Consider the following 57671-nt stretch of genomic DNA (forward strand, 5'->3'; position numbering starts at 1 on the left):
GAGCCTCTCCTTCGAGGCGAACCCCGCGCTCATGGACCACGTCGAGCGCGCCCGCTTCAGCGCCCTCACCAAGGGCGAGGTCACCCGCGCCTTCGAGGAGCTCGTCGAGGTCAGCCGCGAGCTCGCGGCGGCCGGCGAGGCGCGGCAGGACATAGACCTGATCTGGGGCGCCACCCTGACCCGGTGGGTCTCCCGCGCGACGAAGCGCTACGGGAGCGCCTTCCTCTCCGTCGGCCGCGTCCAGAGCCCGACCCTCGTCCTCATCTCCGAGCGCGAGCGCGAGCGGCGCGCCTTCAACCCCGAGCCGTACTGGGAGATAGAGGCGAACCTCAGAAACGGCGAGGCCTTCGGCGCCCGCCACGCCGCCGGACGCTTCAAGGACGAGGCCGTCGCGAGGACCGCCTACGAGAACATGACGGACGTCGCCACGGTGACGGAGGTCAAGGAGAAGTCCGCCACCCGTCCCGCCCCGACGCCGTTCAACACGACCGGCTTCCTCACGGCGGCGGCGAACATCGGGATCAGCCCGAGCCGCGCGGCGCGCCTCGCCGAGGACCTCTACACCGACGGCTACATCTCCTACCCGCGTACGGACAACACCGTGTACCCCAAGAGCCTCGACATGCGCGAGGTCCTCGGGCAGCTCAAGCGGGTGGAGGGCGTCGGAGAGTACGTAGACGGGCTCCTCGCCAAGGGCGAGCTCACGCCGACGCGGGGCAAGAAGGAGACGACGGACCACCCCCCGATCTACCCGACCGGGCACGTCTCCAAGAACGCGCTGAGGGACGATCAGTGGAAGATCTACCAGCTCGTCGTCCGCCGCTTCCTCGCGACGCTCTCCGAGCCCGCCAAGACCTTGCGCACCACGGTTCGCCTCGAGAGCGGCGGCGAGCCGCTGGTCTCCGGCGGCACGGTCGTGACGCACGAGGGCTGGCTCGGCGTCTACCACTACGGCCGGCGCGCCGACGAGGAGATGCCGAAGCTCGAGGAGGGCCAGCCCGTCCGCGTCGAGGAGAAGGAGTTTCTCGCGAAGGAGACCCAGCCGCCGAGCCGCTACGGCCAGGGGCGCCTCCTGCGTGTCATGGAGGACCTGGGGCTCGGGACGAAGGCGACGCGGCCCTCCATCATCCAGAACCTCTACGACCGGGGCTACGTCCACGACGACCCCGTCGTGCCGACGGAGACCGGGATGGCGGTAGCCAGGGCGCTCAAGGACTTCGCCTCCGAGATCGCCACGCACGAGATGACCGCCGAGCTCGAGCGGAGCATGGACGAGATCTCCGAGGGCAAGACCTCCAAGGACGCCGTCGTCGACGAGTCAAGGGACGTACTCCGCAAGGTCTACGAGCACCTCCAGAGCTCCGAGACCGAGTTCGCGGACATCGTCTGGGACGGCATCCGGGAGGACTCCATCCTGGGCCCGTGCAAGAAGTGCGGCAAGAACCTCACGATCCGCAAGGCCAAGAAGAGCGGCAAGCGGTTCGCCGGGTGCGAGGGCTACCCGGACTGCGACCAGACCTACTCGCTGCCGCCGCGCGGCGAGATCATCCCGCTCGGCACCCTGTGCGACGCGTGCGGCTCGCCCGAGATAAAGGTCGTGAGCTTCGGCCGGCGGCCCTGGATCACGTGCATCGACATGTCCTGCCCCAAGCAGCAGGAGCGGCGCCAGGCCATCGCGGAGGCCAGGGCCGCGAAGGAGAAGGAGGCGGCCGCAAAGGCCGCCGAGGACGGGGACGCCGAGGGGGGTGACGGCGCATCGAAGAAGACGCGCGCAAAGACGACGAGAAAGAAGCCGGCCGCGAAGGCCGCGGCGAAGCCGAAAGGCGCGGCCGCCAAGGAGCCCGTGAAGTCCACCACGTAGGGGAGAGGATAGACCTCGCCGAGGGCGAGCCCGACGCGCGCCCCCCGTCCGTAGCGGTGCGTGCGGGGGGACACGCTCTCTTGTGGACCCTCGCCGCCGTCGTTTGCTATGCTGGCGCGCTGTAGCTGATACATCTTTGAGACCGTAAGGAACCTGATTTGGCCCCTGTTATCGGAGTGACGGCGACCCTCAAGCAAGACGTGGAGCAGCGCGACACGCGCCCCTTGGGCACCTACGTGCGCGCGGACCTCGACTACGTGGCGGGGGTGGCCCAGGCCGGCGGCGTCCCGGTGGTGCTGCCGCCGTTCGTCGAGGCCGCCGAGGAGATGGTGCGGGGGATAGACGGGCTGCTCCTGAGCGGGGGGAGCGACCTCGACCCGAGCTACTACGGGGAGAGCGCCATCCCCGAGCTCGACGTGACGCTGCCGGAGCGGGACGTGTTCGAGATGGCGCTCCTGGAGCACGCGCTCGATCGCGGGCTGCCGGTCTTCGGCATCTGCCGGGGGCTACAGGTCCTCAACGTCGCGTTCGGTGGGACGCTGTACCAGGACCTCCCGTCTCAGCTCAACCCCGCCCTGATCGCGCACCGCCAGCTCTACCCGAAGTGGGAGTGGACGCACGAGGTCGAGCTGGAGGAGGGGAGCGCGACGCGGGAGATCATGGCCGTTCCCTCCTCGCGCGTGAACTCCTACCACCACCAGGCGGTGAAGGACCTCGCGGAGCCCTTCAGGGCCGTCGGCCGCTCGGTGGACGGTATCGTGGAGGCGATCGAGCACCGCAACCTCTCGGAGCGCTGGATCGTCGCGGTGCAGTGGCACGCGGAGGCGATGCGCGAGGGGGACGTCGGCCCCGAGCACCGAAACCTCTTCAAGGCCCACGTCGCCGCCGCGGAGCGCCACGCCCTGAAGAGGGCCGCAGCTTAAAGCGGTTGGTCGCAGAGCCCACCCGCGGCCCCTTCGTCACCGTGGAGGGCCTGGACTTCTCCGGCAAATCCACCCTCGTCTCCCGCCTCAAGGACGAGCTGGCCGGGCTCGACCCCCCCGTGTACTTCACCCGCGAGCCCGGTGGCGCCGCCGCCGCCGAGCGAGTACGCGCCCTGCTCCTCGACCCCGAGCTGGAGATGGCCGCGTGGACGGAGGCCTACCTGTACGCGGCGGCCCGCGCCGAGCTCGTGACGCGGGAGATCCTGCCGCGCCTCGGGCGGGGCGAGACCGTGGTCTGCGAGCGGTTCCTGGATTCCAGCGTCGCCTACCAGGGCTACGGCCGGGGCCTGGGCGCGCGCGAGGTGCGGGACCTCAACTCCTGGGCGGTCGGCACCGTCGTGCCGGACATGACCTTCTACCTGCGCCTCGACGGGGAGGAGCGGGCGCGTCGCGCCCGCGGGTCCGAGGCGCCGCTCGACCGGATCGAGCGCGTCGGCGACGAGTTCATGGGGCGCGTGGAGGTCGGGTTCGAGGAGATCTCGCGCGCCGAACCCGGACGGGTGCGCGTCCTCGACGCCTCGCTCCCGCCCGCGGAGCTCGCCGGGACCGTCCGCGACGAGATCCTGGGGCTCAGGGCCGGGTGAGTACTTTCGACGGCCTGGTCGGGAACGAGCCGGCGCTCGGCATCCTGAGCCGCGCCCTCTCCTCCGGCGACATCTCGCACGCTTACCTGTTCCACGGTCCCCCGGCGTCGGCAAGGAGACGGCGGCGCGGAGGTTCGGGGCGGCGCTCGTCGGGGCGGGGACGCTCTCGCCGAGGACCGCGCGCTCAGGGGCCTCCACCCGGACCTCACGACCGTGGAGCCGGAGGGGCGCTTCACCACGATCGGGCAGATCCGGGAGGTGGTGCGGCTCGCGACGAGCCGGCCGTTCGAGGGGCGCGGCGCGTCTTCGTGCTGCGGGCGAACACCCTCAACGTCCAGGCGGCCAACGCCCTGCTGAAGACGCTGGAGGAGCCGGAGGGCGGGGCGGTCTTTCTGCTGCTCGCGGTCTCGCTGGAGAGCGTGCTGCCGACGATCGTCTCGCGCGCCCAGTCCATCCGCTTCAACCCCGTCCCGCGCGAGGAGGTCGTCTCCTTTCTCCTCGCGCGGGGGTACGGCGAGGACGAGGCGCGTCTCGCGGCCTCGCTGGGCCGGGGGAGCGTCGGGCTCTCCTTGCGCTACGCGGCGGAGGGCGAACTCAGGGAGCTGAGGGAGGCCGTCCTCGGGGCCGGGTTCTTGTTCTCGGCGAACTTCGAGGAGCGGGCGCGGGCGGTCGAGGCGCTCGTGGCCCGGGCCGAGGAGGTCGGCGCGGCCCGGGAGCGTGAGGTCCTCGCGGGCTACGAGGACGGGCCGGACCGGAGGGCGAAGGACGCCGCCAAGAGGCTCGGGCGGGCGGCCCGCGACGGGGCGGTGGCCGAGGCGCTGGAGCTTCTGGCGCTGCTGTACCGGGACGCGGCGGTGTCGGCGGCGGGGGCCGGGGAGCTCGTGGCGAACACGGATCGGGTTGGGGAGATTCGGGCGCGCGTCGAGGAGCATCGCGGGGCGGACTGGGGCGGGGCGGCGCGGATCCTGAGGGAAGCCGGGGAGGGGCTCCAGTATAATGTCCCTCCAGAGGCGATCCTGGAGGTGGCGCTATCTCGGACACGGCGGAAGATACTCGGGTAACTCCCCCGAGGAGCTGCCCCGGCTGGTGGACGTTCGCATCCCCGGCGCCGGGGTCGCGAAGCTCTGCTACGCCCGCGACCTGGATCTTCGGGTGGGCTACAGGGTCGTCGTGCAGACCGAGAACGGCGAGTTCGTCGGCCGGGTCGCCCTCACCCCGAGGCGCCGCGAGCCCTACGTCCAGCCCTACGACATCCTGCGCGTCCTCACGGAGGAGGACGAGAGGGAGGAGGACGCCAACCGGGAGCTCGGGCGCGAGATCCGGATCGAGGCCCAGAAGCTCGTCCGCGACCACCGCGTCAAGGACGTCGCGTTTATCGGGTGCGACGTCTCCCTGGACGGCTCGTACATCGAGGTGAAGTACGAGACGAACGGGCGGCCGGACCTCGGGGCGGTTCGCCGGGGGCTGGAGCGGCGCTACGAGGCGAGGGTCCTGTTCAAGCGCTTCACGTTTATCGAGCGCTCCTCGGACATCGGGGGCTGCGACGACTGCGGGGTGCCCCTGTGCTGCGCGACCTGGAGCGGGGCCAGGAGCATGGGCCCCGTCAACGTCCGGCTCGCCAAGCAGCAGGGCGTGACGCCGAACGACAAGATCATGGGCTGCTGCGGCGAGGTGAAGTGCTGCATGCGCTACGAGCACGACGCCTACAAGGAGTTCAAGGAGCGGGCCCCGTTCAAGAACTCCGTCGTGACGCTCGAGGGCAAGGAGGGCAAGGTCGTCGACTACTCGATGGTCAAGGACTCCGTCGTCGTCCAGTTCGGGCCGAAGAGGAGCGAGCGCGAGCTCGTACCCCTGGGCCGCCTCGTCCCCGAGAACCCGAGCGTCGTCCCCGCCGACCCCGAGGAGTGGGCGAGCCCCGAGACACCGGAGGCCGCGTCGGAAGAAGAGCCGGAGGCCCCCGGGGACGGCCCTGGAGAGGGCTCCTAACCCCCTCGTGCTCGGCAACCTGTGCGACGTGCCCGGCGTGCTCGTCGGGCACGCCACCGACAGGGAGGGGGCGACCGGCTGCACGGCGGTCTTGTTCGACCGGCCCGCCGTCGTCGGGGTGGACGTCCGGGGATCATCCCCCGAGACGCGCGGCACCGCCGGGCTCGGGCAGACCGGGATCGTGCGCCACAGGCAGGGCATCCTGCTCACCGGCGGCAGCGCCTTCGGCCTCTCGGCGGCGGACGGGGTGATGCGCTACCTCGAGGAGCGCGGCATCGGCCTCGACGTCGGGGTCGCCCGCATCCCGCTCGTCGCCGCCGCCGTCCTCTTCGACCTCGCGACGGGCTCCGCGGACGCCCGCCCGGACGCCGCCATGGGCTACGAGGCCGCATCGTCCGCCGAGAGCGGGGCCTTCGAGGAGGGGACGGTCGGCGCGGGGACGGGGGCCAGCGTGGGGAACATCCTCGGCATGGAGCGGGCGATGAAGGGCGGGCTCGGAACGGCCTCCGCGCGCCCCGGGGGCGGGGAGGGCGGCCTCATCGTCGCGGCGCTCGTCGCGGTGAACGCCTTCGGCGACGTCCGCGACCCGGGGACGGGGGAGACCCTCGCCGGCCCGCGCCTCGACGGCGGAGCCTTGGGGGACACGGTGGAGCTCATGCCGGAGGCCGCAGCACGGGTACGGTGGGGCGAGAACACGACCCTCGGGATCGTGGCGACGAACGCCCGGCTCGACACCTCGCAGGTCCAGAAGGTCGCCGAGATGGGCCACGACGGCCTCGCACGCGCCATAAGCCCCGTCCACACCACCGTCGACGGGGACCTCGTCTTCGCCGCCGCCCTCGGCGAGGTCGACGCCGCCACGGACGTCGTCGGGGCGTGGGGGGCGCGCGTGCTCTCGGAGGCCGTGGTCCGCGCCGTGCGCGCCGCGAGTGGCCTCTCCGGCCTCCCCTCCGTCTCCGAGCTCCCGCTAGGCGGTGCCCCTCGGGCATAACGGATAGGGAAGTCCCGAGGGGGCGCGAGCGCCCGGTGCCGCCCGGACCGACGGGCTAGGAGATCTAGTGGACGAGAACAACGCCCCCGGCGTGCACGACGAGGAGGAGCGTCTGTGCGCCGTGTGTGGGGACGAGATCGAGGGGACGTACTTCAGGGTCGGGCACCTCTTGAGCCCGCACAAGCTCGCCGTCTGCGAGGCGTGCTTCGACGGGCGCAAGACCTGGATGGAGCTCAAAGACCGCTACTTCGCCGACTACGTCGACCGCTACAAGGAGATGGAGGAAGAGGTCCGGCAGGGCTACGAGGGGTAGGGCCCGAAAGGACGAGGGGTCCGGGATTAACCCGGGCCCTCGCTCGTGCTCGGTGGATCTGTGCGCTAGCTTTCTAGGCTTCGGCGCCCTCGGGGACCAGGATGCCCCGGCCGCGCAGTTTGCCGGTGTTGAGGTCCTGGATCGCGTCGTTGACCGCGTCGAGCGGGTAGGTCGCGGTGTGGAGCTTGACCAGGCCGCGGGCGGTGAGGTTCATCAGCTCCTCGAGGTCGTTGTAGGTGCCGACCAGGTTGCCGATGACGCTGCGCTCCGTGGAGATGATGTCTATCGTCGGGACGTTGACCGTGCCGCCGTAGCCGATGACGTAGTGGAAGCCGGCCGGGCGGGTCATCTTCCACGCCTCGTCCTCGGCGCCCCGCTCGCCGACGTAGTCGAAGACCACCTCGGCGCCGCCGTTGGTCATCTCGATGACCTGGTCCGAGTAGCCCTCGCGGACCTGCACGGTCTCGTCAGCACCCCACTCCTTGGCGAGCTCGAGGGCCTCCTCGTTGGGGTCCACGACGATGATGTTCGTGGGCGTCATCGCCCTCAAGCACTGGATGCCGATGTGCCCGAGGCCGCCGGCCCCTATGACGACGGCGTTCGTGCCCGCGTACAGCTCCGGTACGCTCTTTCGGACGGCGTGGTGGGCGGTCAGGCCCGCGTCCGCGAGCGCCGCTATGTCCTTGGGCTGGAGGACGGGGTCGAGCTTCACGACGCTCCTCGCGCTCGTCCTGAGGAGCTGGGCGAAGCCACCGTCCTGGGAGATGCCGGGGAACGCGCCGTTCACGCACTGCATGTCGCGCCCGGCGCGGCAGTAGTGGCAGAGCCCGCAGGTCATCAACGGGTGGCAGATCACCGTGTCGCCCGGCTGGACGTTCGTGACCGCGGATCCCACCTCCTCGACCCAGCCGGAGTTCTCGTGCCCGAGGATGTAGGGCAGGAGGCTCCCGTCCGCGTCCTGGATGGGCGCCCACTGGCCCTCGACGACGTGTATGTCCGTCCGGCAGAGCCCAGCGGCCCCGACCCGCACGATCACGTCGAAGGGGTTCTCGATCTTGGGCTCTTCTACCTGCTCGACCTGCAAGCTCTCCGTCGGGATGCTGGGGTCGTACCTGTGCAGTCTCGCTGCCTGCATGCCACGGTCTCCTTTCTTATCCTATTTGTCTTGTGATGCCGGAGTTCTCGCCGTACCTCGTGGCGAGCAGCCCGCGGCACAGCCCGGCGTTCCCCTCGATGCTCACGCGCGTCAGGCGCGCGAAGCGGAGGTGCTGGACCACCGCGTCCCTGGGCACCCGGTTCCCGTCCGGGTCCACGATGAGCGGCGCCTCGGCCGAGGCGTCCAGGCCTAGCTCCGCGCGGCGCTCGAGGTAAGTCTCGAACTCCGGCGAGGGGGGCACGTCGTTCAGGGTCATCTCCGCGAGCTCGGCCGGGCTGTTGCCGTCCGCGAGCAGCGTGCGGCAGAGCTGTTCCTGGCGGCTGACGAACGCCTTGCGGTGGAAGGTGGTCCTCAAGCTTTCGAGGTCCGGGCCCTCCGTCTCGCCCTCGAAGGCGCGGTCGAAGCCCCGCTCGTCGTTGACGCCGGCGTTGATCTCGTCCGAGGCGTAGTGGTCCTCGAGGACGACGCGCGCCTTCTCGACGCCGGGGACCGAGAGCACGGCCTCCTTCGCGTCCGCGACCATGAGGTACGAGAAGTTCGGGGCGCAGAAGTACGTCGGGAGCCTGAGGCGGACGAAGACGGAGCCGTCTTTGATCTCCAGGCCCGAGACGAACTCGAGGTCGGTGATGGGTTCGTCGAGCTCGGGGTCCCGGACGCCCGAGAGGGCGTCCAGGACCTGGTGTTGCTCGATCATCCCGCGACTTCGGGCTTCTCGGTGACGTCGAAGCCGGTGTCCTGGCCCGCGGTGACGAGCTGCATCTCCTCGGGGACCTGGATGTCGTAGAGCTTCGCCGCGTTCAGGCCGAGGATCTTGCGCTTGACGTCCGGCGTGATCTCGGCGTAGTCGTCGAACTCGGCGTCCTCGGGGTACCGGAAGTCCACGAACTTCTCGACGAGCCACTTGGGCTGCCAGAGGGCGTAGTCGCTGGCGAACATGATCCGGTCCTCGCCGAGCCAGTACAGAAGCTCCCCGATAATCTGGGCGAAGTAGCGGGGCTTGGCGTGGATGAACGGCATCGCGACGGCGAGGCCGCCGTAGACGTTCGGCTCCTGCGTCCCGATCCAGCAGAAGTCCTCGAGCCTCGGCAGGCCCACGTGCTCGACGACGAAGTTGAGGTCCGGGAACATGGTGGCGACGCGGTCGACGTCGGCCACGTCGAAGGAGTCGCGGTTGAGCGGCCAGATCGTCGGCCCCTTGTGGACGTGGACGTTCTTGATCCCGAGCTCCTCGCACTTCTCGAGGCACTTGACGCTCCACTCGTCGTCGAGCTTCCAGCCCCTCGAATCGCCGCGCCACTCGGCCGTGTAGAGCTTCACGCCCTTGAGGTCGTACTGCTCGTGCTCACGCTCGAGCATCTCCAGCGCCTGCTGCTCCATGCGGGGCTCGAAGGAGCCGTTGACGATGAACTTGCCGGGGTACTTCTCGGCGAGCGCCGAGTTGCGCTCGAGGGTGTTGAACCCGTTGTCGTAGAAGTCCCTGAGGTACGTGGACTGGAAGATGCCCATGTCGACGTGCCCGACCTCGAAGAGGTCGTGGATTATGTCCTCCTCGGAGTACTTGCGGTACTTCTCGAACGACCACGTGTACTCGTCCGGAGAGAGGTTCGCGTGGTAGTCGTAGAAGCACTTGATAAAGCCTTCGCCGTACTTGTTGGTGGTGTTCTCCGGGCTCGCGTCCCAGAAGTGGATGTGCTCGTCCACCACAAAATACTTCTCGCCGTCTTTCTCGTACAAGAGATTCCTTTCCCCAGGCCGATAATCCCCGACCGGGCTCCTCGTCGTACCCAACGGGCACTATTCCATTACGAGCAACGATGTGTAGCTCGCTCGCGGGAAGCTGTGCGACCCCTGTTCGATCACCTCCTCGACCCTGGCCAGATCCAGGTCCCTTCTGGCGGACAGTATAAGAAGCGTAACCATGCGCCGCAAGATCCGGACGATATTTCGTATGCGTTTGAGGTGACACGAGAAGTGCCGGGGCCGGATCGACGCTCTAGACGACGCAACGGGCCTGCGAGGCGGCCGTGTTAGGGCTCCGGTTACCTGGAAGCATGAAAGCCGAACCTTCCGGGCGGGGCGGACGTACTGCCCCTACGGGAGCAACCGGCGAGGTCGCCGTGCGAGCAGAGGAAGACGACAGCCCGCTGCCTCCGGCGGGCGGAAGTCGGGATGAACAGGAGCGGGGAGTTTACCCGCGAGGAGGTCGGGCTCGCCCTCAGAAACCCCGGGATGCCCCTGGAGGGGCACCGCTACCCCGTCACCCCGGTAGGGATGCACTACCTGCCGACCCACTTCGACGTCCCCCACGTGGACCCGGCGAGTACGAGCTCCGCGTCCGCGCCACGGACTCGGCCGGGAACACGCAGGCGAGGGACGGCGACGAGGCCTGGAACCTCGGCGGCTACGGCGCCGACGCCGCGCAGCGCGTGGCGGTCGTGGTCGACGCCGACTAACCGACCCTGGCCCGGCGCCCGCAGCGAGTTCCGGGTAGTAGCAGATCGATGGTGGGACCGTGCTCGAACGGCCTCGTAACGCCGTAAGAAAAAGTCCGCTGACCGTATAATGCGGGCATGCAGAGAGTGTCGAAGTGGGGGCGTGCCAGGGGCAAGGGGGCCCCGGGGCGCCGGTTCTCCAAGAGGTCCGTGGCGGTGCAAGGGGTGGTCTGGGGCCTCGTCGTGCTCGTGGTGGCGGCCGTCGCGGTGCCGCTGCTCATCAACAACAGGTACACGGCGTGGGACGGGGCGGCGAAGGGCCGCCTCCTGCGCGCCGCGGCCGCGATGGACGAGTGCGCTCAGTTGAGCCGGGGCTCCTACGCCGGGTGCGACGCCTACACGATGAAGGGCCTGGAGCGCGGGGTCCGGTGGCGCGACCCGACGGCCGAGGACGGCTACTTCGCGGAGAGGAAGAGGGACAAGGTCGGCCTCGTCTTCGTGAGCGAGCGCGGCGAGGAGAGCTTCCGCGTCGAGACGACGAGCCGGACCGGGAGGCTCTTCGCCTACGACTACCAGGGCGGCGAGGTCGCTCGCACGAGGACCGGGAACGCCGAAGGGCCCGTCCCCTGGTAGCGGGGAGCGGGCCCTTCGGGGCTCTCCGAGAAGCGTAGGCCCTAGGCGCGGGTGGCGCGCACGATCAGGCGCCCCGACTCGGGCCCGGAGCTCATCAGGCTCGGGCCGATGGTGAACCAGTCGTCCGGGGTCTCCGTGCAGACCTGCAGGGTGACCGTGTCGGTGCCGGTCGGGGCCGTCACCCAGGTATCGAAGGGGGTCACGGCGAAGATCTCGCTGACCGAGTAGGTGTAGGTCTCGCCGTTGGCGTCGGTGAGCGTCACCTCGTCGCCCATGGAGATCGAGGGCAGGTCGTAGAAGATGCGGTCGGACGGCGTGCCTGGGTACCCGACGCGGTGGCCGGCGATGTACGTGTTGGAGCCGGGCTGCCACGGGAAGCCCGTCCCGGGCAGGTGCATGGTGCCGGCAGTGAGGGCGGCCTCGGAGTTCTCGTCGATTACGGGAGTCCCCGAGATGCCCAGGGACGGGACCGACAGGTACATCGTGGGATCGCTCGGCGCGTTCGCGACCTCCTCGTCCCCGTACTGGTACTCGTAGGCGTAAGCGTCGGCCTCGGCCGTCTCTTCCTCGGCCTCTAGCTCCTCCTCCGGCAGCCCCTCGGCGGGCTCGCCCTCGGCCGGCAGCTCCTCTTCCTTCGGCTCCTCGGCCTCCGTGGACTCGGCCCTCTCGGTCGTCTCCTCCGTGGTCTGCGGGGTGGCGGGGGCCTCCTCCTGGGCGCCCCCCGCCCTCCCGCTCGTCTGCTCCTCCGGGCCGCCGGAGGACTGCTCCTCGCCGCAGGAGACGGCGAAGCCCATCATGGCGAGGAATGCCAGGGAGGCCAGAAGGCGGGAAGGTATCCGCTGCTTCACTCTCATAACTCTTGCTCCTTCTCTGCGTCTTGCGGTCCGAGACGCGGGGTGCCGTACGGGGTGGGTTTCGCGCGTGACCTCTAGATTACGTTCTTGCGGACCGGATGGATCACGCCCATCCCCTTCTCACCACCCTTCCTCTCGACGAGCACCCTCCGGCCGCCCATCTCCTCTGTATACTGCCGCATTGCAGGGAAATGCGACCTGGAGAGGAGCGTAATGGCGCCACAATACATCCACACCTGCTACCGTATCCTGGATCCCGCCAGAAGCAAGGAGTTTTACGTCGAAAAGTTCGGCATGAAGCTCGTCGGCGAGATGCACTTCGACACCGCGACAAACTACTTTTTCGCGATGGAGGCCGACGCCTCGCAGCCGATGCTCGAGCTCACCCACAACCACGACCAGTCCGAGCCCTACGACCTGGGCAACGGCTACTCCCACGTCGCCTTCACCGTCGACGATCTGCAAAGCTTCGTCGACGGCCTCAAAGGGCAGGGCGTCGAGGTGGCGCTCGAGCCCAAGACCATGACCGTCGAGGGGCACGACTACAAGATCGCCTTCGTCGTCGACCCCGACGGCTACCGCGTCGAGCTCATCGAGCGCGGCACCATGAAGGTCGGAGACATAACCCAGTAGAGCCTGCACCTGCCGGGCCGCAACCCGCGGCCCGCCACGCTATAGCCCACCCACGGATGTGAAAGACCCAGGGACGTGGGCTATAATCTCCCCGCTTAGGCCGACGTAGCTCAGCAGGTAGAGCAGCTCACTCGTAATGAGCAGGTCAGCGGTTCGAGTCCGCTCGTCGGCTCTCTCGAAATACGGCGATTTGCAGCACAAACGTGAATCGATAAATTGGCCCCGGCTATACGCCAGGGCCTTTTGTCAGCAGTGCGTCAGCAGTAGGGTTCAGTCGAGGGCCTCGTCCATGGCCCTAGCGGTGCGTCCGGCCGACGTGCCGTAGTGGTGGGTGTAGCGTTGCATCGTGAACGCGGCTGACGCATGTCCGGCGAGGGCCTGGAGGTCCCGGATGGGCTCGCCGCGTTCGGCGAGTAGGGACAGGCAGCTGTGGCGCAGGTCGTGAAAGCGGATGGGCGGCAGTTTGGCCCGCCGCAGGAGCGGCTTATAGTGGCGGTTGACGACGTTCTGGGCGTCGAGCGGTCCGCCCGCGAGGTTGGCGAACACGAGCCCTTGGTGCTCGTATCGCTCGCCCGCCTCATCTATCTCGTCGGCCTGCCTCTCCGCGTGCCTCCTGAGGGCGTCCACGGCCCTCTTGGGGAGCCCCACCTTCCGGCGACTGGCGTTCTTGGGTTCGGAGAACTCGAGCGTGCCGGACACGTCCCCGTCCCGGCGCACCCGCTGCAACTGGCGCACGACGTAGAGGGTGCCGGCGTCGAGGTCTACGTCCGACCACCGGAGCGCCAGCGCCTCGCCCTGCCGGAGCCCGCACAGCAGGCACAGGGCGTAGAGGGCTTCGTATCGGTCCCCGCGCGCGGCGTCCAGGAACGTCCGCGCCTGCTCGGAGTCGAGGGGTTCGCGCTCTTCCTGGTGCACCTTCGGCTTGTTGGCATGGGCGGCGGGGTTGCGGGGGACGAGGTCACCTCGGACGGCCTCCTCCATCGCGGCGTGCAGGACCGCGTGGACGCGGCGCGCGCTCGAAGGCGCGAGGCCAGCGCCGCCTGCCGGCTTGGGACGGAGGAGGTCGGCGTAGAAGCGGTCTATGTGGTGCTTGCGGAGCGCTTCGAGCTTGACCCGTCCGAGCGAAGGGACGATGTGAGAGCGGACCTGCTGGCGGTGCGCGGCGTAGGTGCGGTGCGCGGTGTTCGGCTCCACCACGTCCCTCAGCCACCGCTCCAGGAACGCGCCCACGGTCTCGTTCTTCGCGTCGAAGACGATCCCCTGGTCCGCGTCGCTCATGACCTTGCGCAACTTGGTCCGGCAGTCGTTCTTGTGCTTTGCGCTGACGTAGCGCCTTTTCCCCGCCTGGTCGAAGTAGCTTCCCAAATAGCCGGTGATCTTCCCTTCCTTGTTCCTGCGCGGGTACACCGTCCCGGCCCCGTTACCCACCGACTTCTTCTTGGACACGTCCTTTCTCCTCCTCGCTAGGGGGTTGGCCCTTATCTCTTCGGAGTTTGCGAACTCTACGGGTTCCCCTTCGCCCGAATGAACTGCTACACACGACACAGCCTACTTACTCTCGCCCGGGAATCTACCCTCAACCCGAGAAGGATCGGGCCGAGACTGGACGTCTCGGGACGCGGCCAGGCTCTGGCAGGCACTCGCCTGCCGCTGCCCGTGACTCCTCGTCGTGCAAGTGCTTCGTGGCTTGCGACGGGTTCGCGAACATGGGGACGGTAACGACCAACAATTCTTGGGAGTTGAGGCCACTAATTCTGGTGATGACCACCGTACCGGGGCGTTACATACTCCACCACAGGATGCCGGGATGGGTCCGGAGATGCTGGGGAGGTGGGCGGCCAGGACCGGCCGCGAGAAAAAGGAGAGGACAGGACGAATGGTTGTACGTGGTCGACCGGGAGAGGACGCGGTTCTTGCGTCCGTGAGGCAAGGAGAGACGGAGGCGAAAGGCAAGGAGTGGTACAGCACCAATGAGCTGTGGCGGTGGCTGGGCTTGGGGCGAACCAAGACCTACGAGCTCCTCCAGAGCGGTGAGATCCCGAGCCACAAAATCGGGCGCGTTCGGCGCATCAGGCGGCAGGACATAGAAGCTTGGCTCGAGCGTAACAGGTGCCGCCCAGGCAACGAATGAGAGGCACTTGCTTTGCAGGGTACGAATGGGATTCGTGGGCGAGGGCTGACTTCGCGACCTTCTGATCCGTAGTCAACTCGCCCTGGGACATTCGGTCCTCGCAGGCTACCTGTAGAGCCCTTGGAATAGCCGGTTCCCGCTCCTGACGTAGCCCGGTCGACCCGTCCGGGACCGCCCTGACCCCGACGGGAAAGTAGTCAAGCCAAGCTCAGGAGAAGATGTCGCGGGTGGACTCGTTCCCGCCACGCAGTGACCACTTGAACGTTGAGGGAACGACCACTGAGGCGTTGGGCCGATGCTTCTTGACGATTTGGGTTTCGCCACGGTCGCGGCCTCGGTCGCCGTGAGCAAGCATACTGTCACGGAGAACTGTCTCTGCAAGATGATCGTGGCTAGCAGCGCGGCGGACTTCGTGCGAGGGTTCGCGGTTCTGCCGGTCTAGGTGCGGTTGGTCCGCCGGCGGTCGGAACTAACCCACCGGTCTTCTATCTCGGATCCTCGTTAGACCCCCCGATCCTAATGGACTTATGGTTAGAATTATGGTTGGTGACAGGAGGCAGGTAAATTACTCGATGCATAAAACGGTGGATTGCGGAAGTGCGTAGGTGAGCGTACGAGGCAAGGAGAGTACGGCCAGAGAGGTCGAGAACGGTTTCCGCCTGGACCAAGGCGCGGAGGAGCGCTTCGCTTCCTTGTGCAACGCGGTCGCGTGGGCTGAGTCCCGCAAGAGGGCAAGGAGCCTGCCCTCGTTCACAGAGCGGGTGAAGGCTAAGGATTTCGGCATTGATGCTGAATGGGACACCGAGGTTGCCGACGGTGAAGATAAGTATCCCTTGCTCGGTCCTGGTTGGAACGTCTACCAGTACAAGATGCGCGACCTATCCACCACGGGCCGCGACAAGCTCATCTCCGGTCTCGTCTCGGACCTCGCGGGCGGGAGCAAGAAGGAGGCGGCACTCGCCGACCTGTATGAGCGCACCGGACGTCGGCCGGATCGGTACGTATTGTTCACCAACCTCGACCTTACGCACCGCACGGTGAAGGAAGGCGAGAAGGGCCAAAAGGAGAAGCTTAAGGACGCTATCCTTGACGGGTACGACGACCCTGAGGGTGTGAGGGTGGAGATCGTAGGAGCGGCCGAACTGGCTGCTTCGCTAAACGGCCTCCCACACGTACGCGCTGCCTACTTCGGCGGGTCACGGTTTTCGACTGCGCAAGAGGAACTCGCCAGGCACGAAAAAGTTGGAGGCCTCCCAGAACGGATCGCGCTTGTGGGCAGGGACGCGGAGTCCGACCGCCTCCGCTCCTTCCTGGAGGATCCAGAGGCACGGGCCATGTTCATCTCGGGATCTCAAGACATGGGTAAGTCGAGGATCGCGTTGGAGGTCACCAGTGCCGAACGCCCCGTAGATACGGTGGTAGCACTGAGGCCTAGCGACTTGGGCCGGGATGACCTCGCGGCGCTGCGGTCCCCGGGAAACGAGGTCGTGGTACTCGTCGAGGACCCGGAGGTAGCTGTCGCAGACAAGCTGCTTGAGGAGGCGCTCGGTGGAGAGGGGGTGAAGCTGCTGGTCACCCTGCCCACCGCTGAGGACGAACCGGTCCCAGGATACGACCGCGGCGACGCGCGGGTGCGCCACATGCAACTCGGGCCGCTCGACGACGAAGACGCGAAAAGGTTGCTCAAGGAGGCGGGCGCGAGTCTGAGTTACGCAGTCGAGCGTTGGGTAATCACGAGGACCGGAGGGAACCCTGGGATACTGCTCGCGGCGGCGGAGGCGGGACCGGACCTCCAGAGCGGGGGCGCGGCCTCGCTCGCACAACAGGTCGCCCGCAGCTTTGAGGGTCGGGTGCGCCGTGACCTCGGTGAAGACGCCCTGCGGGCCTTGGAGGTGTTGAGCGTCCTCTCCTTGACAGGAGTCAGAGGCGACGCAAGAGCCGAGATCGCTGCCGTTGTGGCGGCTCTCGGCGACGGTCCCTCCGTCAACGCAGTGCTAAGGGAACTTGACCGTCTGGAGGACGCAAGTCTGGTACGAATGCGCGGGAATTACGCCGAGGTGACGCCGCCCTTCTTCACTAACCACCTCGCCGCCAGGGCTTTCTTGGGTCGCGATAACGCTCCGGCCGCCCTTCTCGATACGCTTGTCGGGGACTCCAGAGCCAGGTTGCTCGAGCGTCTGAGAAGTATTCACGGAGAAGTGGCTACTCGGTTTTGGGAAGGCTTGTTCGAGCGCGAAGGACCACTGAGAAATCTCCGTTCTGTGTCGGAGAACCTGCACCTCCTCGTGCCGGCAGCGGCTGCTATGCCTGAGAAGGCCGCGCGTCTCATTGAGAAGAGCCTCTCCGAGCTCGATTTGGAGGCGCGCCGTCAAGTAGGTGGCGAGGTGCGCCGGCAGATAGTGTATGCGCTGCAGGAATTGCTCGCACGCGAGAGAACCGCGGAGGCTGCGTTGCGTGCCCTGGCGATGCTCGTGGAGGCCGAAAACGAGGACTACGGTAACAACGCGACCGGCGTCTTCTCGGAGAGTTTTAGGCCTATTCATCCGCTCGTCGCCTTACCCCTGGATCGAAGACTAGGCTTCCTGAGAAGGATGATGCTCGATAGCGGCGAGAGCATCGGTGTCCGGAAGGCCGCGGCGGGCGCTGCCTCCGAAGGCCTTTCGATGCGCGGTATGGTGCTCTATCAGGGCGGCGGGGCCGAGCCTCTAGAAGGAAGCCCGGCTATGACCTACGGTGAGGCCTGGGACTACTTCGACGGCCTCGTGGCACTACTCATGGAGGCGTCGCGCTCGGAGGAGCGACCACTCGCCGAGGTGGCCGGTGAACTCCTACCACGGACGATCGCCGACTCTGCTTTACAGGCTCGACCGGAGAAGGCCGTGGAGCGCATGGAAGAGGTCGTAAGGTCGGCCCTTCGCCACGAAGCGCCTATCCCCGTCCCTGAGTTGTTGTCGCAGGTAGAGCGCGTCGAGAGAAGGCTAAATGGAATGGTCAAAGCCCACGAGGCCAACACCGACGACGAGCGGGCCGTAAAGAGGGCAGAGGAACTCCGCGCTCGCACCAAGAAGTTGGAAGGTTTGCGGACAAGGATCGAGCAGGGCGACTTCCGCATCCAGTTGGAAAGGTGGGCCGGACCCTGGGCGAGCGGTGGCGTCGAGATGGTGGACGATGGCTCCGGCGGCAAAGTCTTCAGGTACGTAGACGAATTGCGCAGACTCGCGAAGGAGGCAGCCGAAAACCCTGGGAAACTGTCGGACGAAGTGTTGTCTTGGGCGATCTACTCCTCGGAGGAACAGAAGCGCGGTGCCTTTTTCCGTGTGCTCGGCGAGTTTGATTCCGCGCGCGTGTGGCAGAGGCATCTAGAGCAAGCTGGCAAGGAGAAGGACGCGGCCATCGCCTTCGCCAGCTACTTCGGGGGGCTGGGAGAGGAGGACGCCAGCTTTGCAGGAGAACGCCTCGACGCGTTAGCTGCCACAGGGATCGTTACGGAGGAAGCCCTGTTTAGGGCCACGGTGGAGCTCAGCGACGGCGAGTCGGCAGTGGCACGTGTGGAGAGGCTTGCAGGAGGGCAGGCTATCGACCCGTTTTACGTTCGGGTGCTTCTTTTCGGGCGTTGGGTCGAAACCTTGGGCTCAAACCGACTCAAGCGTTTACTCTCAACGTTGGCCGGACCGAAGCTGGAGAACGCCCTTGCAGTGGTCAAGGCGGCTAGCTACTGGCAGGATGGTTTGATCAGGAGACTTGGGAAGCGACCTACCAACTTTCTCTGGAAGTGCTTAGAGGCAGCACGCACACAGTCCATCTACGATGTCATCGAGTGCGATCGCTTGGCTGCCGAACTGGCACGCCAGAACCCGGATCGAGGCTTCGCCCTCCTCGAGCATTTGCTCAGGCGTCCCTATCGGTTCGGCGATTGGGATCCGGCCGGTCCAGACCATCAGGAGCTATGGAAAGCGCTGTGCGAAGCAGACCGGCAAAGGGCTCTACGGACGGTGCTCTCGCTCGCCGCGGAGAACAGGCAGATGATGTTCGCGGTCTCCATGGCCTTTACGGGTGTGCTCGACCAGAAGCGAGATGCCGACGTGCTGCTGGACGCTGCCGTGGAGAGCAGGGGGCAGGCGGAGGTGGTCGCGCACATGCTGAACGCTGCTCAACCGGGCTTTTGGCCTTTGGCTCTACAGCTCTTGGAGTGCTATCCGCAGGAGGGAACCGAGAACGAGGTATTGCACGGCGAGCTGCTGGACAGCAGCATCTACAGCCCCGTGGGAACGGTTAATCCCGAAGGCGCGGAGCTGATAAAGATCCTTGAGCAAAGCTTCCGAGAGCTGAGCGGTTTACTGCAAGCGGACAAGGTGCCCAAGGCGTTGCGTTCGTTGATCGAAGAGTATCTGGCGCACCTGCGGCGGAAGATCGAGCAGGACTTACTCTCTGAGGCCGCCGAGGAGGCCGAGGTGTTCAGAAGCGGTACTCTGGTGGAACCGAAGGACGCTGACGAGGCCAAGGACAGGTTGTTCGCAGTAAGGCGGATGCTCGAGTCGGACCGGTTTGCCCTCGCCCGGCGAGTTCTCTCTCGAGACGAATTGCTGCGGCTCTTGCCGAAGCTCAAGTTTTCGCAAGAGGAGGAGGCAAGATTACGCCAGGAACTAGAACATAGCAAGTAGGCGGGCTCGCCGGCCAGCTTGGGAGCGGGAATGAGCGAGCCTAAGAACCACCACCTCCTTCCTCGCTTCTACCTGAGCGGCTTCTGCGACCCGGAGGACCAAAGGTCGAAAGGCCGCAGCAGGGATCAATGCCGGCTTTGGGTTCACGACTGGCAACAAGGGTGCATCGAGGAGCGCACAATCAAGAAGCTGACCGTCCGGCGCCACTACTACTCCGCGGACACCCGCGGTGGAGGCCGGGATGCCGGGCCGGAGAAGGTGCTGGCGGAGCTCGAGGACCGCGTGGCACCGATACTCAGGAGCCTCCGTCCCGGCTGGCAGCCGGGCGCACAGGAGAAGGTTCTGCTGGCGCACTTCGCGGCCCTGATGAAGTTCCGCGTGTCGGGCTACCGACCGTGGGCCCTGCGGTACGCTGAGGAGAACGAGGCGGAGATCCGGGGGCGGGTGTTTCCCGACCCCGAGGCGCTGCGAGAGGACCTGAGGCGCCACGGTCAACCCGAGGCGGAGGACCCGGAGACCGTCGAGCGGGTTTTCCGCGACATCCACTCCGTGGCCTACGAGCTGACGCTGACCAAAAACCACATGCTCGAGCGCATGTTCAGCATCGGCGCGAAAGCCGCCGGAGCCTTGCTGCGGAGAGATTGGGTCTTCGGGTGGGCTCCGGAGGGCGCGTCCTTCGTCACTTCCGACGACCCGTTCGTCTTGATGGATCCGGCTTTGGGGCCGCCGGCCGGCTACATGGGCGACGTAGGTTTTGCCGTGGCGCGCGCCCTCGCGCTGCTACCGCTGACCCAGAAGACCTGCCTCGTAGCTTTCGGCGAGGGCGGAGGCGTGCATCACCTAAAATACTCTAGAAAAGACGTGCGGGACATCAACATCGTGCAGACCAAACATTACGAGCGGTGGCTCATCGCCAGGCATAAGCCGCTCCTGGAGCGGCTTGTAGGGTAGGGGCCGTCGGTTGATGCGTTTCGGGGCCGTCCGGACCCCTACGGATAAGTGGTCAGTACGTCGTTGGGAAAGGAGCAGCCTTTGCCTTACAACCTTTTCGTTGGTCCTATTTACCGGCTTGTCGAAAACGTCAATTAGAGGACGGGAGTTGCCCCGGCAAACCCCGCATGCTCACCCTGTTTTGAATGTCTCGTCGTGCCAAGCTCTTCTGACCTCGGGGAGAGGATCTTCAAGGCTGACGGTCCTCCAACTCTCGATTATTTCGGGGGGCTGCGCTCCTCTACGGATGAACTCCTGCTTGAGTCGCGCGGCTAGTGCGACGGATAGCCGACGGAAATTCGGGCGCTCCTCCACGGCTATCGGACTAGCGGAGGTGTCGACGCCGCTTCGGCTGTCACGATCGGGAAGTTCCGTGTCCTGAAGGAGGTATCTTAGCGCTACACACAAACCCTCGAGATGCTCTGCGTGCAGAGCCTGCGCGGAGTGACGCAAGACGTTGGACAAGCTAGGTAGCACGGTTTCGAGTCCAGGTATCCGGCGGGCGACGGTCCTGAGCACCAACTCATCAAGGAGTTGCCCAGGCGGTGACGGCAGGCGTTCGTCGAGACGGCCTAGCACTACCCAATGGCACAAACCACGGACGGTCTCGTCGATCTGTGTCTCATCGGTCGAGTTCAAACCCGTCCACACTTGCTCGACCACATCATTGTAGAGCGTTGCGTCGACGTAGAGTAGGGAGGGGGCAGCGTACGAGGTACATATCCCGATATGTCCGAGGTCGTCAAGCAGAGCCTTCACGCGTTCCTTAACTGCGTCGGGGGCGTCCGCTACCCTCGGCAAGATGAAATCGGAAATTAGGCGCACCCAATCCAAAAACCGGCCCTGCACGCTGCCCTCGGACCTCGGGTTCAATCCTCGCGAGACCCAGTTTTGTAGCGGCTGCTTCTCTTCGTCCCAGCACCGGCGCATCTTGTCGAGTATCTCAATGGCCTCATCACGGCTCCAGTTGACGAAGCTGCGCAACTGCTCTTGGGTCCTACCGATGAGAACGACGGGACCGCCACGAAATAGCCGCGCGACGGGATCGTACTTGAGGGAGGAACTGAGAATTCCGTTGCTAGCCACGGGGCTAAACTCCTGCGAGAGCGCATTCTGCTTGTAACGCTGCCCCACGTCGATACGAGGAGGGTGTGGGAGCCGTAGATACGAGTGGAGAGGGTAGGGCAGGTCCGCCGGAAAATCTGTGGTCTCGTCTGTTCTCGCCCATATGGCCTCGCCAAGCGCGGTACTCTCATCATCCGTCAGGCCTCCGATCTCGTACAGCTTGACCAAACGGCTCACGGCCCGCCGGCGCGCGTCCTGAGGTCCGGTTTGCGCGACAGAGAGCAAGCTTGCTACAGGAGTTGCCAAAGACGAGCGGTCGAGGCTCGCGGTCGCCCTTACTTCGTCTTCCCACGACACGTACTCGAGTGGCTCGGGCCACCGTTCTGGAGTGCGGACGGTAAAGCCGCCCTGGCCTGGGATGGGTAGTGTCAGCAATAGCTCTACTCGAGATAAGATCTCCCCCTGATCCATAGCCTGGGAGAGTAGCCGGCCGAGCACTGCCTTCACGCAAGCGTGCATCACATGGTGCTCCCTAAACAGGGAGTGGCGATACATTTCCATGGCCAGACCAAACATCTCCGCGCGGTGCTCCGCGGGCAGACGTATCGAGATGCGGGACAGCACCTCGGCGAGGACCTTGACCTGACGTTCCGAGAATCTTGCCCCGGGCTCTTCCATCTCGTGCAAATTTCTCGCAAGGTGCCGGACCGACTGCGCCAAACCGTTCGCCAGCGTGGTAAACAGGCGCCGAACTAGTTCCGGGGCAAGGTTGCCACCCGGACCCGATCGAACCAGCCGTCGAGCTCTTCTTCTTGGGCGGGCTCTACTGACCTGAGGAGGGCGCTGAGGGACCAGAGGGGCGCGTAGGGCTTGATCCACCTCGCGCAGCCCTCGACGTCCTCCGGATAGATACGAACCCCCCCACACTTGAGTGGTATTCCGCCTTCTTCCAACATCCTGAGGAAGCCGAAGGCAGGAAAGGCCGGGGCTGCGGGGAAGCCCGACCCGAAAGTGATCCTCTCGCCTGCCATGTCGGGATCGAAGGGCCTGGTCGCCTCTTGCTTTATGCCCATGATCTCCTGCGGGACCGGTCCCCTTACGCGTGATCCGAGACGCTCGACCTCCACCTTGGGGTTGCACCTGCGCGGTTCGAGGGCCTTATATCTTTCTTGGAAGAGCTCCCTACGCCCTTCAGGTTGGTCTCGCACGTTGCTGTCGATGATCTCAAGAAGCAACATGACCCACCCCTCCTGCGACATCAGGGCGTGATCCTGTGAGTAGGGGTGAAGCTGCTCGCGGATCCTGTTCAACGCTGTCTCGGCTAACCTCTCCGCCTCCTCAAGTTCACCGAGCTCGCTCAGCAACGCGGCGCGCTTAACGTCCCATGGTGGCGAGGTTGCTTCCCTGGCCCATTCCTGTAGTCCCGCGCGGAGCGCTTCTTGGTCGAAGCGGTACAGGTGGAACAGGCAGTCCTCGTAGAACCACCGGGAGCGCCATTCGGTTCCATGACCAACCACATCGTCAAGGCGATCCATCCACAGCCGAAATTTGCTATCGTCTTGGTCCTCCCTGGCTTCCCTGATTACGGCAAAGGACAACTCCACCCACCACTCCGCGATCGAGGCCCAATCCAGCTCCGCGTGTTCCTCCCGCCTCGGCGTTACGGTTGCCCCATCGATGCCGACCAGGTCGGGAAATGGATTGAACGACGTCAGTACCTCGACGATCTTCTCGCTCCAAACGTTGAACAGGGGAATGAGGGCCTTCTCGAGGCGCCAGTTGAACTCGTACAGTATTTCCAGGTTACGTGGTGCGGGTAGCTCTCCCAGGGATCTCAGGATAGGATCGATCCAGAATTGCGTTTCTGGCCACAGCTTGCTCCTGACTACGTAGGGGGCGACCGCCCACCCCGGGTACTCAAGCCTCTGACGCCGCCACGTCTCCAAAACCTCGGTCAACTGCTCGAGATTGTCTGCAAATCCCTGGTGGCTCGAGGGCTCCGATGGGGTGAACAGGCTTGGCCCCTCGGGCACCTCGGGCCGGTCAAAGCTTGGGCGCCAGCGGTGGCGTCTCGACGGTGGGGCGAGCCAATCGTCGGGGTCGGGGGGCTTGCCGTTCATCAGGTTCAGGAGGAGCCACTCCGTAGCCTTCTCGTGCCGCTCGTCCCGGCGCGGCCAGAGGGCGGGCGGGAATAGTGGAGAGAGGTCCACGGGGATGACGTTCCGACTCTCGAGCAATCTCCTCGTGGGGCCCGAAAGGTCGAGGAGACCGCACAGATAAACCCGCGGGGCGGAAGGACCCAGGTTGTCACGTACCCAGCCCGTCCAGCTTAGGAAGTTCGGGTCCTCCCCGGAGAATCCCAAGAGGCAGAAAGCGTTCTCCGCGATAGACTGTTGTACCAAGCTGACGAAGGGCGCGGATCTCGCCGGGTATGCGCGAAAGTCCTCCTCGGTGATGACGAAGGGTCTCTGGGATGGGAAGCTGCCGTGGAGCTTCACGATACGGGGTTGCTCGTGGGCCGGAACATCGGACGGGTCGAGCACCAAACCGTACTTGCGCTCAAACACTCGAGATCTTGCCCTCTCCAGCAGCGTGTCGTAGTTGGTAGTAAAAACGTCAGCCCACGGCAAGGAAAGGAGCATGTCGTGCAGGCGCCCGGGCTCGTAGCTGGCGTCCGGGATGCTTTCTAAGAGCAAGTTGTCTAACGCAGAGCGCCCGAAGGAGATTTCGTATTCGCTAGCGAGCCTCATAGCGCCGGACGCTGTTCCGTACAGCGCCTTCCGTCTGCCTCGAGGCCCTTCATCGGGATTGCCGGACGGGTACAGGTCCTCTAGCATGCGCTCGGCGGTGTCGCCCCACAGCGGGAACCGTGGCACACCGGGCGAGACGGTGGTCGCGTTCCTACTGAATCCGGCTCCAACCATGACCGCGGCGCGGCCGTAGTCGCGCTCGCTCCAGAGGCGTTCCCTGATACGTTGAATTTGGGGTTGATCCCTAAAGGCTACTGCCTTTGTCACAGCGAACGCCTTACGATGTGCATGAATAGAGCATTCACCCGAACCGAAGTATACAGAGTCAGGGCGTGGTCCAGGTCAGTAAGTTTTGACCTCGGAATACGCTGCTTTATGTTCACTTATGAACTTGGCGCCTTCACGCCCGAGAACGGTCACCTTACGTTTTCTGACTGTGACCAACCGACAACGAGTACGCGTACACTCCGCTCAACAGGCGGATAAAATCGTTGCGTGAGAACGCTCGACTCGGACAACCTCGACTGTTGGATTTCCTCCTGGCGAAGAGCCGTCAAGGAACCAGAGGAATTGCTCTTGGGCATAGGGAGCTTCGTGAACGTCGTGCAGGCTGCCCTCGGGGAACTCGAGCAGTGCTATCGCGTCTACGAGAAGAAGCGGGTGAAGCGCGATGGGGAGTGGTGGGAGAGCAAGGTGCTCAACCTCATGGAGAATTGCTTCCGTATGGGCACACCTACGGTTGCACTCCTTCGCGCCGAGCACGGCCAGACCATGAACGAGCTTGAGGTTTTGCTCAGTGCGGAGGGAAGTTATTATGACGTGAGCCGCATTTACCCCCTTTTGGAGGAGATTAAGGGCTCGCCTTCGCCACAGATTGTCGAGGAATACCTCCTTGAGGAACTGTTGGGTAAGGGAGATTCTCTGTCCCTCTTTGTGTTCGCGCAGCTCCTAGCCCGCCGCGCTTCCGTAAATTGGTCGGGAAAGGACCTCGAGGATTTGCCCAAGACGATCCTCACGCGGTCGTACGTCTCGTCGCTACTGAAGTCTCATGTTGGCCATCTGGGCGATGACGCAGTGCTCGGGCGGGAAGTCGAGGCGGTCTGGCAGGGGATCCTCCGTGAAGCGTCCGATTCACGCCTTGCGCGGGCTTCGGGGTCGGGTTCGCTCCTCGACGCGTTCGGGGATGATGGCTTCTGGCAGAGGCTTGCGTACCGCTTCCTCGAGGACCTTGGGAGGGCTTGGGCCCGTGTCCTGCGCGGTCGCGGCGTCTCGGAGGGTGGTGTAACCGACAGGAAGCCTCTTCTCTCCTTCGACGAGGAGGGGCTCAAGGAGATAGGTCGAGAGACTGTGCGCGGGTACGCGCGAACCCTTCTCCTCAGGATGCTCCACGTCGGCGGCGGGTTGTCGAAGAGAATCCCAGAGGCGACCGAGGGGCTGGGACACCGGCTTCACGGCAAGCTGGCCGAAGCGGGGGTGTTCGTAGAAGAGGCATCGCGTTGGGGCGAGCCCCACGAAGACGTCGTCGCTAGAACTGCGCTCGCGGCTACGATCAACGCCTCGGTCCGGCACCTTTGCGCGGAACTGGCCGATCTCGCGACGGCCGACGCATCCACAGCGTTTCTTCTGGAGCTCGGGCGCTTGCTAGATGGGACGATGGCAAGGGATGCCGCCGAAGGTGTCTTGTGGGGGCACGAGGGCCTCGATGAGCAATGCGCGGTGGTCCTGGCTCAGAAGGACGTCCAGCTGGAGCTTGCCAAGCTCCTAATTCCCCTCTCCGAAAGCGTACTTGCCCGGGTCACCCTGGCTGCTGTTCAGGGAGAACCCGCTGCCGAGGGTTCCGTCGCCCGGTTTTGGGCGCAGTGGAAGGAGTCTTTCGCGCGGGAGTTCGGGGTGTTCGAGTACCTGCCGTGGGACGCGGTCGGCGAGGAGGACCTGCGTCGCATGCTCGACGAGCTAATCGGGCGTCTTGCAGGACCGAAGGAAAAATGGAGCGCCGTCTTCCGGGTAGGGGGGGTCGACCTGGAGCACTACCCGGAGGGATCTGTGCTGCGCATGGGCGACGTGGCGCTCTACGATCCGGGCGTCTACGACTTCGGGGAGGGCCGATGGAGGTTTTTGGAGAAGGAGACGCACGGTCCATACGCCGTTGCCAGGGTGAAGGTGGAGGCTGACGGGCCCGTCGACGCCGAACGGGCCGGGCGGCGCAGGCTTGCGGATGCACTCAACGTTCTAACCTTCGCGTACTCCAACCCCCGGAGGAACGTGGGCGGCTTCAAGGGCGAGGTACTACCGGGGGTCTACGTCTGTAAAGCGGACGGCAGCCGGGGGCAGTACCGTCCCCGACAGCGGGGAGCAAGAACGCCGATGGTGGTGCGCACGAGTGATCGAGACATTAGCGGGCTCGCGGCCGCTTACCGGGGATGCTGGCTTCGGTTCCGAACTCGGGGAGCGACGAGGGGAAGCCGGGAGAGATACGCCCGGGGTTTCTCAGGGCGGCCCATTGGTACGCGAGGGTTACTGGGAGCCGGAGCCCGTGCAGAAGTTCTTGACGCACTGGATCGGGCTCGAGCACCTCTTCGTCGGGGGAGAAGGGAGCAAAAAGCCGCTCGTCGTCGAGGTTCCGAGGCTCGTCGTGAACTGGCGCCAACTGCGGGGGTTGATGTTTGTTGGCATGACGCTGCGGGAGCTCGTGGGCCGCATAGAAGGTATCGCTCCGCTGAGGACGGAGGCCGATAAGCGGCTTTATCTGGAGGGCTGGAACGAGGACCCCCGAGTACTCCTGAACCCCGCGAAGGTCAAGATGTTCGCCCTCCTCGCCTCCAAGCACGACTCCGCATTGGCACACCGTCTGAGCCAATTCATCGAAGAGCTCCGCGAGCTTGCCAAGGACTACGAGGGGGTAGCGGGCGAGGTGGAGGATCAGCGGGAGCGGGAGAGCTTCAAGCTCGCACTGCTAAGCAGCGCCAGGAACGATACGTGCATGAGGCGCGACGCGACCACCCAAACATCGAGGCGTACGCGGAGAAGATCGAACAGGTGCTCGCGGACGTTCTGGACAGGATCGTTGCCGACGCGCTGGAGGAGAAGCCCGGAATGGACCTCGTCAAGCAACTCGCGGCGCGCGAGGAGGAGCAGCCGTGGCTCGAAGGCCGACGAGGGCTCCCTGTGACGAAGGAGGTCCTGGAGCGGCTCCTAGAAGCAGGCGGAAATGACCTGGACGACGAACGCGAGGACGACTCCGCGAGCCTTCTCGATAAGGCACGAGCCAAACGGGCAGAAGCGCTTTGAACATCGGAACCGTAGTTGTTGACGCCGCGCTGGCCCTCAAGTGGGTCTCAAGGGAGCCATTCTCAAGGATCGCGAAGGAGTTGCTGCGGGAGTGGAAGGAGAGGGACGTCGGGACGATCGCGCCAGGGCTGCTCCCATACGAGGTAGCCGAAGTCCTACGTAAGCGTGTCGAGAGGGGAGAGTTGTCCCCCAAGAAGGCCCGGGACCGCTTGAAAGCGATCATGGATGCTGGTCCAGTCCTCCTGGACCTGAAGGCGCTGCACAACGAGGCTCTTGAGCTAGCATATGTGCTGGAGCGTCCCTCCGCCTACGAAGCCCACTACCTAGCCCTGGCCGAAAGGGAGGACTGCGAACTTTGGACGGGGGACAGGACCTTTTGGGAGGTCGCCAAAGACGCGTACCCGAGGGTGAGGTGGGTCGGCGAGGGGCCAAACCGTCCGGCAGCGGAGGAGGATCTGAAAGGGTGGGGCACGACGGACGGAGCTCCGTAGGAGGCCTACCGTGGCGGACAGGACCTACTGAGGACCTTTAGCCCAGTTGATCTTAAACTATGGCCGTGCCTGAAGCAACCAACTGGCAAAGCTTCCTTTTGGAAAGTGCGACCAAATCGGCGGTATGTTCTAAGGCCGCTAACTCTTCATTGGTGATCACTATAATTCGCTCCGAGTTGGCAGCGGCGAAGCGCGAAGAATGGGTGGACGCGGAGGGGGCTCGCGTCCACCTGAAAAGGACCAAGAAACAGTTTGAGAGGATCGTCCCGCATCTTCCGAGGCACTATGTCAGCGAGCGCGGGATCCTCTACAACGTGAGGGAACTCGACGAGTGACCCATGCGCCGGTAGCGGGCTGGCGCGGAAGAACGTCACGCTAGGCGTCGGCTACCACGAGGTCGTTGTCGTCGGCTGCTTCCAGCACCGCCGCCCGCAGCACCTCGTCGTCGAGCGTCATGACGCGCTCCGGCGGGCATTCTAATGCGCCTGACGCCCGTTCGTAGAGGGCGATAGCATCTTCGTCGTTGTGGGCGTTGAGGTAGAGAACGCCGTCCACCTCTCCGTAGACCTCGGGCGTCTCGTAGAAGTGGCGCGACCAGGTCTGAGAAAGTTGCCTCTCGGAAACCTTAGCTATCGCGGCCTTCGTCCCTGCTCTCATGGCCCCGTTGTGCCGTAGGTCTAGCAGCCGCAGGTCGCGTCGTAGGATCGGCGATGCGATGTGATGCCGGTCGAGGTCTACCACCCCCGTGTCGCCGAAGATCTCCACCAGGCAGCCGGAGAGGGTTCGGGCGGCGTAGTAGATGCCGCGCTCTGCGTCTTCCCCCGGCGTTCCGTCCTCGTCCCCCAGATGGTGATCGAAACGGAGCAGGGGACCGTACGAGCGGAAGCCCGTCTCCGTCGCCCCGTGGCGGGAGGGGTCGAACAACCTGACCAGGCGACTTCCGGAAGGGAGATCATGGAACAGAGGATTGGGTCTGCGCCGCGGCGGCGGAAGGTCGACGACGACCAAGCTAGCTGGCCCCGACCGTCGCCGCCGCGCTCCTTACCGCCTGGATCCGTCCCCTCCTCAACGCCTCGAGCGGGGTTTCCCCCTCCAGGTATACGTTGGGCCTCATGAACCAACTCGCCTTCGCCAGCGGCGAGGCGTGCAGGGATTGCAGTGCCTCCGGCAGCCCCTCGACGACGCCGTCCGGGCCTCCGGGGTCGAACTGCCAGGCCGGGAACCTCCAGGCTCCCCGATCCAAAATGGCCAGTAAGGTATCGACTTTCACGCGGTCGTGGGGCGTTTGGCGAGTGGTGCCGAGCAGGTCCGCAACCTGCGAGGCGGTCAGCGACCCTTCAAGCAACTCCCTGCGACGCTTGAAAGACCGAGCCAGGGTAGCCATCTCGAGGGCGGACCTCTCCTGACGCCCGTGTTCGCGTCCGCCGGTCAGGTCCGTCACGAGCTCCCTGTGTTTCTCGGGCACCTCCGGTGATTCGAGCGCCCGCTCTATGCGAGAGGAGACGGCCTCCAAATCCTCCGCCGAAGATTGCTCCAACAGGTGCTGCAGGGCCTCGACCGTACGAGAGGCAGCCTTCTTGTGGCGCGCCTTGGCGGCAGCTCCCTTGGCGGTAGGGGCGGGAGCGGAGATCCTAAAGGTCAAGCGGTCCACCATGGCCTTCACCCTCTCGATACAACTTTACACTCCGGAATATACTTACTACTGTAAGAGATGTCAAGTAAGAGAATTGCCTGGGCAGCTCACGAACGTACGGGACGGAAACTGCATACCGCTGATTAATGCAGGGATGGACGGAATCCAGCGTAAGCCGAGGTACATCAACGACCGCACCATGAGGGCCGTAAACCAACCCCGTACGGCAGCTCTATTGCAAGCGGTTCGACCTCGTAGTAAGATTTTCTTACTATGAGTAAGAAGACAGCTATGACGCGCGACGAGGTGAGGGCGGTACTGACCGAGGTATTGGTGGAGATCCAGGACCTGGGTGGGGAAGAGGTGCCCGAGATCGATGATCAGACCTGCCCTATGAAGGACCTCGCGGACTTTGACAGCTTAAGCGCCATGGAGGCGGTGACCCAGTTGTCGGAGAGGTTGTCGGAGAAGCTGGACCCCACGCTCTTCTGGCAGAAGGACCGCACGCCCCTTAGCATCGAGGAGATAGTGGACCGTATTTGCCGGACGATCGGTGTCGGGGAAGGAGGTAGCCGTGAGTGAGGTGGATCCCAGGCGGATGGCGTTGGCCGAGAGGCTCCGCACGGCGAGGGAGATGGCCGGGCTTTCTCAAGGACAGGTGGCGAAGAGGCTCGGGCTTCACAGGCCTTCGGTGTCGGAGATGGAGGCGGGACGCAGGCGAGTTTCTGCGGAAGAGCTCGCCGAGCTTGCCGACCTTTACGCGGTGGATCTCTCCTGGCTGGCCGGTGGAGAGGCCACCCCGGATGAGCATCAAGCCCGCGTGGAACTCGCGGCGCGGGAGCTCTCCAAACTTCGTGAGGAAGACCTGGACCGAGTGCTCAAAATGCTCTCGGCCCTCCGAAAGGATTAGGAGACTGGCGGTTTGGTGGCGAACGGCAGCAGGACATCGACGGTGAAGCGGCGCAAGGATTTGGCGTTGGACGCCCTAGGACGGGCGCTGAGGCTGCGGGGCGAGATGGGCATAAAGCCGCAAGCCCCCGCCTCCGTCTTCGACGTCATCGACAAACTCGGCATAAAGTTGAGGTTCATGCCGATCCCTAGCTTGGAGGGCGTGTACCGGGGTCGGCCGAATCCGGTCATCCTGGTGTCGTCCGAACGCCCTCCGGGACGCCAGGCTTATACGGGGGCGCACGAGCTCGGGCACCACGTCTACGGTCACGGGGTGGCGGTGGGCGTGCCGAGCGACGATGCGGGGCAGGAACCGCCCGAGAGCGTCGGCCCCGAAGAGTATCTTGCGGATCGCTTCGCCGGCTTCTTCCTGATGCCGAAGACGGCCGTCAAGTACGGTTTCCGGGCGCGTGGCTGGGAGCCTAAGGAGTGCACTCCTCGTCAGGTCTACACGGTCGCGGGCTGGCTGGGCGTGGGCTACGCCGCGCTCGTGCACCACATGCGCGGCAGCCTACGCATGCTGGCCTACCCGCACTCCGCCCGCCTCCTGAAAGCAACCCCGAAGGACATCCGCGCCGGTATCTTGGGCAGGGAGGTTCGCGAGAACCTCCTCGTCGTGGGCGAGAAGTGGACGGACCGGGCCGTGGACGTCCAGGTCGGCGACCTTATCCTGCTGCCTTCCGGCACGCGTTACGAGGGGAAAAACCTCCGGGTGGTCGAGGAGACCGAGCGGGCCGTACTGCTGACCGCCACCGCGCCAGGCATAGGGCGGGTCCACCGCCCGGAGTCCGGGTGGGCGGCTTTCGTACGCGTCTCTCGGCGAAACTACGTGGGATTGGGTCCGTACCGCCATTGGGAGGACCCCGACTACGAGGCCGAAGATGATTGAGCCTCCTCATTACCTGGTGGAGGGCGATCTCTCTCGTGCTTGGGCGCGAGCTTTCTTGTCCGCCATGGAGACGGGCGTGGACGAGATCTCGCCGCTCTGCGTGACGGTGCGCGGCTTGGACGAGGGACGGCCGGTGGAGGAGCCCGCCATTAGGCAGGCCTTGGACAAGGCGCTGGCGGCTCAAGGCGAGTTTCCATGTCTCACCGTGGCCAACACCATCTTCCCGAGAAGACGCTGGAAGCCCGAGCTTGGGCGCGAGCGGCTGTTCGAGCGTTACGCGAAGATGCTCCCCACGATCAAGGCTGCCGACAAGCGGAGAAACCAGAATGGTACTTACTTCGAGCGTATGATCGCCTTCGGTCCCGAACGGCCCGGCTTGGGGAAGATCAACCAACTGGAGCACATCATCTCCACTTACAAGGAGCGCGGCAATCATAGGCGTAGCGCGCTGCAGGCTTCGATCTTCGATCCGGCGAAGGACCACACGCATCAACGTCAGCGCGGCTTCCCGTGCCTGCATCAGGTCTCCTTCGTTCCCCTCGAGGACGGCAAGTTGGCCGTGACCGGGTTCTACGCCACGCAGTACCTGTTCGAGAAGGCCTACGGCAACTACCTGGGCCTCCACGATCTCGGGCGCTTCGTGGCCTACGAGCTCGACCGCGAGCTCGCCGAACTCAACTGCATCGCGAGCGTGGCCAAGCGGGGCGACCCCACCAAGGGCCGCCTCGCGAACCTGGCCGCAGAGTTGAGGACGATTTTGGGCGAGCCTGGGGGAGGCGCGCCGGACCGCGAGGAGGTGACGTGATGCGGCAGGGCGATCGCGGCCGCCTCGTCGTCTTCGAGGGACCGGACGGGGTCGGAAAGACGACCCTGGCGCAGGCCTTGGTGGATAAGCTAATCAGGCGGGGTGTTCGGTGCGAGTACTTCTCGTTCCCGGGGAGGGAGCCGGGCACCCTGGGCCGCCTCGTCTACGAGGTCCATCACGACCCGGGCAAATTCGGCATCGATCGTATGAACCCCACCAGCCTGCAGGTGCTGCACATCGCGGCGCACCTAGACGCCATCGAGGGGCACATACTGCCCGCTTTGAGGGCAGGCCGCTCGGTGGTTTTGGATCGCTTCTGGTGGTCCACGTTCGTGTACGGTATCGTGGGCGGCGTGGATCGCGACTCCTTGGACGCCATGATCGCGCTCGAGCTCGAGAGCTGGACGACCGGCGCGAAGCCGATCGTCGCGTTCCTCGTAACCCGTCAGAGCCCGCTACGGCGGGAGGGCCCTGACGAGCGCTGGCGAGAGCTGCGTGCTGCGTACGAGAACCTCGGCCGCGAGCAAGCGAGCCACCACCCCGTCGAGACGATCTACAACGAGTCGTCGCTGGACGAGGCGCTGGGTTTTGTGTTGCGGATTTTCGAAAGGGAGCATGGACTTTAATCGCGACTCCTCGGGAGGACGCGACGAAATGCACCAACCGAAGCTCGGGCTCCTCCAAAAGGAGCCCGCCGTTCGCCCAAGAGATCGAGCCCCGACCCTCTTCTCCGGTCTTGCGCCGGCGAGACCCACCGAGGTTTACGACACCTTCTGGTACTTCGCGGCGGAGCGCCAGGCGGTTTTCTTCGAGCGCCTCAAGGGACGACCGTACCCGTGGACCGAGGACCCCATCTTGAAGCGCTATAAGTTCACGAACGCCTACCGCGCCTCGGACCGGGTGAGCCAATACCTGATCCAAAACGTTATCTACGGCGGCGACCAGGACGCGCGGGAGGTCTTCTTCCGCACGATCCTCTTCAAAATCTTCAACCGCATCGGCACCTGGGAGATGCTAGAGGAAGAGTTTGGCTGCGTCTCCTACGCCGATTATTCCTTCGAGGAGTACGACGCCTTGTTGACGCGCGCTATCGAGAGTGGCAGGCGCATCTTTTCGGCCGCGTACATCATGCCGTCGGGCGGCAAGAGGATCGGACGTCCAAGGAAACACAGCCGTTACCTGGAGCTACTCGGGTGGATGATGGAGGACGGCCTTCCGGAGAGCCTGACCGAAGCGCGAAACATGCGCGAGGCCTTCGAACTGCTGCGCGGTTATCCCATGATCGGCGACTTCCTCGCCTACCAGTACGCCACGGACTTGAACTACAGCGAGATCACTGACTTCGGGGAGATGGAGTTCGTGATGCCCGGGCCCGGCGCCCGCAACGGCATCCACAAATGTTTCGAGGACCTCGGGGGCCTGAGCGAGGTGGATATCATCAAGGTGGTCGCCGAGCGTCAGGAGGAGGAGTTCGAGCGACTTGGCCTCGAGTTTGAGTCGCTGTGGGGACGGCCCTTGCAGCTTATCGACTGCCAGAACCTCTTCTGCGAGGTGGACAAGTACGCTCGGGTCGCCCACCCCTATGCGCGGGGCGTCACGCACCGCATGCGCATCAAACAGACCTACAGTTTTAATCCCGAGCCCGTGAGCTACTGGTACCCGCCGAAGTGGGGCATCAACCACCTCATTCCAAGGTCGGAGACGGAGGCGTAGGGGTGCGCCTGTTCGAGGGGGAGACGGCTAACGAGGCTTGGAGCAAGGCAGCGACTGCTTTCCTGGTAGAAGGCGAGGCTCAGGGGCAGGCCAGCCGCGCGGGCTCGACCTGCGAGATCCTTCATGCCGTTCTATCGATCCGTAACCCCCTAGAACGCTGGGTGCTCGCTCGAGAGCCGGCCATCAACCCGGCCTTCGCCATAGCGGAGACGGCCTGGATACTCGCCGGTCGCGACGACTCGGCGCTGCCGAACCACTGGTATCCGGGCCTACCGAGTTACACGGGGCCCGGGGAGCGATACCACGGCGCCTATGGGCACCGCTTGAGGCGTCGTTTCGGCCTCGATCAGCTGGAGAGGGCCTACTTGGCGCTACGTAGCAACCCCGACAGCAGGCAAGTCGTCTTGCAGATCTGGGACGCCGACCTCGACATGCCCGACGAGGAGGGGCGTCCCGCAAGCCAGGACGTCCCCTGCAACGTGCTGTGCATGTTGAAGGTTCGAAACGGAAAGCTCCAGTGGACGCAGGTCATGCGCAGCAACGACCTGTTCCATGGCATCCCCTACAACCTCGTGCAGTTCACCACCCTGCAGGAGGTGATAGCCGGTTGGCTGGGGCTCGAGGTGGGCGTGTACGACCATCTAAGCGACAGCCTGCACGTTTACGAAAGCGACCTGGCAAAGGCAAGAAAGTTCGACGAGCAGTTGAAAATTGCCCCCAACACGGACTCGCTGCGTTTGTCGAAGGCAGAGTCGGACGAAACTTTCGCCCTGCTGGTGGCCCGCTTGGACGCGATGACAAAAGAACACCTGACAGAGAGACGCATGCGGGAGATTGTGGACGAGGGTGACCTCCCCGAAGCGTTTCAGAATGTTCTTCGAATTGCTGCTGCAGACTCGGCTCGTCGGAGAATGTGGATGCGGTTGTCCAAAGAAGTGGCATTGGGTTGCACCAATGCTGCCCTCTTACAGGCTTGGGGGAGATGGGTATCGAGGACGGGAACGCGTTGACGGCCCATGCAAGCGGTACACCTTCTGCGGGCAAAGGTGGGGGGCATCAGGTGTGAGAGGCCTCTCGGACAAAAGCCTCCTACTCCCCTGGTGACAGGCGGTCTTGAGCGACGAAACCTGGACGCCCGAGGCGAGACGATGGTCGTGCGGGCGTACGCCCCACCAGAGGACGAGAGCAGCATGCGCTTGAGGATAGCAGCGACCCGCTACGGCGTGCATCAAGGCTGTTGGTCCTTACCGCAACCGAACGGTCAACACAGCACAATGGGTTGTAGGGAAAGTGAGGTTTGTATAAATGAGGAGAAGCTGCGGCACGGGACGGAGGAACGCCGAAGGAGCTAGGTTTTCTCCTAGCTCTCTAGTCGGGTGGGTGGTACCTGTGATCGGCTTGGTGCCTCTCTCGGTGGGGGCAGCCGGCTGGATATCGTTGTACTTGAACGCCTTGGTTCAGGGGACCGGAGAGGCTTGGAGTAACTTCTTAGAGGCAAACACGGGAACTGTGGTGGGCTACGGTTTGACAGTAACGTTACTCCCTTTACTGGCCCAGCCGTTCTTGCTGATCATAGTCGCCGCAGAGTTGGTGCTCCTCGGGACGGCATGCTGGGCGCTTTCTAAAGCGGGACGACTCCTCGACCTTAACCGCCTAGGGACTGCCGTACGAACGCTCGCCTGCAAACTACCTTACCGCGAAGAACTTTCCCGCCTCGTCCTCTCGCATGGGGTTCGGACAAAATTGGTGGAGACGCTGAGGGTGCTCATTCCCATGCTGGAGCACAAAACCCCGAACAGACCCTACCGAGCTGTACTCCTCTTCGTTGCTCTGCCTACCCTCTCACTGGTGGTTGCATCATTCTCCACCTTGATGCTCATCGCGGCCGCCAACTCAGGAGCGTCCTGGATTCCATCCGTACTGCAGTTCGCCTCGACCGCGATCGGGTACGTCGGAGCGGCCTCCGGCGTAATAGTGCTGGCCAGCTTGGGCGTATCTCTGGCAGATCCCGATCCCCTCCCTCGTGTCACCGATTGGAGGGGTGTTCTAGCCGCCACCGCCATGTTGTATGCCTGCATGGTAGTCTCCACGGTCTTAGCCGTCGTTGCTTGACGTACGGGACGCTTGGCGAGAGGACGCGCTTGTCTAGAGCAGCCGCAGCAGCCGATCGAGCAAGAGTAGCGTAGGCCATGGAAGCTGTAGTGCTTGGGATCGCGATCAATTTGGCGTCTAGCTTGATGGTAGCGGGCGCTGGTCGGCTCGTGGAGGCGACGCTCGGCGACGAGCAAGAAGCGGCCCTGGAGGAAGCGTTCGCTGGGGCGATGGCCGCTATGCTCGTCGAGATTGCGCGGCACGCGCGGCTGGACCGCAACCTTCCGGCGCGCCTGGAGGAGGAATTCGGGGGGTTCTTCGGAGACGAATGGGTCGCGCAGACGCTCCTGAGCGTGGCGCTTGACTCCAGGGTGCCGCCCGTCCAAGAGCTACGCCGAAGATACGAGGCCATGGGGTTCGACCCAGGCGCGCTACCGATAAGCTTCGACAGGGCCATGCGCCTTTTCGCCCACGAACTGGCCACGAGGGTCCGCGACGACGCGAGGTCCGGGGGGGCGCTGGCCGACTTGGTGGTAGTTTCGGATGTCGAGGCGGTACGGGAGATGCTCCGGCAGTTGATCGAAGCGCAGGGCCGCACGGGGCCGGACGTAGACGAGCTGTGGAGGGAAACCCAAGCCCGATGCGCGGAGCGCTGGCAGCGGCTAGGGCTGTCGCGTGATGAGGCTTTCGGGCTGGCAGACGACCTGACGGTGGGGGGCCCCGGCCCCCAGGCCCGGTCTGGGTTTCGAGGTCGTCTCATGATCGTGACGGCCGAGGTCGGCTCCGGCAAGTCCCTCCTACTGGACCGTCTCTTCCAGAGGGCCGTGGTGCGGCTGCGCGAGGAAGCCAACGCTCCGGCTCCGGCCTTCGTGGAGGCATGGGAGGTGACGGGGCGTCTCACGGACGTCGTGGTGCAGAAGACGTCTGCTCTGCCCGATCCGAGGAGGCATGGTGCTGCCGTATTCGTCGACGGGGCCGAGGAACCGGGGAGGGCTGTCGCAGTCCGTCTGCTGAAAGAAGCACGCATCCTGGTCGAGACCTGGCCGGATACCACGGTCGTAATCGCAGGCCGTCCTCTACCAGATCTCGTCGGACAGGAGGAGACGTTTTACGTCCCGGAGTTGGACGTGGAGGAGCAAGAGGCTTTGATCGAGCGTATCGCGGCAAGGGAGGTCACACCCGGTCTCATCCGCTCGTGGCCCGATTCTGTGCGAGAAGCGATAAAGCGCCCTCTGTTTGCCACACTCATGGCGCTAGACCTCCGGAGCTACGACATCCGCAACCCGCGCTCGACCGGTGAGTTGCTCTCCGGGCTGGTCGAGAGGGCGTTCGAGCGCACCGGCGAAACGGTAGAGACCGGTTTGCTCGTGCGCCTGGCCGTGGCATGCATCGACAGCGAGGGTTTCGTCAGGGCGGCCGACGTGGCATCCACTGCGGAGGTGTCGCGCCTGCGTGCGACGGGCCTCGTGGTCGAGAGAGACGGCGCTGTTGGTCTCTCCCTGCAAATACTTACCGAGTGGTTCGCGGCGCAGGCCCTCGAGGAGGGATTCGTGGATGCCCGAGACCTCGCTGGGGATCTCGCTCGGCTCGAGCGCTGGCGCTACCCGCTGGTGATGGCTACCAGCGCTTTCGGTTACACCCGCATTAGGGAGGTGCTCGACCCTATCGTAAGGGGCACCCCGGGATTTGCTTCGCAGGTCGTGGAGGAGGGTCTCGCACGGCCGGGCTTCTCGGAGGACGCACCTCTCACGCCGCCTCAGCAGTTCGCCGCCCAGATGCGGGAGACGATGGAGTCCTGGGTGGCGGGCATCGGGCCCTTGGCCTCGCTTGTAGCACCCGTGCGAGAGGACGGGAGCGTCTCCACCCTCGGGATCAGCGTTTTCGGCGGGCGAGTAACCCAACAGTCATGGTACGAAGGTTCGGAGGACCTCGGAGACGTCGTCTCCATGGAGGAGTACCCGTCGGAGTTTCCGTCGAACATCCGGTGGCGCGTGACCCGCTCTGTCGGGCCCCGCCGTCAGCCCGCCTGGGCGTGGCGGTACGCGCTGGAAGACCAACGTAGGAAGCTTTCGGAGCTGCTCAAGTTCCGGCGCCTCCCGATTCACGGGGGTCTCCTGGCCGAGGAAGCGGCCTGGGACGCAGCGTACGAGTTGCGCAGCAGGTACGACAAGGGATACCGCTATTGGGACCCCATCCCGCTCGACGCCCTCGAGCGCTACATGGACCACGCGGGGTGGGACCGCGAGGTGTACACCGTCACTCGGATCCAGCGGTACGACCTGAGGTATAAACTACGCTACTTGAAGGACGAGATTCGTCGCATGCGCGAGGCCGGCGAGGAGGAACTGAGGGCGCCGTGGCCACACCGCAATCTCAAACCGGGTGACCCACGCATCCGCACACATGGCGAGGGCGCGATGAGCAGTCACTGGTTGTGGGAACCTTACTCCCCGGAGGTTCTCTTGGAGCTGTCAAGGGTCGTTGTCGGTGGCGCGCTAGAGGCATACCGCCGGTTCGTAGAGGCTCACTTCGCACGGCTGGCTCCCCACTTACGGATCGCCGTGATGCTGCCCGCGCGCCTAAAGGGCGTGCTCGTGCTGAACCACTTAACGGAGCCTCAGCTCAGGCCTTACATGGCTTGGCACCTAAACCCGTTGCCGCGTGGGAGCAACACCGAGGTGCGGATCGAGATCGGCGAGCAACGGGCAAGCCGGGAACGTATGCTCGCCGTACAGGACCGAATACAAGAGTTGCGCCCTGAAGCCGCTGCATGGTTACTCCCTACAGAATACGCCTCCTCGGAATTCTACGGCCGCAACCCGATTAGGGAGCTGGCCTATCAGTTATTGTGGAACGACCTCGAGCGGATTTCTTGGGTGGATGGCACCTTCCCACAGGGGCATCTGTAAGCGATGTTCTTGCGGTGTGCCCGGAGCCGGTCGATTTTGCGCATCTACTCAGAGGACGGTATCAACTCAACCCTTCTTCGCCCTCTCCTCGCTCCCGTCGGACTCCTTCTCCGATAGACGAGCGCGGTAGAACTTCCGGAACCCCAGGAGGTCCTTGAAGTCCTCCTCGGGCACCGTCTGCCCGTAGGCGTAGGCCACTCCGAACTCGCTCCACTCCTCCTCGGAAAGAACCAAGATGGCGTCGGCGTAGGTCGGTACCTCCCGAGGGCAAGCCGCGTACCCGCGCATCCAGTCCGAAACGCTTCTCTGGCCGATGTCGCGTTGCGTGCCGGGACGGCCCACCTTGAACCCGCGCCGCCTGCACTCGGCGGCGAAGGTGCTCTGGTTGTAGCCCCTCGACTCCAACAATCGGTCGAAGAAGCGCCCGAAGTACGTGTACTCGCCGTCAGCCAGACCCGGCTCCAAACTCATCGGTAGTTTTGATACGAGAATACCCGCCCGACGGTACGTCCTCAAGGCAACAAAGAAGACCGCGCTGCGAGCTGGGTGAGCCACGGTGGCGTACTACCGATATGTTCGGTAACATACATAGCGCGAGCTACCGATCTTATCGGTATCAGCAGGGAGGGAGATGTACTGCACAAACCTGTCTCCGTGCTCAAGCGAATCCGCCGATAATGGGGATGACGGGGAGTGGGAACGTGAGGGAGCGGGTTTCTTCGGGCGACAAGAGGAAGCTGTGCGTCGGGCGAGGGGCACGGTGCTTTGCCTGCGGCGGCGGTGGAGTCTCTAGGCCGCTTCCGGTGCCTCTGCGGTCGGCTTCTTCGATGACTCGAGCCTGTCCCGTGTGCGGGGGGCGTGGAAGGGCGATCGTCGTGGACTCCGGCGACAGGCGGACGGGCTTGTGCGAGGAACCACCATAGCGCGGGTTCGGGCGGAGGCGAAGTCTTTCAGGGGGAACGCGGACGATGAGCGTGTGGGCGCAGAGCTGGGCCTACGAGCAGCGCCTCGGGAGGTGGCGTGAGACCGGGCAGGGGAAGAGGTCGTGGAAGGGCGATCCGGGGGCGAAGAGCGTGCTCGCCGCGGTCGCCACCTTCGCCGACGAGCAGGGCTACGCCTTCTGCGGGCAGGACACGCTCGCGGAGATGACCGACATGACGGAGCGTTCGGTTAGGGAGCACCTCTACAACCTCGAGCACGGCTACGGGAAGATCCGTCGCGAGCATCGCCGCAAGGGCTCGGGCAGGGGCAGGGGCGAGTTCACGAGCGACGGCATCTGGCTTTTGGCCCCTGCGCACCGCTTGAGGCCGCCGAGGAGGGGAGAGGCGGTCGAGGCCGAACCGGCGGAAGAGTTTTCCGACGGAGAGAAACGGGCGCACGGGCGGAAGAGTTTGCCGCCGGGCGGGCGGAAGGGTTTTCCGGGGAACCGTAAGGGGGTGGAACCGTCAGGGGATCCGTCAGGGGTGCGGGCTTCGCCCGAGCACCGCCCGGAGACCTACGTCGGGATGATCGAGGAGCAAGCGCGACTGCTGAGCGTGCCGCTGGACGGGGAGGAGGTTCGTAACCTTCGCGCTTACGCAGGGCGCCTGGTCGAGGAGCAGGGCGCAGGCCCCTTGCCCATGCTGCGGTGGGCCGCGCGCTACGCCACCCGGCGGGTCGAGAACCCGAAGATACGGCCTTCCCAGGCGTGGGCGGACGTGGCGGCGGATGAACGTAATGGCGGGAGGGATAGGCAGCCGGGGTCGGCGGACGTCGCGGGGGTCGCGGAGGACGCGTACGAGGGGGACTTCTGAGGTGAGCGGACGGGAGATGCCCGCCATCGGGGAGGCTATCAGGGGCGCTCTGGCGAGGGGCTCCCACGACCTTGCGGACCGGATCGAGCACGAGTTGGCGCGGCGAGGCTACCCGGCGCCGAACCCGTCGGAGGACGGGGAGGCACAGGCGCGCTGCGGCCGGTGCGGGGGGCTGAGGGACGACGATGCGGCCCTGAGTAACGGCGCGAGGGTGTGCCGGTGCGGCGGCCGGAAGGAGCGTCTCCTCTCCTACCTCGACGCCGTCGATCCGGAACGGCTCATGACCCTCGACACGCTCGACGCCTCCGAACCCACGCTGGACGTGGCGCTCGTGGAGGCGCAGCGCATCGTTGCGGGCGAGCGCGGGCGCGGGATGTTCCTCATGGGGCTGCCGGGACGGGGTAAGACGCACCTGATGGTCGGGATGGGGCGTGCGCTCCTGGAGCGCGATCGCGACGCAGGCTACTACAACGTCGCGCGGCTCGTCTCCCGCGTCCAAGATACCTACGGCGAGCACGGCGAGACCAGGCGGGGGGTGATCGAGTCGGTCGCCTCCCACGAGGTGGTGCTGATTGACGACCTCGGCAAGGAGCACGCCTCGACGGACACGGAGTCCATCGTTTACGAGCTCTTTGACGCCCTCCACGCCGCTCGTGCGACCCTCGTCCTGGCAACGAACGTACCCGTTACGAAGGGGGAGGGGCATCGGGTCCCGGCCCTTGCCGAGCGCTACGACGAGGCGGTGCGTTCCAGGCTAAGGGCGATGTGCGAGCGCTTCGTCGTCAAGGGCGAGGATCGCCGGAGGGAGGCGTGGGATTGGTAAGCGCGAAGGACCGGGACGAGGGGCAGGTGGAGGGAATGGCTTCCGAAACCTGCCCGACCGAGGCCCTCGTCGCGCTGGCCCAGCTCGTGGTGACCGGTGCCGGCCACTCCCGGTTAACCCACGAGGCGGCGCGGGCGACTGCGAGGGCCCTGGGCGCCGACCGCTGCGAGGTTTTGCACCTGGAGCCCGAGGGCTACTACATGTCCTGCATAGCCACCAACGACGAGGACGCTGCGTGCGGCGAGTCGGGCTTAGTGCCCTACGGCGTTTCCTCGGTGGCCGGGTACGCGCTACTCTGCGGCGCGCCGGTCGTCTCGGAGGACGTGCGTGAGGAGCGGCGATTCGAGCCGGCGGGGACCCCTCGATGGGAGGGATCCGTTTCCGCGGTTGCAGCTCCCGTGCCCTGTCGCGGCGGCGCCTTTGGCGCCCTCGTCGCCTACGCCGCGAGGGCCGGCGCCTTCGGCCCTCGCCACGCTCTCTCCATCTCCCGTACGGCATCCCTGCTCGGTGGCGCCCTGGAGCGCCTGGAGGAGCACGAGGAGCTGCGCCGAAGGGCGGAGGGGGCGGAGTACCACGGCGGCCTGCCCGAACGGGCCCATGAACGCTCGTCCGAGCGAGCAAAGCTGGGGCTCACCGATCGCCAGTTGGAGGTCTTAGCGCTCCTGGCCGACGGATGCTCGGCCAAGCAGATAGCCTCGGACCTGGCGCTCTCGATCCACACCGTCCACTTCCACCAGCGCAACCTCTACCGTGCTTTGGGCGTCGGCTCTTCGATCGGGGCCCTCAAACGGGCGGCAGAGCTCGGATTGCTCGGGCCGCCGGGCACCGGTCCCTCGACCGTCTGACAGGCTCCGGACCGATCCTTTCGGGACCGACGAGGTTCGTCACGCGACTGATCTCCCAACCCCAGCATCTCTTGTAGGCGGGGACCACCCCTTCTTGTGATGTGCCCCCGCCCCGGTCCTCGCAGACTGCTGGGCGTAGGTTGCCGAGACGGGAAGGAGGCCCGCCAGCCAGAGGGCAGACCAGCGGTAGACGGAGCGGTAGTTGACGGCCGCCGGGCGGCTCCACTCGCCAGACCCGTAGCGGGTCGCCCGGCCGAACCCGGAGAGGAGCAATACCATGCAAGCGACCATACCCCACGAGACCGTCGGGCGGGGTCCCGCCCCCCTCCGTAACGGGACCCCGTCCGGCGTCGCGCCTGGCGAGCGCAGAGGTTCGGATTGAGCGCTGCCGATCCGTGCCTCGCGCTCGCTCGGGGCGATCGCTTCTACGAGCTGGGGCAGAAGCTTCGTGAGCAAGGCCCGGAGCTCTTGGCCGCCGCGCAGGACCCGACCAACTGGGCGCTCGGGACCGCGGGGCTTGTGCTGGCCGGGCTCTCCCTGGCCGGCGCCCACGGAGGTTCGGGCCCGCTCCTGGACCTCGCCCATCGCGCCCTCTTCCGGCGCCCGGGGGAGGCGATGATCGGGTACCGACCTTCGAGGCCGTTCGGTCGGGCGCCGCTCTACTTGCCGCTTTCCGACCGGTTCACCGGGTTGCAGATGGTGGCGCCGATGGGACAGGCGAAGACCTCCACCATGGAGTGGCTCGCCTACCAGGACCTCAAGAGCGGGCTGTCGGTGTTCGTGGTGGAGACCGAGGGCGACCTCGGCGCCAAGCTCCTGCCGCTCGCGTTCTGGCTCGGCGTGCCCATACGCTTTTTCACGTACGCGGGTTCGGGCGCGGCGATGCGATGGAACCCGCTGGCCGGGGACAAGGTGGAGGCCGCTGAGAGGGCGGTCGTCGCCTTCCAATCGGCGGTTGCCTCCGGTGACGAGAAGTTCTTCGAGAACTTCAACTCCATGTTCCTCAGGCACTCGGTGCTGGCGGTCTGCTGCCACGCCGAGCGCGAGGGCCGTGCGGCGACCATGACCGACCTCGACCGCTTCGTCCAGAACGAGCGCTTTCGCAGGAAGGTCCTTGGTGTTGAGCGCGACGCCCAAGGCAAGCGCTTCACCGTCAACGCCAAAGACCTCCCCCGCAGGACGCGCGGCTACTGGCAAGACCTCTACTACGGCCAGTACGGGCAGAGGGAGAGGGCGCAGTTCGTCGCGGGTCTGCACGCCGTCATGGACGCCCTCCTCGCCCAGGAGACCGTCGAGGTCGCGCTCTCGCCGGAAGGGGGCGAGCCGGTTCTGGATCTCGCTGGGGCATTGGACTCCCCGGGGCTCACCCTCGTGAGCGTCCCGCAGGGGGCGGCGCCGGCGACGAGCCTGATGCTCTCGACCTGGATGATGGAGTACTTCCGCCAGGCGATCCTCGCCCGCGGGAACGGCGGCTACCCCGTCTCCGCCTACCTCGACGAGGTCCACTCCATGCTCGGGCACGCCAACTCCGAGGCCGCCCTGGCGTTCTCGTCGCTCGTGACGCAATCACGAAGGCGCCATGTCGCCTTCAACTTCGCCTACCAGTCGTTCTCCCTGTTGCCTTCTCCCCTCAAGGAAGCGCTCGCCACGAACGCGCGCAACAAGCTTATCTCGGGCGGGTTGCAGGGCGAGGACGCCGAGCAGGCGGTGCGGATGCTCGGGCAGACCGAGGAGGAGGTGCGCGACTACCGCCGGACCCACAAAGGGTTGCTCGGCGGTCCGGGCACGTTCTCAGTGGGCCGTAGGAGGCAGACGGTGCCCAGGGTCTCCGAGGAGGAACTCGTCTACCTGCCGCGCGGCTGGTGGCACTGCTCCCGGGTCAGGCGTGGCAAGCAGCAGAGGCCTGTGCCCGTCAGAGCCGGGCGAGCGCCCAAGCCCCCGGCCGCTTACCACGGAGCCTTTGCGGAGCTCCTCGGCCCGGGCTCGACGCCGGGGGATCTGGAGGACGATCGGAAGACCACCGGATCGGGGGGCGCCACGTGACCCTGCCGGCCGCGAGCGAGAGGGCATATCGAAGGGCGATCCCCCGCAGCAAGAACGGGGCTACCCGCCCGGTCAAGACTTCGAGAAGAGGAGGAGAGAAGGAGATTATGCAAGCGAACCACGGCGCCGCGTGCGCAACCCCCCAGCGCGTCTTCCGTTGTTTGTTCGGGCGGACGTTTGCTTTCTGCTCCGGGATCGTGGCGGCCGTCGAGCGGGAGCTACCCAGGTACCTGTTCTTCGGGCTGACCGCTTCCCTCGTCGCGATCGTCGCCCTGAGCGTCGGCGCGCAAGCTGCCTTCGCCCAGACGCCACCGGGCGGCGGAGGGGGTGGGGACGCCATTCAGCAGACCCTCGAGAACGTCCGCAACTACCTGGCGGCGCTCTCCTTCTCGGTGGGGGGCATAGGCTTCGTCGCCTCCCTGCTCGTCAAGGGCTACGCCTCGATCAACGAGAACGCCCACGCCTACGCGGCGATGGGGATGAAGGGCTCGCTCTGGTGCATCGTTGCCGGGGTCATCGTCACCCCGATCCTCTCCATAGCCGCAGGCCTGGCGGGCGGCGGAGGCGGCGGTTAGGGCGTCCGAGCCAGGCACCTCACCACGCCGGATAACGAGCGAAAGCGAGCAGGAGGGGGAGTAAGCCATGCGCGAGCCCGTCGTCAAGGACCTAGCCGGGGCGAGGAAGACCACCAAGATAGCCGGCATAGCCGTGGAGACCCGCCAGGCGACGATCCTGGCCGGTACCCTCGTCGCCTACGCGACCTTCTGCTACTACCTCGCCGGCTCCTTCGGGCTCTCGACCGAAAGGGCGGCCGTGTGGCTCTCGCCGCTTTTGCCGCTCTCGCTGGCTTTTGCCTTCTACCGCTCGAAGGACGGCTACCACCTGGACTTCATCCTGGAGAGAAAGGTCGTCTCCTTGCTTCGCCCCGACGTCTTCTTCAAGCGTCCCCGCGACCGTGTGCGAGGCGGCTGGCGCTCGATGCGAGACGCCATCCAGAGGATGCTCCCGGCCGAGGACTTCCACTGGGAGATGCTCCGCTGCGAGGACGGCACGTACGTCGTGGTCTTCAGGGTGATCCCGAAGAACCTCTCGATGATCGGCGACACCGAGCGCATGCGGGTCTTCCGCTCGGCCACCGAGCTCTACAACTCCCTGGACTTCCCCTGGATGGAGGTCACGAGGAGCAAGGAGGGCTCCACGGGGCGCTACACGCGACGCTTCCGCGGGGCGGCCGCCTCCGCGATACCGCCCGAGTGGCGCAAGCTCAAGGCATTCGCAGCCGAACACGCCGAGTACCTCGACCGCGAGCTGCCCCGGCTCTCGATCTTCGAGCGCAAGGGCTACGCCGTCCTCCCCTACAACCCGGCCCTCGAGAAGGCGAGGGCGGCCGGCTCTTCAGGCCTCGGGCCCATGAATGCATTGTTCAAGCTTCTCGGCTTTGGCAAGGAAGGCAAGGCGCCGGGGGGACGGGCCTCCAAGAGGGACGCCAGGAGGCGGCAGGAGGAGGCCAAGGCGGCTTACCGGGTCCTCTCTACGCGCGCCAACTCCTTTTACAACGGCCTCAATCGGATGGGCTGTCGCATACGGGCCCTGACCGATCTGGAACTCGTCTCGTTCCTCAAAGGCCAGGTGAGCGACTGGGACGAGGAGGGGGAGTACGCCCCCACGCTGTACGAGCCGATCGCCCTCGAGCCGGGCGGATACGACGCCCTTCCGGAGGGGAAACGGGAGAGGATGATCCGGGAGGCCGAGGCCATCCGCGAGGAGGAGCCGCACGCCTTAGGGATTGGGGACGTCGTGGCGGACAAGATCGCTCCCGACTGCGTGAAGATCTTACCCGACCACCTCCGCGTAGACGGCCGCTTCCACACCACGATGCTCGTCTCCGGCTGGCCCGACGAGGTCTACTTCGGAATGCTCGCCGACCTCAATCGCATCGAGGGTCGGGTCAAGCTCGTCAAGTACGTGGACCCCCGGCCCAAGAAGGAGGCCCAGGCCATCCTCGGGAGCAGGGTCGCCGCGCTCAGGGCCTCGCGCAAGACCGCCGACGACGGGAACGTCAACGCCGAGCAGCAGCGCGAGATCGCCGAGTTCACCAACGAGCAGGCCCTGCACGAGATCAACTCGGGGAGGCAGCGCTACCTGGAGCTCTCGGTCCTCGTCCACCTCGAGGCCGACTCCGAGGAGAGGCTCTACGCCATGGCCCAGGAGGTCCAGGACACCTTAGCCGGCTACCGGGTCGAGGCGCAGCTCGCCCGCGAGCAGGCCTGGGAGGGCTTCCTCTCGTCCCTCCCTCTGGGCAGGCTCCACGTTGCCGACCGCTACTGCACCTTCGGGATGCTCAGCCGCCCCTTGGCGTGCCTGTTCTCCTATGGGAGCCGGCAGATCGACCACGAGAACGGCGTCTTCCTCGGTGTGGATACGAGAAGCAACTCCGTCATGACCCTCGACACGCGGGAGCTGGTAAATCCCCACGGCGTCATACTCGGCCAGTCGGGGGCCGGGAAGAGCTTCGTCATAAAGTGCCTCTCGACCCGTTTCCTTATGTTCGGCCACCGCCAGGTCGTCATAGACCCCGAAGGCAACAGCCGCTACGTCAGGGTCGCCCGTGCTTTGGGCGGCGCTTACGCGGTGATCGCCCCGGGCTCGAAGCACAAGATCAACCCGTTCGACCTGCACGAGGACTACATGAACCTCGACCTCCTCGAGGACATCTTCGGCGACGGGGAGGAAGAGGAGGCGGACGCCGAGGAGGCCTACGAGGCCGCGCGGGCCTCGGCGCTGGACGGCAAGGCCCAGGAGATCACCCGCATGGTCTCCCTTATGGCCACTACCGACGATACGAGCTCCGCCGGTGCGGCCGTGGGCGGGCTCTCCGGCGCGGAGGCCTCCTACGTCGAGCGGGCCGTCTACGAGGCCTACGAGAAGAAGGGCATCACGCGCGACCCCGCGACCCACGGCAGGGAAGCCCCTATCTTCCCGGAGTTCTGGGAGATACTGCGCGGCTACGCCGGGGAGAACGGGCTCGTCGAAGCCCTTCTTGAGAAGCTCTGGAGCTGGCACTCCGGTGCGCTCTCCAAGATCTTCGACGCCCCCACGAACGTCGACCTCTCGAATCGCTACCTCGTCTTCCAGATCTCCAAGGTCAAGAACCGCCAGAAGGCGCCGGTGATGCACGCGATCCTCGAGTTCCTCAACGGCGTCCTCAGCAATCCCAACGAGCCCTCCGATTGCTGGATCGACGAGGGCTGGGCGCTCCTCGCGTTCCCCATGAGCGCGGAGTTCGCTGAGACTATGTACCGCTCGGGCCGTGCCCGTGATAACGCCATGTGGCTCGCGAGCCAGGCAATAAACGAGTTCGTGGGGAGCCCGCAGGGCGACGTGATCCTCAAGCTCGCGGCAACCCACATGATCTTCCGCCACGAGCACCAGATGAGCGCCAGGGCGACGGCCGCCGTGCACGACCTCTCCGAGGAGGAGACCGAAGAGCTCCTCAACTTCGGCAGGGGCGAGGGGTACCTCGTCGTGGACCAAGCCCGCATCCCGATAGCGGTGATGGCCTCGGAGAAGGAGGAGGAGCTCTACAACACCGACCCGCGCCTGGAGGCAGGGTACAAGGAGAGGCGGCGCAAGCAAGGGGAGACCGAGTGTCGCGTCGAGGAGGCCGGGGAGGGGAACGGCGACGCGGAGCAGCACCGCGGAGCCCAAAGCCGCGGCGCCCTGCCCGGCCTGCCGGGCGGGGATGAGCCGATGCGCCTCTACGCCTTCGCCGGCAACAGTTCGTCCGAGACCGCCGCGGCGGTGGCGAAGCTCGTCGGACGCGAGGCGCGCAAGGAGCGACTCTACGTGCTCGCCGTTGATGCCTGCGGCGGCTCCCTCACGCGGACGCTGTCTACCGACGACGGGAGCGAGGACGGCGCCAGCCCGCCTGACGAATTCTTGAGGCGGGCTAAGGCGGACCCCGAAGACCTGGGCGAACACGTCTCCCGCTCTCACCTCTCGGCCCTCAAGGTGATCCACGCCCCGCGCAATGCTTCCCTGCCGGCCTTCGTGCTGCAGGAGGCCGCCCGCGAGGTCTTCGACCTGTGCCTGGTGGCTTGTGGCGACGCGGACAGCGCCTACGCCGAGGACTGGTTGCAGGCGGCCGACGAGGTCGTGGCCTGCTCCCAGGAGAACGCGCGGGAGGCCCTCGAAGCCGCCCTCCTCGTCGAGGAGAAGCGCGGTACGAACGGGACGATGCTCGCGCTTACCGGCGCGGAAGACGCGTCTTCCCCGGGCGGTGATGAACCGCTCGACGGGCGCCCTGTGTACTTCCTCGGCCCGGGCGCGAGCAGCGGCACGCGCGCGGACAAGGGCCTGAGGCAACTGACCCGCGCCCTCATAGTTTCCGGAGCCGGAACGAGCGCGTCTGATGCGCGGGAGGAGGAGGCGAATGCCTGAGAGCACAAAGCCCCATGGGAAGAAGCAGCCGTCCTGGTTGACTGGCGAGGAGGAGCGATCCGGCGCCGAGACCTCCCGGACGGTGCCCTTGAACGACCGCGGCGGGCGTCGAAGCCAGGGCCCGCTGGCCGAGGACGACATTGGCCAGATGCAGCACGCCGAGAAGGCCCTCGCGGACGAGGGCTCCGGCGCTGCACCGACCGGCACGGTACCCCGCGTGGCCGTGCCCGGAGCAGGAGGGGAGCAGCAGAGAGCAGGGCGGAGGCCCGGAGGTAAGTCTCTCTCGAGGACGATCGAGCACCTGCGAGACAACCCGGCGCCGCTCGGGATGGCGCTCGCAGTCTTATCGGCCCTGACGGTGCTTCTCTGGTTTTTGTTCCTTCGCGAAGGCGATCAGCCCCCGACCGCCGGTGCCCCCGGCGACCGTGTGATCGGGGCGGAGGGATCGTCGGATAACCCGTTCGGGGGCGGGCCGGTACGCGACTCGGGCGTCGTCTTCGGCGCCCTGCAAGAGAGCGGGGAGGAGGCCGAGCTCGACGGAGCCGGCCTGAACTGGCGGGGGCGCGTCACGCAGAAGGAGGGCGAGGCGGGGCAGACCCTCACCCTCGAGGGCCCGACCGCCGCCCAGGTGGAGCGCGGCTTCGACCTCGGGCCCTCCGGCGTCGAAACCGGCGTCTACGCCGTCGCCCAGGACGGCGGCGAGGTTCTGCACGTCACCACCCACACCTTCGTCCCGAAGGAGGACGGTGCCAAGGCCGAGGAGACGACGCTCGGCACCGTGTACTCGCTCGAAGATGGCCGGCTCGACGGCTACGCCTACTACCTCGACCGGCGCGAGCGCGGCTCGGACAAGGTGACGCGCACGTACGTAAGGCCCGGTCAGAGCAGCTACCAGGTCTCCTTCGAGGCCCACCGTGGCGTAGGTGGAGCCGTCGCGGAAGGCCGCAACGGGACCTTCGTTCCCCTGCTGGTCGGTTGGCGCGGATTCGAGGACGAAACTACAAACGAGCCGAAGGAGAGCAGCCGTGGGTGACCACATCCCCCCGTCGAGCATGGGGCCCGGACGAACGAGCGGCCCGAGCAGCCTGGGGCCAGGGAAGATCGGGCGCAAGCGCCTCGGAGGGCCGGGCGGGAAGGGACCGAACCTCGAGCGGGGGCAGGGACTGGGGCGCGACCCCTCCATGATCCCGAAAGGTCACGGCGTCTTCGGCCGCGTCCCCAACGTGGACAAGGACGGCGACCCGTTCACCAAGCGCTCCCCGAACAAGAAGCCCGGCAACAACTCGTTCTTCTAAGAGAAAGGTGGTCATGACCCCCGCAAAGAACAGGCAAGGCACCCGCGCCGGGAGGAGGCCCGAGGAGGCCCCGCCCCCCGTCGCCAGTTCGGACCGGACGGTGCTGGCGCTCCTCCGGGTCGGGACCCGAGGGTGCAGGTTGGCCGCGGCCTTCATGGCGGTGGTGGTCGGCCTGATGGCCCAGACGTCCACCGAGGTGTTGGCCGAAACTCAGCAGACCGTCCTCTACCTCGATGCGCCGTCCGTCTCCAAGGACCGCGCTTCACGGGCAGGGGAGGTCGCGAACGCCTACGCCGATCCGGGATCTCCGACCCCCCGGGAGGCTCTGGCATGGCTCGACGTACCGGTGCGCCCCGCCGATGTCTCCGAGCCACCCGAGTACGCAAAGACCGCCTTCGCCTCCGTGCCGGCTCCCGACGGCGAAGGAGCAGGCGCCCTGACCGCCGATGCCGCGCTCCGGGCCGGCGAGGTGATGCTGGCCCAGATCGACGAGGACAAGCCTCCCGAAGGCAGGGGAGGCGACGGGGGCGTGGACGAGGGGATGGCCGCCGCCGGGGCCGTGAGACCGCACTTAGGCGACGAAACCCGGGCCCCGGAAACGGACCGCGTATCGGAGCCGCCGACGCAGCCCGAGGGGCAACCCCTTCCGGGGGACAACCGTCCCAACGACGCAAGGGTTCCCGAGTACGCTTCGGCGCCGTCTTCCCCGGCTACCTCAGAGGAGCCGAGCGGAGGCACGGGTATCGTCGTACCCAGCCCTTCCTCCGACGGAGAAGACCCGGAGCACTCGCCCACAGAGCTCGCTGTCGTCTCATCGCCGGATGCTTCACCCGAACCGGCCGTTGGGTCAGAAGACGAGCCTTACGGCCCGATAGGTCCCGTATCCGATGTCGGTGAGGGATCTCAGGAGCAGCCCCGCCCCGGTCAAGGCCGTCCGATGGTGGAGCGTCCAGCCGCAAGGGACGAGCTCGCTCAGGATCATCCTTTAAAGGAGGGGACCGAGGAAACGTCTCCGCCTGTTGAGCCTCCCGCCGCACCGCCCGCGGGGCCGACGCGTGCCGAGACGGGGCCGACGGGCGAAAGAGGCGACGAGGTAGCACTGGTGCCGGTACCCGACCCGAATAGGGGGGACGAAGCATTCACTGCGACGCCTCCCGCGGCGCGACCGGCCGAAACCGGGTCAGACAAAGGGTCGGACGACTTCGCGTCCGCGGAACCTTCGCCGGTCCCCGAACAAGCACCGGACGATTCTTTCTACCGACGCGAAGCGCCACCTACCGCTGCCGGGCCTGCCGACGAAGCGGGCGAGCCGCAGGCCGAGATCGTGATCGAGGGCGGCGAGCCGCAGCCGCCTGCATCCCCAGAAGCGCCTTACTCCGAGGACGCCTCCGAGGACCAGCCGGTCGGGGGGACGCAAGGCCAGGAAGTAATGGTCGTTCAGGAATTCGAGAATGGCTCAACAAACGAAGCCAAGCCTGCAGACGAGGGCTATGGAGCCAGGACGCCGGAGAAGAGCATCGAGACACTGGAAGAGGAGCCAACCGGTGACGAGGTTAACGGCCACAGCGGGCTCGACGCGGCCAACGGTACGGAACAGTACGATCCTCGGACCACGCGGCGGATAACCACCGAAGGGGATATCGCTGCGACGGGCCCTACCGAAAAGGCGGAGACGCATTCTCCTGGCAAAGGAGGCAGGTCATCGCCCACCCCAAGTACCGGCGTCTCTCCCAAAACAATCGAGCAACCCGGCGACGGCTCGGAAGGTACTGCAAATGAGACCGCCGCACGAGGAGGAACGGCGCCCGCCGACGGCGCGGGCACGCGCGCCGGAGCTTCGCAAAACGGAATCGCGCGGGGAGCCGCTCCGCAGGCGCGCGTAAGGACACGCGATGTCCCCGACATTACGGGTTCTCGATCCCGACCTCATCCGAGCGGCGGAGGTAACCACAACCCACTCCAGCCCGGCAATGAGATTCTGGATGTTCGCGGCGCCGGTGACAGCCGGCCTGCCGGCCCTGCAGACCGTAGGGGGGCACGGGTCGAGGAAGCCGATGACGGCGCGGTGCAGAAAAGTGGGCGGGACGCCGGCGTCTCGTTCGTAGGCGGCGCATCGAGCCTCACGGCAAGAGATGCCAAGCCCGAAGAAAGCGGCGCTCCTCAGACGCTCGAGCGTGGCGCATCCCCTGTTACCTCCCGATGGGCTGAGCCGCGCTTGCTTCAAAGCGCCTTCGACTCCGCTCAGCGAGGCGGCAGCGAGGCCTCCCGAGCGCTTCGAGGAACGGATGCTCCAGAGCGAGGCTTGGCGGGCGCGGGGCAAGCAGGCGCAGGGGAGGAAGGTCAGGAAAGCTCCTCACAATCGCAGTACGTATTGCAGGAGGTCGCTGGAGGGCCGGCTTTAGGAGGTATTACCAACTCCCTCGACCCCCATGCCGATTCTTCTGCGACCCCGGATCGAGCGGTCGCCGAGCAGGCCGGCCGGGAGCGCGTGGCGGCGCAGCAGTCCGCGGCCGAGCAAGCGTCCTACCAGCAACGACTTGTCGCAGAGGAGGTGGCCCAGGCGCAGGCAGAGACGCAGACCTTCCGGCAGTCGACGGTCGAGCGCCAGAACGTTGCGACCGGAGCCGAAGTCCGCGAGCAAGGTTGGGGAGGTCGTACCGCTGCGCAGCGAGCCCCGGAGGCGCAGACCTATACGCCACCTGGGCCTGACATGCCGCGCCGAACCGAGCCCGTTTATCAGGAGCCGACTCGGCAGGCGACCACGTACCGGTCGACGCCGGCCCCACAGGTACCTCGGCAACGGCTTGGGACTGCCCCGCAGAGCCAGCGGGCGGTTCAGCAGGAGACGCCTGCGGCTGGCGTCAATTCTTCACTACCTGCCCATCCTGCCCAGCAGGGTACCGCCGACCAAGCTGCGCAGCCGAGCAAGTTCAACGAGCGGACCGCGGAGACCGGTAGGAGGCGATCGTGAGGACCAACAGCGGAGGGGGACGGCAGAGAGCCCCCGTTGCTCCTCGGAGTGGAGCGACCCCGTCCACCTCGGACTCGTTCGACGCTCCGGAATACCCAGAACCCCAAGGAGGACCATGCCTTCGAGTCCCTACTCTGCCGACCGTGCCATGCGCTTTACCACCGGCACGGCGGTAGTACTTACCCTCGTGCTACTCCTCTCCGTTCTGCTTCTCGTACTCCCTACTGGCTCCTCCCGCTATGCCGCAGCTCAGGAGACATCAGGGAGAACGCTAGAAGCCACGGAGGCGGGCGACGGCGAGGTCTCGATCGACGGCGGGGAGGTCTACGCCGGGGACGGTTGCGCGAGGGCGGGGGACGTGGTCGCCGGCGATTGCGAGGAGAAGGGCGGGGACGTCCGGGAGACCACTACCCCGGGCACGTCCTCCCCGGGGAGTACCGTCCCCGAAAGAACCTCGCGGGAGAACACCTTCCCGACCGGGGGGACCACCGGTTTCGGATCGACCGTTCGGGAAGGCACATCGGAGCTCACCGCTCCGGGAGGGACCACCTCGCAAGGAGGAGGGAACCTCTGCCCTACCGAGCCTACGAGCGAGACCCTCGACGCGACCGTGGAGCGGGCCGTAGACGGCGACACGCTGCAACTGGCCGAGGAGGTCGGCGGCACGGACCAGGCGCGCCTCATTGGGGTCGATGCGCCGGAACTTGAGGGCGAGAACGGAGCTCCCGAGCCCCAAGCCGAGGAGGCCGCTACGTTTACCGCCGAAGCCCTCGAGGGCGAGGACGTGCTGCTCGAGGTCGGCGAGGAGGGGACCGACGAGTACGGCAGGCTTCTCGCCTACGTCTGGACGGGTGGATCCGCCGAGGAGGGCTTTATGGGTGGGTTGAAGCGTATGGTCGGCGCGGGCCGTCCCGAGCTGTTCAATCGTGTCCTCCTCGAGGAGGGCTACGCCGAGGCGCTTACCGTGGAACCGAACGATCTCTACGCGAGGTGCTTCGAAACCGCGGAGCAGGCTCCGCAGGGCGAGGAGACCCGCGCCGGGGGCACGAGCGGCGGCTATTCGGACGCGCAGTATAGGGAGCAGACCGACCCGGAGGTGACTGCCGAGCAGACCGTCTCCGAGGAGACAACCCCGGAGGAGACCGTACTTCGGGAGGAGACAGGCGAGGAGCAATACCTCCCCGACGAGACCACGCAGGAGAGTAGCCCCGGGAGCACCCCATTGGAGGCCGAACCGCCCGAGGAGGACCTCGACCAAGAGCCCACCGAGGATGAATCTACGAACGAGCCTGCAGGGGAGGAACCCGCGCAGTACTCGACCACGGAGCCGGCGAGCGCAGAGGAGCAGGCCACCCTCCCGCTCCCCCGGCAGACTACCGAGGTGCCGGAGCAGGAGACGGCATACAGTCAGGACGTTCCTCAGCATGAGGCGTCGCCCCCGTCCTACGCTGCCGAGCCGGACTTACCGGAGGATTCCGTCGCCCCATTGAGCAGCCTCCCCGAGCGGGAGTCCTCTGGGAGGAGCGTAGCCGTCCTACCGGAGACCGGCGGCGCAGGTCTCCTCCCACTGCTCCTCGGGGCGTGCTGCCTCCTGGCCGGCGGAGCGTTCTCCATTGCGACTAAGGACCGCGCTCGGTCGACGCAGGCTTCTTCCGGCGGGGAATCAGACGGCCGGATGGAGGGTTTGCGTGAAGCGCACGGGATACGTAGGGGTTAAGGAGCCTGCCGGCGCCAGCGGCAGCGACGCTCGCGGCCAAGGCGGCCAAGGCGGTCCTCAAGACCCGCCGCGGCCGGCGTGCGATCCTGGCGCTCGTCGGGGGGCTGCTGTTCGGGCTCGCGGCCGTGACGATGGTGCTCGTCAGCTCGGTCGGGGCCGTGGCGGGAACCTGTCAGCAGGCGGCAGGGGATGCCTCTCCAGGCACCCGAGCGGAACCTCGGGCGCCTCTGGGCCCTCCTACGTCTCGCAGGAGTGGGGCGAGGAGGCGCTCTCCGACGTCCCGGAGGAGTATCTTTCGCTCTACGAGGAGGCGGCGAGCGAGTACGGACTGGACGCCGCCGTTCTCGCCGCGATCGGCAAGATCGAGACCGATCACGGCCGCCACGGCGGCACGTGCGCTACCTCCTCGGCCGGAGCGCAAGGTCCCATGCAGTTCATTCCGAGCACGTGGGCGAACGTCGGGGTGGACGGCAACGGCGACGGTCGGAAGGACGTCTGCGACCCGGAAGACGCCATCCCGTCAGCCGCCAACTACCTGAAGCTGAGCGGAGCGCCTCGGGACTACCACTCAGCGATCCTCGCCTACAACGGGGCCGAGTGGTACTACCAGGACGTCGTCGCCCAGGCCGCGAGGTACCGAACACCGGACGATGGGGGAGACGGGATGGTTTCTAGCGGAGCCGACCCTGCTGCTGGGAAGTCCTCGGGTCTTGCGACGATCCTCTCGCCCTTCGCCACGAGATCGGCCCTCGCCGAGGAGGCCGTGGGCACCGTCGGGAGCCCGGGGAGACCGACTACTCCTCCGTCGAGATCGAGGCCCTCGGCCTCATAAACGGCTACCGCGAGGATAACGGACTCGAGGCACTGCTGCTCTCCGACGACCTGTCGACCGCCTCGGCCCGCTACGCCCACGATATGGCAAAGTACGATGCTTACGGCGTTCCCGAGCCGCACGTAAGCGGGCCCACGGACTACTACTTCGAGGGCGCCACGCTTACCGACCGGATGAACGAGGAGGGGTACCGCGCCTCGCGCTACGGCGAGAACATCGCCGCAGGCCAGGACACCGCCGAGGAGGTCTTCGAGGCCTGGCGCAACTCTCCGCCCCACAACGCCATGATGCTCGACGGTGGGATGCGCGTCGTGGGCATCGGGCTCGTGGAGAACCCGGGGACGGGCAACGGGGAGTTTTGGGTCACGGACTTCGGCTCCGACGAGGACGACACGAGCCGCCCGGTCTCCGAGGCTGGTAACTATGGGACCTCGGAGGGGGAGAGTCCCGGTGATCCCGGAGCCGAGGGGACCACGAAGGCCGTATTCCCGCTTCCTGAAGACTACTCCGCTTCCTACGAGGACACCTGGGGCGCTTCCCGCGAATCGGGTTCTACGCACGAAGGTACGGACGTGTTCGCGCCGGATGGGACCCCCATCTATTCCACGACGAGCGGCAAGGTCGTCTCCGTCTCCGGTGCCGATTCGCAAGGGTGGGACGAGCTCGGCGGCTGGACGGTTATGGTCGAGGCTACCGAGAGCGTCGGGCCCGTGCAGGCCGGCGACACGCTCCTCTACGCCCACATGCTCGAGCCGTCACCCTTGAGGCCCGGCGACATGGTCGAGGCCGGCGACGTCGTGGGCGAGGTAGGCTCCACCGGGGAAGGTCCTCCGGGTTCGATCCTCCCCGACGGCCGCGGCGAGCATCTCCATTTCGGGTGGTACGACCCGACGGGTACTCGGGCAGAGGCAGCGAGCGGGGCAATGAACCCCTTCCCGCTCCTCGAGTGGCTGCGCCAGAACGGCGGTACGGCTACCGGAGAGGAGAGCGTCGCCCCGGGTGCGACCTCCGCCGACCTTCCCGCCTACTGCTCCCCGCTTCAGGCCCTCGGGATCGTCCCCGAGGTTGCCAATCCCGGCGGGCCTTCGTTCGACGGCGGGGTACCGGTCTCGGCGGAGTCGCCCTCGGACGTGCCCGCCGGAGCTGGCAGCGCCACCGGTCAGCAGGTGGTCGAGGAGGCGAAGAAGTACGTCGGAGCACCGTACGTGCTCGGAGGGCCGGAGGCCTGCGCACCAGGGGAGCAGATGGACTGCACCTGCCTGACGACGACCGTCTTCGAGAAGTTCGGCTACGAGTTGCCGGACGTGCCGACGGATCTGGCGAGCTACGGGGAGCCGGTCGAAGGGCCGCCTCAGGCCGGAGACGTCCTCGTCTGGGGCGACCCCGGAGACGGGACCGGGGGGCACGTCGCGATCAGCACGGGCGATGGCCAGATCATCCACGCCAACATGGGGACGATGGACACCTCCGTCACGCCCATGTGGGACTCGCCGAACTACCTGGGCGCGCGGAGGCTCGTCGAATGACCGGGCGCGGGAAGGAGGGCGGGACGTGAGCGATCTGCCGCGGGGTGGGTTCGGGAGCAGCGAGCGGCCGGGTCGGCGCCGGGCGTTCGCCCTCGGGGCACTCGCGATCGTCCTCGTGATCGGATGGAGCTACGGCGTGCTCTCTTACGGCCGCGACGAGGCTACCGGGAAAGCCGTGCCCGATGGCAGCCGCGCCGCCGGGCCGGCCCCTCCATCTGGCGCTGCCCGAGAGGAGCCTCAGGCGGTCCCCGACGAGAACGCTCACGCGACCGCACCGCCCGAGCAACGTCAGCCCCCGGCGCGCTCCTCGGAGACGCCCGCAGAGACGCGAGCGCCACAAGACTCACCAGGGAGAACGCCCGACCGCCCGGAGGGGAACACGGAAGAGCCGGGTTCCTACGATCCGCTGGGGACCGGTGCTTCCGCGGGCGCCCTTGCGCCGATCGACCGAGAGCGGGTGCGTTTCGCGGCGGCCCGGTTCGTCTCCGCGGCCTACGGATACTCGGGGCGGGACGAGGACGCCTACAACCAGGGGGTGGGCGCGACCGTGGTCTGGCCTGCGTTCTACGAGTCCCCCGGCGCGGCCGAGATCGAGC

At 66.0% G+C, this 57671-nt stretch carries 48 protein-coding genes and 1 tRNA gene (2 of these 49 cut by a window edge); 39 read left to right on the plus strand and 10 right to left on the minus strand.

Translation table 11 applies throughout. The annotated features are described in order from the left end of the window. The 7 genes from GBA65_RS06990 to GBA65_RS07020 form a co-directional block, all read left to right on the plus strand. Positions 1-1861, plus strand: partial view of a DNA topoisomerase I gene (locus tag GBA65_RS06990; RefSeq protein WP_166395951.1) — the 3' portion only. It extends 356 nt beyond the left edge of the window; 1861 of the gene's 2217 nt are visible here — the last part of the coding sequence; the start codon falls outside the window, past its left edge; it ends in the stop codon at positions 1859-1861. Between the two features lie 158 nt (positions 1862-2019). Beyond that, entirely contained in the window at positions 2020-2784 is a 765-nt protein-coding gene (locus tag GBA65_RS06995) for a gamma-glutamyl-gamma-aminobutyrate hydrolase family protein (RefSeq protein WP_166395952.1), read from the plus strand. Positions 2785-2789: 5 nt separating this feature from the next. Then, on the plus strand, positions 2790-3428 hold the full coding sequence (gene tmk / locus GBA65_RS07000) for a dTMP kinase (protein ID WP_166395953.1): 639 nt from the start codon (positions 2790-2792) through the stop codon (positions 3426-3428). A 308-nt stretch (positions 3429-3736) separates the two neighbouring features. Next, positions 3737-4489 carry a hypothetical protein gene (locus GBA65_RS07005; RefSeq protein ID WP_166395954.1) on the plus strand — a complete coding sequence of 251 codons (753 nt, stop codon included), beginning with the start codon at positions 3737-3739 and terminating at the stop codon, positions 4487-4489. Between the two features lie 25 nt (positions 4490-4514). Beyond that, complete coding sequence (gene ricT, locus GBA65_RS07010; RefSeq protein ID WP_166395955.1) at positions 4515-5414, plus strand: regulatory iron-sulfur-containing complex subunit RicT; 900 nt, start codon at positions 4515-4517, stop codon at positions 5412-5414. 7 nt (positions 5415-5421) lie between these two features. Next, the gene (locus GBA65_RS07015) at positions 5422-6405 is read left to right on the plus strand and encodes a P1 family peptidase (protein WP_166395956.1); all 984 of its coding nucleotides are present in this window, start codon (positions 5422-5424) and stop codon (positions 6403-6405) included. A 67-nt stretch (positions 6406-6472) separates the two neighbouring features. After that, the gene (locus GBA65_RS07020; protein ID WP_166395957.1) at positions 6473-6718 is read left to right on the plus strand and encodes a hypothetical protein; all 246 of its coding nucleotides are present in this window, start codon (positions 6473-6475) and stop codon (positions 6716-6718) included. A gap of 73 nt (positions 6719-6791) precedes the next feature. Here the strand turns inward: GBA65_RS07020 and GBA65_RS07025 are convergent, their stop codons facing one another. From GBA65_RS07025 to GBA65_RS07035, 3 genes are read right to left on the minus strand one after another with little or no spacing between them, the layout of a single operon-like run. Continuing rightward, positions 6792-7853: an NAD(P)-dependent alcohol dehydrogenase gene (locus tag GBA65_RS07025; RefSeq protein ID WP_166395958.1), complete on the minus strand. Its 1062-nt coding sequence runs from the start codon at positions 7851-7853 to the stop codon at positions 6792-6794. Positions 7854-7869: 16 nt separating this feature from the next. Then, on the minus strand, positions 7870-8568 hold the full coding sequence (locus GBA65_RS07030) for an iron-sulfur cluster assembly protein (protein ID WP_166395959.1): 699 nt from the start codon (positions 8566-8568) through the stop codon (positions 7870-7872). After that, a complete protein-coding gene (locus GBA65_RS07035; protein ID WP_166395960.1) occupies positions 8565-9608 on the minus strand; it encodes an amidohydrolase family protein in 1044 nt (347 codons plus the stop codon). The genes GBA65_RS07030 and GBA65_RS07035 overlap by 4 nt, the downstream gene beginning before the upstream one ends. An 836-nt stretch (positions 9609-10444) precedes the next feature. On the opposite strand from GBA65_RS07035, the gene GBA65_RS07040 reads away from it, so the two are divergent. Next, positions 10445-10939: a hypothetical protein gene (locus GBA65_RS07040; RefSeq protein WP_166395961.1), complete on the plus strand. Its 495-nt coding sequence runs from the start codon at positions 10445-10447 to the stop codon at positions 10937-10939. 41 nt (positions 10940-10980) lie between these two features. Here GBA65_RS07040 and GBA65_RS07045 read toward each other — a convergent pair whose 3' ends face one another. Next, positions 10981-11793 carry a sortase gene (locus GBA65_RS07045; protein WP_166395962.1) on the minus strand — a complete coding sequence of 271 codons (813 nt, stop codon included), beginning with the start codon at positions 11791-11793 and terminating at the stop codon, positions 10981-10983. A gap of 213 nt (positions 11794-12006) precedes the next feature. Between GBA65_RS07045 and GBA65_RS07050 the strand changes: the two genes are divergently transcribed. Continuing rightward, on the plus strand, positions 12007-12426 hold the full coding sequence (locus GBA65_RS07050; RefSeq protein ID WP_166395963.1) for a VOC family protein: 420 nt from the start codon (positions 12007-12009) through the stop codon (positions 12424-12426). Between the two features lie 99 nt (positions 12427-12525). After that, positions 12526-12598: transfer RNA gene (locus GBA65_RS07055), tRNA-Thr, on the plus strand. Between the two features lie 98 nt (positions 12599-12696). Here GBA65_RS07055 and GBA65_RS07060 read toward each other — a convergent pair. Continuing rightward, on the minus strand, positions 12697-13872 hold the full coding sequence (locus tag GBA65_RS07060; RefSeq protein ID WP_166395964.1) for a site-specific integrase: 1176 nt from the start codon (positions 13870-13872) through the stop codon (positions 12697-12699). 361 nt (positions 13873-14233) lie between these two features. Between GBA65_RS07060 and GBA65_RS07065 the strand changes: the two genes are divergently transcribed. The 4 genes from GBA65_RS07065 (at position 14234) to GBA65_RS07080 (ending at position 20169) form a co-directional block, all read left to right on the plus strand. Continuing rightward, positions 14234-14557, plus strand: a complete 324-nt coding sequence (locus GBA65_RS07065; protein WP_228281733.1) for a helix-turn-helix domain-containing protein — start codon at positions 14234-14236, stop codon at positions 14555-14557. Between the two features lie 295 nt (positions 14558-14852). Beyond that, a complete protein-coding gene (locus tag GBA65_RS07070; RefSeq protein WP_166395965.1) occupies positions 14853-14999 on the plus strand; it encodes a hypothetical protein in 147 nt (48 codons plus the stop codon). A gap of 163 nt (positions 15000-15162) precedes the next feature. Further along, a complete protein-coding gene (locus GBA65_RS07075; protein WP_166395966.1) occupies positions 15163-19218 on the plus strand; it encodes a hypothetical protein in 4056 nt (1351 codons plus the stop codon). A gap of 30 nt (positions 19219-19248) precedes the next feature. Beyond that, positions 19249-20169, plus strand: a complete 921-nt coding sequence (locus tag GBA65_RS07080; RefSeq protein WP_166395967.1) for a DUF4238 domain-containing protein — start codon at positions 19249-19251, stop codon at positions 20167-20169. A gap of 171 nt (positions 20170-20340) precedes the next feature. Here GBA65_RS07080 and GBA65_RS07085 read toward each other — a convergent pair whose 3' ends face one another. Together GBA65_RS07085 and GBA65_RS07090 are read right to left on the minus strand one after the other, a co-directional pair. Then, positions 20341-21951 (minus strand): hypothetical protein, encoded by a 1611-nt coding sequence (locus tag GBA65_RS07085; protein WP_166395968.1) that lies wholly within the window; start codon positions 21949-21951, stop codon positions 20341-20343. A gap of 74 nt (positions 21952-22025) precedes the next feature. After that, complete coding sequence (locus tag GBA65_RS07090) at positions 22026-24290, minus strand: SIR2 family NAD-dependent protein deacylase (protein ID WP_166395969.1); 2265 nt, start codon at positions 24288-24290, stop codon at positions 22026-22028. A gap of 228 nt (positions 24291-24518) precedes the next feature. Between GBA65_RS07090 and GBA65_RS07095 the strand changes: the two genes are divergently transcribed. The 4 genes from GBA65_RS07095 (at position 24519) to GBA65_RS25085 (ending at position 28137) form a co-directional block, all read left to right on the plus strand. Then, positions 24519-26759 (plus strand): hypothetical protein, encoded by a 2241-nt coding sequence (locus GBA65_RS07095; RefSeq protein ID WP_207956209.1) that lies wholly within the window; start codon positions 24519-24521, stop codon positions 26757-26759. Positions 26760-27059: 300 nt separating this feature from the next. Further along, on the plus strand, positions 27060-27311 hold the full coding sequence (locus tag GBA65_RS07100) for a hypothetical protein (protein WP_166395971.1): 252 nt from the start codon (positions 27060-27062) through the stop codon (positions 27309-27311). Beyond that, positions 27308-27802 (plus strand): type II toxin-antitoxin system VapC family toxin, encoded by a 495-nt coding sequence (locus tag GBA65_RS07105; protein ID WP_166395972.1) that lies wholly within the window; start codon positions 27308-27310, stop codon positions 27800-27802. The genes GBA65_RS07100 and GBA65_RS07105 overlap by 4 nt, the downstream gene beginning before the upstream one ends. 203 nt (positions 27803-28005) lie before the next feature. After that, positions 28006-28137: a hypothetical protein gene (locus tag GBA65_RS25085; RefSeq protein WP_266096552.1), complete on the plus strand. Its 132-nt coding sequence runs from the start codon at positions 28006-28008 to the stop codon at positions 28135-28137. Positions 28138-28177: 40 nt separating this feature from the next. Here the strand turns inward: GBA65_RS25085 and GBA65_RS07115 are convergent, their stop codons facing one another. Both GBA65_RS07115 and GBA65_RS07120 read right to left on the minus strand, forming a co-directional pair. Further along, positions 28178-28810: an RES domain-containing protein gene (locus GBA65_RS07115; RefSeq protein WP_166395974.1), complete on the minus strand. Its 633-nt coding sequence runs from the start codon at positions 28808-28810 to the stop codon at positions 28178-28180. A 1-nt stretch (position 28811) separates the two neighbouring features. Continuing rightward, positions 28812-29444: a hypothetical protein gene (locus GBA65_RS07120; RefSeq protein WP_166395975.1), complete on the minus strand. Its 633-nt coding sequence runs from the start codon at positions 29442-29444 to the stop codon at positions 28812-28814. Between the two features lie 282 nt (positions 29445-29726). Here GBA65_RS07120 and GBA65_RS07125 point away from each other — a divergent pair, with 282 nt between their 5' ends. From GBA65_RS07125 to GBA65_RS07165, 9 genes are all read left to right on the plus strand, one after another. Then, entirely contained in the window at positions 29727-30017 is a 291-nt protein-coding gene (locus GBA65_RS07125) for an acyl carrier protein (RefSeq protein ID WP_166395976.1), read from the plus strand. Then, positions 30010-30345, plus strand: a complete 336-nt coding sequence (locus GBA65_RS07130; protein WP_207956210.1) for a helix-turn-helix domain-containing protein — start codon at positions 30010-30012, stop codon at positions 30343-30345. The genes GBA65_RS07125 and GBA65_RS07130 overlap by 8 nt, the downstream gene beginning before the upstream one ends. Positions 30346-30360: 15 nt before the next feature. Continuing rightward, complete coding sequence (locus tag GBA65_RS07135; protein WP_228281918.1) at positions 30361-31272, plus strand: ImmA/IrrE family metallo-endopeptidase; 912 nt, start codon at positions 30361-30363, stop codon at positions 31270-31272. A gap of 55 nt (positions 31273-31327) precedes the next feature. Next, positions 31328-32077: a thymidylate synthase gene (locus GBA65_RS07140; RefSeq protein ID WP_166395978.1), complete on the plus strand. Its 750-nt coding sequence runs from the start codon at positions 31328-31330 to the stop codon at positions 32075-32077. Continuing rightward, positions 32077-32703 carry a dTMP kinase gene (locus GBA65_RS07145; protein ID WP_228281921.1) on the plus strand — a complete coding sequence of 209 codons (627 nt, stop codon included), beginning with the start codon at positions 32077-32079 and terminating at the stop codon, positions 32701-32703. The genes GBA65_RS07140 and GBA65_RS07145 overlap by 1 nt, the downstream gene beginning before the upstream one ends. Before the next feature lie 28 nt (positions 32704-32731). Next, positions 32732-33790 carry a nucleotide kinase domain-containing protein gene (locus tag GBA65_RS07150; RefSeq protein WP_207956211.1) on the plus strand — a complete coding sequence of 353 codons (1059 nt, stop codon included), beginning with the start codon at positions 32732-32734 and terminating at the stop codon, positions 33788-33790. A gap of 2 nt (positions 33791-33792) precedes the next feature. Further along, entirely contained in the window at positions 33793-34800 is a 1008-nt protein-coding gene (locus GBA65_RS07155) for a thymidylate synthase (protein ID WP_166395981.1), read from the plus strand. Positions 34801-35179: 379 nt separating this feature from the next. Beyond that, the gene (locus GBA65_RS07160; protein WP_166395982.1) at positions 35180-35902 is read left to right on the plus strand and encodes a hypothetical protein; all 723 of its coding nucleotides are present in this window, start codon (positions 35180-35182) and stop codon (positions 35900-35902) included. 77 nt (positions 35903-35979) lie between these two features. Next, positions 35980-38790 (plus strand): NACHT domain-containing protein, encoded by a 2811-nt coding sequence (locus GBA65_RS07165; RefSeq protein ID WP_166395983.1) that lies wholly within the window; start codon positions 35980-35982, stop codon positions 38788-38790. Positions 38791-38856: 66 nt separating this feature from the next. On the opposite strand, the gene GBA65_RS07170 is transcribed toward GBA65_RS07165, so the two are convergent. Then, on the minus strand, positions 38857-39261 hold the full coding sequence (locus tag GBA65_RS07170; protein ID WP_166395984.1) for a hypothetical protein: 405 nt from the start codon (positions 39259-39261) through the stop codon (positions 38857-38859). A 497-nt stretch (positions 39262-39758) separates the two neighbouring features. On the opposite strand from GBA65_RS07170, the gene GBA65_RS07175 reads away from it, so the two are divergent. The 12 genes from GBA65_RS07175 to GBA65_RS07230 all read left to right on the plus strand — a co-directional run. Next, a complete protein-coding gene (locus GBA65_RS07175; protein WP_166395985.1) occupies positions 39759-40583 on the plus strand; it encodes a hypothetical protein in 825 nt (274 codons plus the stop codon). Position 40584: 1 nt separating this feature from the next. Then, positions 40585-41406 (plus strand): ATP-binding protein, encoded by an 822-nt coding sequence (locus tag GBA65_RS07180; protein WP_166395986.1) that lies wholly within the window; start codon positions 40585-40587, stop codon positions 41404-41406. Next, positions 41394-42251: a LuxR C-terminal-related transcriptional regulator gene (locus GBA65_RS07185; protein WP_166395987.1), complete on the plus strand. Its 858-nt coding sequence runs from the start codon at positions 41394-41396 to the stop codon at positions 42249-42251. The genes GBA65_RS07180 and GBA65_RS07185 overlap by 13 nt, the downstream gene beginning before the upstream one ends. 378 nt (positions 42252-42629) lie before the next feature. Next, the gene (locus GBA65_RS07190; protein WP_166395988.1) at positions 42630-44294 is read left to right on the plus strand and encodes a type IV secretory system conjugative DNA transfer family protein; all 1665 of its coding nucleotides are present in this window, start codon (positions 42630-42632) and stop codon (positions 44292-44294) included. Between the two features lie 107 nt (positions 44295-44401). Further along, positions 44402-44869 (plus strand): hypothetical protein, encoded by a 468-nt coding sequence (locus tag GBA65_RS07195; protein ID WP_166395989.1) that lies wholly within the window; start codon positions 44402-44404, stop codon positions 44867-44869. A 67-nt stretch (positions 44870-44936) separates the two neighbouring features. Beyond that, positions 44937-48734, plus strand: a complete 3798-nt coding sequence (locus GBA65_RS07200) for a VirB4 family type IV secretion system protein (RefSeq protein ID WP_166395990.1) — start codon at positions 44937-44939, stop codon at positions 48732-48734. Next, complete coding sequence (locus tag GBA65_RS07205; protein ID WP_166395991.1) at positions 48727-49767, plus strand: hypothetical protein; 1041 nt, start codon at positions 48727-48729, stop codon at positions 49765-49767. The genes GBA65_RS07200 and GBA65_RS07205 overlap by 8 nt, the downstream gene beginning before the upstream one ends. Continuing rightward, positions 49760-50029 carry a hypothetical protein gene (locus GBA65_RS07210; RefSeq protein ID WP_166395992.1) on the plus strand — a complete coding sequence of 90 codons (270 nt, stop codon included), beginning with the start codon at positions 49760-49762 and terminating at the stop codon, positions 50027-50029. Before GBA65_RS07205 ends, GBA65_RS07210 begins: the two co-directional genes overlap by 8 nt. Before the next feature lie 3581 nt (positions 50030-53610). Continuing rightward, a complete protein-coding gene (locus GBA65_RS07215) occupies positions 53611-54717 on the plus strand; it encodes a thermonuclease family protein (RefSeq protein WP_166395993.1) in 1107 nt (368 codons plus the stop codon). Next, positions 54689-55549 carry a lytic transglycosylase domain-containing protein gene (locus tag GBA65_RS24110; protein WP_266096553.1) on the plus strand — a complete coding sequence of 287 codons (861 nt, stop codon included), beginning with the start codon at positions 54689-54691 and terminating at the stop codon, positions 55547-55549. Before GBA65_RS07215 ends, GBA65_RS24110 begins: the two co-directional genes overlap by 29 nt. Before the next feature lie 35 nt (positions 55550-55584). Then, positions 55585-57075, plus strand: a complete 1491-nt coding sequence (locus GBA65_RS07225) for a peptidoglycan DD-metalloendopeptidase family protein (protein ID WP_323127088.1) — start codon at positions 55585-55587, stop codon at positions 57073-57075. Between the two features lie 457 nt (positions 57076-57532). After that, positions 57533-57671, plus strand: the beginning of a protein-coding gene (locus GBA65_RS07230) for a hypothetical protein (RefSeq protein WP_166395995.1). 242 nt of this gene lie beyond the right edge of the window; the window shows 139 of its 381 coding nt (coding positions 1-139); it begins with the start codon at positions 57533-57535; its stop codon lies off the right edge, out of view.

This window comes from Rubrobacter marinus (genome assembly GCF_011492965.1).
Taxonomy (GTDB): domain Bacteria; phylum Actinomycetota; class Rubrobacteria; order Rubrobacterales; family Rubrobacteraceae; genus Rubrobacter_F; species Rubrobacter_F marinus.

Excerpts from the sequence above, each read along its gene's own strand:
- GBA65_RS07025 (WP_166395958.1), bottom strand. The coding sequence starts at position 7,853 with ATGCAGGCAGCGAGACTGCACAGGTACGACCCCAGCATCCCGACGGAG.
- GBA65_RS07030 (WP_166395959.1), bottom strand. The coding sequence starts at position 8,568 with ATGATCGAGCAACACCAGGTCCTGGACGCCCTCTCGGGCGTCCGGGAC.
- GBA65_RS07040 (WP_166395961.1), top strand. The coding sequence starts at position 10,445 with ATGCAGAGAGTGTCGAAGTGGGGGCGTGCCAGGGGCAAGGGGGCCCCG.
- GBA65_RS07045 (WP_166395962.1), bottom strand. The coding sequence starts at position 11,793 with ATGAGAGTGAAGCAGCGGATACCTTCCCGCCTTCTGGCCTCCCTGGCA.
- GBA65_RS07050 (WP_166395963.1), top strand. The coding sequence starts at position 12,007 with ATGGCGCCACAATACATCCACACCTGCTACCGTATCCTGGATCCCGCC.
- GBA65_RS07065 (WP_228281733.1), top strand. The coding sequence starts at position 14,234 with ATGGGTCCGGAGATGCTGGGGAGGTGGGCGGCCAGGACCGGCCGCGAG.
- GBA65_RS07070 (WP_166395965.1), top strand. The coding sequence starts at position 14,853 with ATGCTTCTTGACGATTTGGGTTTCGCCACGGTCGCGGCCTCGGTCGCC.
- GBA65_RS07080 (WP_166395967.1), top strand. The coding sequence starts at position 19,249 with ATGAGCGAGCCTAAGAACCACCACCTCCTTCCTCGCTTCTACCTGAGC.
- GBA65_RS07085 (WP_166395968.1), bottom strand. The coding sequence starts at position 21,951 with ATGGAAGAGCCCGGGGCAAGATTCTCGGAACGTCAGGTCAAGGTCCTC.
- GBA65_RS07125 (WP_166395976.1), top strand. The coding sequence starts at position 29,727 with ATGACGCGCGACGAGGTGAGGGCGGTACTGACCGAGGTATTGGTGGAG.
- GBA65_RS07145 (WP_228281921.1), top strand. The coding sequence starts at position 32,077 with ATGCGGCAGGGCGATCGCGGCCGCCTCGTCGTCTTCGAGGGACCGGAC.
- GBA65_RS07150 (WP_207956211.1), top strand. The coding sequence starts at position 32,732 with ATGCACCAACCGAAGCTCGGGCTCCTCCAAAAGGAGCCCGCCGTTCGC.
- GBA65_RS07165 (WP_166395983.1), top strand. The coding sequence starts at position 35,980 with ATGGAAGCTGTAGTGCTTGGGATCGCGATCAATTTGGCGTCTAGCTTG.
- GBA65_RS07170 (WP_166395984.1), bottom strand. The coding sequence starts at position 39,261 with ATGAGTTTGGAGCCGGGTCTGGCTGACGGCGAGTACACGTACTTCGGG.
- GBA65_RS07175 (WP_166395985.1), top strand. The coding sequence starts at position 39,759 with ATGAGCGTGTGGGCGCAGAGCTGGGCCTACGAGCAGCGCCTCGGGAGG.
- GBA65_RS07195 (WP_166395989.1), top strand. The coding sequence starts at position 44,402 with ATGCAAGCGAACCACGGCGCCGCGTGCGCAACCCCCCAGCGCGTCTTC.
- GBA65_RS07200 (WP_166395990.1), top strand. The coding sequence starts at position 44,937 with ATGCGCGAGCCCGTCGTCAAGGACCTAGCCGGGGCGAGGAAGACCACC.
- GBA65_RS07205 (WP_166395991.1), top strand. The coding sequence starts at position 48,727 with ATGCCTGAGAGCACAAAGCCCCATGGGAAGAAGCAGCCGTCCTGGTTG.